The sequence below is a fragment of the Aestuariimicrobium sp. G57 genome, from assembly GCF_050110855.1.
Taxonomy (GTDB): Bacteria; Actinomycetota; Actinomycetes; order Propionibacteriales; family Propionibacteriaceae; genus Aestuariimicrobium.
Genome location: NZ_JBNINW010000003.1, coordinates 130,738 through 187,401 on the forward strand (window position 1 = coordinate 130,738; position 56,664 = coordinate 187,401).

Below are 56,664 nucleotides of genomic sequence, written 5' to 3' on the forward strand. Positions count from 1 at the left end.
GGGGGACGATTGGGGGCAGAAGCTTTTGTCCGGGCGGGGTTTTCGCCACACGGTCATCAGTACAGGCCAGCAGTTGGGCAGGTCAGCCCAGCGCCACCCTGATCACCTGCCCGCCGCCGGCGAGCACCGACCCGGTGGTGACATAGGCCGCGCCGTCCCGGATCGCCATGCCGTAGGGCGCAAACAGCCCCTGCACGACCGGGGTCGCCGCGCCACCGCCGGCAGGGATCTTGACGAGCGACCCGATCGGGCCGTTGAGCAGGCCGTTCGCCGCGATCTGCACGGCATACAGCGAGCCGTCAGCGGCGAACGCCAGGTCGGTGACGTTCGTCAGCCCGGTCGCATACTGGGTCGGCGCTTCACCAGGCATGAACCGCCAGATCGAGGCCCCACCGGGTGGGAACGGGAAGCCGGTCAGCTGGCTGACGTAGTAGGCACCATCCGGCCCCTTGACGACCGACGTGGGCACGAACTGCATCGGGATCATGATCGTGCCGCCGGGCGTCTCGAACGGCACCAGCACGTCCGGGAACTCCGCGATGGTGTTCATCCGTCCCTGGTTGTCGGCCGTGACCACGGTGTTGCCACCGGCGTCGGCCACCACGTACTTCGAGCCGTCCTTGATCAACGAGGCGGGGTTGCTGTCGGGGTCGTTGATGGGGTTGGTCGCGGCCTCCTGGCCGGCGATGTCGGCGAGCACCGACCACTGGCCGGCCTTGGCACCGGCGACTGAACCCTGGACCAGCCCACCAAACCCGGTGGGGAGCGCAAGGGTGGCCCGGACAGCCGGGTCAGCGCCCAGCCCGACAGTGGCGACAAAGTTCGACCCGGTCACCAGCACAGCGCTGGGCCCGGAGGCGCTGCCACCCTTCTGCACAGCAGGGGGAATGTCGGCCGGCGGGGCCAACGACGGCAGCCCGGTGACCACCCGGCGCTGCGCCCACCCGTCCTTGGTGAGGGTGACCAACGTGATCGAGCCCGTGGGTCCGTAGCAGACCAGATTGCCCTCGCCGCCGACGAAGCAGGGCCCGTCGCCGCCCGTGCCGGACTCGGCGACATACAGGTCGCCGCTGGCGGTGAAGGACAGATGCCTCGGGTTGTTCAACCCGCTGGCGATCACTTGGACGTGAGCGTCTGCGCTCGCCGTTGTGGGTAGTGCGCCGAGGGTCACGGCGGCCAGCACCAGGGCGAGTGCGCCGCCGGCCAGGCGTGTGGAGAGGTGTTTCATGGATGGAACTCCTTGCGATGAGGGCACACAGCGCCAGCGCGGTAGGGCGGCGTTGGGTGCAGGCGCTGCTGGGGATGGCCGAGGGGCCATCATGATGATGGCGATGGGCATCGCCCACCGACTGGCGGGGCCGATCGCGGGGACCGCTGACGAGACCACGACCGCAGCGACGGGGCGGGTCATCAGAGGGGCATCCTGAAGGGGCAGTCAGCCGCGCCGAAGGGGCGGCATGAGGCCACTGTATGGTGCTGGCAGGCACAGCGCCAGAGGTGGCGCAACAATCCATAACGTCGTTCTGGTTTCGCTCACCCGCCGTCGGGCAAACCCCCACCAGGTTCGTCCGCAGCGCCGGCCATCTCGGCCACCACGCGCACCTTCTCAGCGCTGATCCGCAACACCAGCTCAGGCTCGTCCGCGCCCACCTGCACGAACCTGGTCGCGGACACCTCAGCCGTGTCGACCAGCGCCGCACCATGGCGCGCCACCGCCAACTCGGCACCAGGTTCGTCGTGGTCGGCGACCGTCTCGTTCGTGATGGCCGGCGCCACCACCACCGGCACTGTTTCCCCATGACCCGTACCCCAGCGACCCAGCCGCTTCAGGTGGTAGTGCCCGCAGAGCACCGCCGCCACCCCGGCCTGCGACACCCGGTCCGACCACTCCTCATGCCCGCGCAACCGCAGCGCATGGTGCAGCGGTGTCGGCGCCGCCAACGGCGGGTGGTGCTGCACGATCACGCGGTGCCCCGGCACCGCCGCCAGCTCGCGCAACAACTCGCCGAACCCCACTGGCATCGACCCGTGCCCGCGCCGCGGGGTCCTGGTGTCGGCCACCGCGACCACCCCACCGGCCACGTCAACCAGGCCGCGCGCAAAGTGCCCCGCCTCGGGCCGGTGCAGCCGGTCGTAGTGCGGGTTGTTGTCATGATTACCGGGCGCCCAGACCACGGGCACGCCGAGCCCGGCGGCGTACTCCCCCACCAGCCGGCCCGCCAGGTCGTACGACTCCGGTGAATCGTCGTTGCTGACGTCGCCCGAGACCACCACCACGTCTGCCCGGAAGTCGGCGGGCACCGCGGCCAGCACGTCACCGAGCCGTGCCACGGTGTCGACCTTGTCGTAATGCCAGGCGCCGTCCTTGGCCAGGTGGGTGTCGCTCAGGTGCAGGATGCGCATCTCAGTCCTCCAGCAGGTGGCGGGCCAACAGGTCCAGGTGGTCGGGGGTCAGCCCGCTGTCGAGCAGGAACTGCCGCGACCCGCCGCGCTCGTCGAACCGCTCCAGGTTGGCCGCCAGCAGTTCGACCGGCGACGCGGTCACCCTGTGCGCGGCCTCGCCGGCCATGTGCTCGTGGCCGGCGACCGCTGAAAGATCGGCCAGGTACTCCGCCCCGAGCAGCTGCGCCGACAGGTGGTAGTCGGCCAGGATCCGCTCGCGCGGCACCCCCAGCACGTCCTGGACGAGCGCGATCACGTTGCCGGTGCGGTCCTTGCCCGCGGTGCAGTGCACCAGCACCGGGTCGGGCAGCGCCTCGGCCACCACCGCGACAGCCGCCGCCAGCTGCCCCGCGAACCGGTCGAGCATGATGCCGTAGAGCGCGTCGAGGCTGTCCCACTCGAACGCGCCGAGCTGGTTGTCGAAGATGGGCACCCACCGCCACGCCAGGTCGCCGGGTGCGGCCGTGGGGGTCAGCACCCGTTCCGACTCGTCGCGCAGGTCGAGCACCGTGCGCACGCCGAGGCCCGCGAGGTCGTCCGCGATGCCGGGGTTGGGTGCCAACAGCGCGGACGAACGCCACAGCCGTTCGGGCCGCAGCCGGGGTGTGGCCTGGCCGCCGCCCACCCAGCGCAGGTTGTACAGGCCCGTCGGCATCTGGTCAGGCACCCGTTGGACGGGTTCGGTCGTGGTCACTGCTGCTCCTTCGTCATGCCCATCATCGTGCTTCGGGTTTGCGGGACTCGTCGAACCGCGGCACCGCGTCGACCAGTGCCCGGGTCACCGGGTGGGTCGGCGCGGTCAGCAGCCGCAGCGTCTCACCCTGTTCGACCACGGCGCCGTTGCTCATCACCATCGTCTGCGGGCACAGCCGCTGGACGACGCCCAGGTCGTGCGAGACCACCACCAGGGTGAGGCCGCGCTCGTCGATGATCCGCTCGAGCGTGGCCAGCAGTTCGGCCCTGACCGAGACGTCCAGCGCCGAGACGGGCTCGTCGGCCACCAGCACCTGCGGTTTGACCGCCAGCGCCCGGGCGATGGCGACGCGCTGGCGCTGTCCGCCCGACAGCTGGTGCGGGTAGCGCTCGGCCATCGCGGCGGCCAGGCCCACCTCGGCCAACAGCCCGGCCACCTCATCGGCCGACAACCGGCGCCGCTCGACCAGCCGCACCGGCTCGGCCAGGATCTCGCGCACCCGCATCGACGGCGTCAGCGACGAGTACGGGTCCTGCAGCACCACCTGCATGTGCCGACGCCATGGCCGCACGCCGAACCCACCAGCCACGACGGGTTCGCCCATGAACCGCACGGTGCCCTCGTCGGGGGCAGTCATGCCGAGCACCAGCTTCATCAGGGTCGTCTTGCCCGAGCCCGATTCGCCAATCACCCCCAGCGACGCCCCGCGCTCGACGCGCACGTCGACCCCACCCACGGCGACCGTCTGGCCGTAGCGCTTCACCAGCCCCGTGCCCTCGATCAGCGCCTCGCGGCCCTGCTCACTCATCGCCTGCTCACTCATTGCCCGCCCCCTGTTGCTGCCTGGCCAGCACCTCGCGCGCCCCGGCCAGGTCGAGCCCGGTCGACCGGGCGGCAGCGATGAGCCGGCGGGTGTAGTCGTGCTGCGGGTCGGCCAGCAGTTGCGCGGTGGGGGCCTGTTCGACCAGCACCCCGTGGCGCATCACCATCAGCCGCTCGCAGGTGGTCGCTGCCACGCCCATGTCGTGGGTCACCAGCAGCAGGGCACTGCCCAGCTCGGTGCACAGCCGCACCATCAGGTCGAGCACCTTGCGGGCCACGGTCGCATCGAGCGCGGTGGTCGGTTCGTCGGCGAGCACCAGCGCGGGCTCGCACGAGACGGCCATCGCGATCACGACGCGTTGCCGCTGCCCGCCGGACAGCTGGTGCGGGTAACGGTCGATGATGTGGGCCGGGTCGGGCAGCCCGACCATGGCCGCCAGCTCCACCGCCCGCGGCCGGGACTCGCGGCGCGTCACCAGCCCGTGGGCCCGCAGCGCGGTCACCAGTTGCGCGCCGATGGTCATCACCGGGTTCAGGGCGGTCATCGGCTCCTGGAACACCGAGCCGATGCGTCGTCCACGCACCCCACGTACCTCGCCGCGGCCCAGAGCCTGGCCGTCGAAGCGCACCGTGCCGGTGGTCTCGGCGATGCGGGGTTGCAGGCCCTGCACAGTCAGGCAGACCATCGACTTGCCCGACCCGGACTCGCCGATCAGCCCCACGCGTTCGCCGGCGCCGATGCTGAACGACACGTCGTCGACGGCCCGCTGGTCGCCGAACGTCACGCTGACCCCAGAGATCTCGAGCAGCCCAGTACTCTCCGCAAGCACGGTCATCACAGCTCCGATCGTGAGTCGAGGGCGTCGCGCAGTGCGTCGCCCAGCAGGTTGAAGGCCAGGGTCGTCCACACGATCACCAGCGCAGGCACGGCCAGCACTTCGGGACGGGTGTAGATCTGCGACTGGTGTTCGGCGAGCATCCGACCCCACGAGGGTGCCGGCGGCGGCGTGCCCAGCCCCAGGTAGCTCAGCCCGGCCTCGGCGAGTGCCGCGGCACCGAGCAGCTGCGTCATGCGCACCAGCAGGGTGGGTGTGACTTCGGGAAGGATGTGGCGGCCCAGCAGCCACAATGGCCCCGCGCCCGAGGTGCGGGCCAGCAGCACATGGTCGGTGCGCACGCTTCGCCGCAGCTCCGGCAGGATCGTCCGGGTGATCGTGCTGGTCGAACCCAGCCCGATCGCGGCGACCACACCCCACATTGAACCGCCCGCGAACGTGGCGATGATGACGGCAAGAATCAGCGTCGGGAATGCCACCGACAGATCGACGAGCCGTTCGAGCGCGGACGAGAGCCCACGCGGCAGGAACACCAGCAGCGCCCCGATGGCCACGCCCACCACCGTGGCGAGCGCGACCGCGAGCACCGAGGTGGTCACGGTCACCCGCGACCCGGCCATGATGCGCGACAGGGTGTCGCGGCCCAGCGCGTCAGTGCCGAGCGGGTGCTCCAGCGACGGGGACGACCACCGCAGCGGGACGTTGACGCCGAGGGGGTCGTGCGGGGTCCACACGAGCGAGACGAGCACCGTGAGCACGACCACTCCGGTCATGACCAGGGCGAGCACACCGATGGGGTTGTGCAGCAGTTTGCGCAGTGTGGTCATGAGCGCAACCTCGGGTCGAGCAGGTCCTGGGCGAGTGTCGCCAGCGCCATCACCACGATGATCATGGCGCTCAGCATCATCAGCACGCTCTGCACGGCCGTGATGTCGCGGGCGCTCAGGCTCGACAGCAGAAAGTTGCCGACGCCGGGCAGCGCGAACACCTGTTCGGCGATGACGGCGCCGGTGATCAGGCCGGCGAAGTCGAGGGCGATGACCCCCGACAGCGGCAGCGCCACCATGCGCCAGCTCTGGGCCAGTGCGCGCCGTCCCGACAGACCCTGGGCGCGGGCGGTGCGAATGTGGTCGTGGTGCAGCACGTCGACGGTGGCCGAGCGGACGAACCGCACCAGCACCGCGACCTGCGGGATGGTCAGGGTGATCACCGGCAGCACGAGCGAGCGGGCAGCGGTGACGGGGTCGTCCCAGCCGGCGGTCGGGAACCCCGTCGCGGGCAGCAATTTGGCGCGCACGGCGAACAGGTCGACGAGCAGGATGCCGACCACGAAGACCGGCACGGCCACCCCCACCTGGGTCAGCACCAGCAGGGCGCGTCCGAACCAGTCGTGGCGGCGCACCGCAGCCAGGGCACCGAGCGGCACGGCGATGACCAGCGCCAGCAGCAGCGACGCGACGGCCAGCGGGCCGGTCACGGCCAGCATGCGCATCAGCTGGCCGCTGATGGGCAGGTTCGACAGCTGCGAGACACCGAAGTCGAAGCGCAGCACGCCGCTGAACCAGTGCCAGTACTGCACGAACACGGGCCGGTCGAGGCCCAGCGAGACGCGGATGGCATCAATCTCTTCCTGGGTGGCCTCGGTGCCGGCCTTGATGGCGGCGAGGTCACCGGGAAGGTAGTGCAGCGAGAAGAAGATGACGACGCTGGCCAGCCACAGCGCCACCAGGGCGATGGCGATGTGGCCGAGCACCGAACGCCAGGGGCGTTGCGAGCGCTGCGAGGGTTGCGTCCGCGGCGCGACGGGGTGCCCCGCACCCGCGGGGGGCACGTGGCCCCCCGCGGGTTCGAGGCTGGTGGTGATGGACTGCATCAGGCCGACTTCGCGATGTCCCACACGTGGAACTCGGAGTTGATGCGGTTGGTGGGCATGCCGGTGACGGACTTCTTGGCCAGCACCGTCGTGGTGGGCGCATAGAGCCAGTCGCTGGCGGCGTCCTTGGCCACGATCTCGGACAGCGTCTTGAGGTGGCCGTAGGCCTCGTCATCGCTGGTCGAGGTGAACGCCTTCTTCATGGCGTCCTGGGCCTCGGCGTTGTCGTAGTTCCAGTAGTACTTCGGGTTGCCGTAGTAGCTGAGCGTCCAGGGGTCGACGTGCAGCACCATGGTGAGCTGGTAGTCCTTCTTCTGGTAGACGGTCTCGAGCCAGGTGGCGAACTCCATCTGCTGGATGTTCAGGGTGACGCCGATTTCCTTGTACTGGGCGGCCAGGTACTCGCTGATCTTGCTGTCATAGGTGTTGGCCACCTTGAGGGTCAGCGTCAGGTTCTCTTTGCCGGCCTCCTTGAGCAGCGCCTTGGCCTCGTCCTTGTTGTGGGCATCGACGCTGGTCAGGTCGGTGAACCACTTGTCATCGGGCACGCTCATCGAGCCGACCTTCTGGGCCTTGATGCCCAGGGCGGCGATCAGGCCGTCCTTGTCGACCGCCATGCGCAGCGCGCGGCGCACCCGCACGTCGGACAGGTTGGGGTCGGCATTGTTGAAGCCCAACGTCATCCAGCTGGCCGACGAGCCCTCGGTGGTGGTCACGTCAGCGTCGCCGGCGAAGCGCTCGATCATCTCGGCATTCGGCGAGGTGTGCACGTCGATCTCGCCGCTGGCAAGGGCGTTCGCGGCTGCGGCGGGGTCCTTGTAGTAGTGGAAGACGACCTGCTTGTTCTTCGGCTTGGTGCCCCAGTAGGCGTCGCGGCGGGTCAGTGTGATGGTGCTGCCCTGCTGCCAGTTGGTGACCTCGTAGGGGCCGGTGCCGTTGGTCTTCTGGGCCAGGTCGACGGCGTTCTTGGCGGGCAGGACGACGCCGACGTCAGTCGACAAGGTGTCGATCAGGCGCCAGTCGCGCTGCTTGAGGGTGATCACGACCTTGTCGTCACCGTCGGCCTTGATCGAGGTGACGGCGGTCAGGCGGCTGCTCGCGGTCTCTTCGGTGCCACCGCAGGCGGGGCCACAGGTCTTCGACAGCGAGGCGACCACGTCGGCCGAGGTCATCTTCTGGCCGTCGGTGAAGGTGACGTCGGGCTGCAGGGTGAACTCGTAGGTCAGGCCGTCCTCGGAAATCTTCCATTCCTTGGCCAGCAGGGGCTCGAGCTTGCCGTCATGGGTGCGGCGCACCAGGCCCTCGTAGACGTTGCCGAGTTCGAGCTGGCGCAGCGCGGCGCCGCTGGTGGTGGTCATGTCGAGCCCGGTGGGCTCGAGGGTGAAACCGACATGGACGGCGGCATCGGGGTTGGCCTCGCCGGTGGTGGTACCGGCATCGCCACCCGAGCCGCAGGCGGCCAGGGTGAGCGCGAGCGCCAGGGCGGCGGCTCCGCGAACGAGCTTCGACAGCATGCAGGACTCCTTGTGGTTACGCTTCTGTCTATTGGACATATAGATATCTAGATGACTTGGGTGACATCTAGGTGACAGGCACTCATCGAGCAACTGACGATCGACCCCCTCGGAGGTGAACATGACCGGCACCGGGCGCAAGCAGCCGCTATACCGGGTCATCGCCCGCGACATCTGGCGCACCATCGGCGAGCGCAGGCTCAACCCGGGCGAGGCCCTGCCGACCGAGGCCGACCTGGCCCAACGCTACGAGGTCAACCGACTGACGGTGCGACAGGCCATGGACGAGCTGCGTCGCGCAGGTGCGATCGACATTGTGCATGGCCGCGGCGCCTTCGTGGCCGAACGTCCGACGCTGGTGGAATTCGCCACCCGGGTGCACCCCGGCGACAGCGGCGAGTACTGGAGTTCACCCGGCGATGCCTCGTCGGGCTCCCCGGGGCATGCCCCCAGCCTGCGGCGGGTCACCGAGCAACTGCTCGCCCCGGCACCCGGGCGTCCGGACCGACTCGTTGAGGGCGCCGACCACCTGGGCGTCGGCGTGGACGAGGTGGTGGCGCTGCACACGCTGATGCACGATGCCGGGCAGCCCTGGATCACGAACACCTATGTGATCTCGACCGAGTTGGCGGGGGTCCGCGAGGCGTTCGTGCGCCATGGCCTGATGCGGGTGGCGCTGGCCGGGCTCAGCGACGGTCCGCTGGTGCACCACTGGCGCGCGTTCTCGGCGGCCGCCTGCTCGATCGACGACGCGGACGCCCTGGGGCTCGAGGTCGGGGCGCCTCTGCTGGTGCGCGAGGGCGTCATGGGCACGACCGACCGGCCACTGGTGTACGTGGTGCGGCGCATGCCGGGCGAGTCGGCGCGGTTCGTGTTGCACTACCTCGACCCGGCCTCGTCCGAGAATCATTGAGTGGTTTGACGTCAGATCCGACGTCAAACCACTCACTGTCGCGCGTTCCTGACCGGACGAGCACCCGCGCCGACTGCCCACCGCCGAGGTTGTGACACCAGCCCCTTCCAGTCATATGATGACTTCATCATGTCGCCATACTGGAAAGAGCGCCCGCTCTACGAGGTCAAGGCCGGACTGTTCCGCGGCCTGTCGCACCCCTTGCGCATCCGCATTCTCGAACTGCTCGCCGACGGGCGTGAACACACCGTCGCCGAACTGCTCGAGGCCACCGAACTCGAGGCCTCGCACCTGTCGCAGCACCTCTCGGTGCTGCGGCGCCACCGCCTGGTCGTCAGCGAGCGCAGGGCCAGCCACGTGTACTACCGGCTGCTCTCGCCCGCGGTGGCCGACCTGCTCAGCGTCGCCCGCCGCCTGCTGACCGAACTCGTCACCACCGAGGCCCAGCAGGTCGACGAGGTCGAGGCCCTGCCCAAGCTGCCCACCGCATGAGCGCCACCAGCCAGACCGACATGACCGACACGATTGCTGCCATCCCCGCCCGCAGGTCGCGCTCCTGGCGCACCCTGTTGCCCTCGCCCGCCGACTACAGGCAGTTGCGCACCACGTGGCGCAAAGACCTGGTGGCCGGCCTGACCGTCGGCATCGTTGCGCTGCCCCTCGCGCTCGGCTTCGGTGTCAGCTCAGGCGTCACTGCCGAGGCCGGCCTGGTCACCGCCATTGTCGCCGGCATGCTCGCGGCCTTCTTCGGCGGCTCGAACGTGCAGGTCTCGGGCCCCACCGGAGCCATGGCCGTGGTGCTGTTGCCCATCGTCGCCACCCAGGGCGCCGGCGTGGTGGCGACCATCGCCGTGATCGCGGGTCTGATGGTGATTGCCGCGGGTGTGCTGCGGCTCGGACGAGTGGTCTCGTTCATCCCCTGGCCGGTGATCGAAGGGTTCACCATGGGCATCGGGGTGATCATCGCCCTGCAACAGGTGCCGCTGCTCACCTCGGCGACCCAGGCCGGGGTCGGCGAGCACTCCTCGAACACGGTGATCGCAGCATTGCAGTCGCTCGCCGAAGCCGACCCGGGCTACCTGCCCTGGAGCCTCGCCACCGCCGGCATCGTCGCCGCCTGCATGCTGCTGGCCCCGCGCATCCACCCGGCGATCCCCGGGTCGCTGGTCGGCATCGTGCTGGTCACGGTCGTCGCGGCGCTGGTCGACACCCCGCTCGCGGTGATCGGCGCGCTGCCCCACAGCCTGCCGATGCCGTCACTGCCCCACCTCACGCCCGGCCTGCTCGTCCAGCTGTTGCCGGCGGCCGCCACCGTCGCGGCGCTCGCCGCGATCGAATCGCTGCTGTCGGCGCGCGTCGCGGCGTCCATGGACGACACCGGCCCCTATGACCCCGACCGCGAACTCATCGGGCAGGGCATTGCGTCGGTTGGTTCGGGATTCTTCGGCGGCATGCCCGCGACCGCCGCGCTGGCCCGCACGGCGGTCAACGTGCGTTCCGGTGGACGCAGCCGCCTCGCCTCGATGACCCACGCCGTGGTGCTGCTGCTGGTCGTGCTGGTCGCGGCCGGGCCGGTCGGTGCGATCCCGCTGGCGGCGCTCGCCGGCATCCTGCTCGTGACGGCGGTGCGCATGGTCAACATCACCACGGCGCGTTCGATCATGCGCTCGACCAAGGCCGATGCCTTCGGGTTCGTGATCACGTTCATCGTCACCCTGGCGTTCGACCTGATCGTCGCGGTCGTGGTCGGCATGGTGGTGCTGGGCGTGGTCGCCATCCGCAACATGGTGCGCGCCACCGATGTGAGCCGCGAACCGATCCGTGGTGACGACCAGCCCGGTGATGAGCAGATCGCGATCCTGCGCTTCGACGGACCGCTGATCTTCGCCTCGTCCGAAAAGGTCTTCGACGCGGTGATGCACATCGACGGTGTGACGGTCGTGATCCTGCGCATGTCGCAGCTCGAACTCATCGACGCCAGCGGTGCGCGGGTGCTCAGTGAGATCGTCGTGGGGCTCGAGCGGCGCGGCATCACGGTGCTGCTCAAGGGCGTGCAACCCGGCCATGAGCAGATCTTCCGCGCGGTCGGCGTGCTCGACTCACTGCGCCACCACAACCACCTGTTTGTGGCCATGGACGACGCGCTCGCCCATGCCCGCAGCCATGTGGCGCGGCGCCAGGCGGCGCTCGAGGGCCAGGGGGGCAGCTGACTCAACAGCAGCGCGGTCTCAGCAGCGGCTCCACAGCGGCGTCTTGAGTTCGGTGTAGCTGGTCACCGGCTCGAAACACACCGTGCCGCGGCACACATAGGCCGTGGGCTGCCCGTCACGCTGGGTGCGGTCGTTGAACAGGTGCCCGAATCCGGTCGTGCCGGCCGGGGCGGCGACGATGGCCGAGCCCGCGGGGGCCATGCGCCAGGCGGCCTGCACCAGCTGGTTCATGCGGTCGTCCTCGTCGACCACGATGGTGACGTCGGCCAGTTTCAGGCCGCGGCGGGCCTCGTCCATCACGAGCACGTCGGCCAGGCTCCAGCCGGCGAAGCGCGGCGCGGCGGCGACGGTGGCCCAGGTGGTGCGGGCGGCAGCGTCGGCACGTTCGCCGTAGCGGGCCTCGCCGGTCAACACGCCCACGGTGCGCAGCGCGGTGACCATGGTGGCGGTGCCGCTGGGGGTGGCGTTGTCGCTGAGGTCGCGGGGGCGGGCGAAGCGCAGGTCGTCCTCGCCCGCGTCGAAGAAGCCACCGTCGTCGGCGCTGAACAGTTCGTCGGCCTGGTCGACGAGCCATGCGGCCCGTTCGAGCCAGGTGGCATCGCCCAGGGCGCCGGCGAGTTTCGTGAAGCCCAGCGCAAGTGCGCCGTAGTCCTCGGTGACGGCCGGGGAATCGCCGGGGACGCCGTCACGGCTGCTGCGCCGCAGCTGCGGAACGTCGTTCTCGCCCTCGCCCGCATCGGTGACCAGGTGCACCGACCACACCGCGTCGGCGGCGCGGCGGGCCATCTCGACCCAGTCGGGGCGGTTGAACATCATGCCGGCGGTGACCAGCGAGTCGATGGCCAGGCCGTTCCACGAAGCGAGCACCTTGTCATCGCGGGCCGGACGGAACCTGCCGGAGCGCACCTCTTTCAGGCGGGGCACGATGCGGTCGAGCCTGGGCCAGTCGGTCACGTGGCGCAGCTGCAGCGTCGAGTTGCCGTGCTCGAACGTGCCGGTGGTGGTCACGTGGAAGACGTCGCGGGCGAACTCGGCGTCCTCTTCGCCCAGGGCGTCGACGAGCAGTTCGGGGTTCCAGACGTAATAGATGCCCTCGTGCACCGAGCCGCGGATGTCGACCGAATCGGCATCGAGCGATGAGGCGAAGCCGCCGTTCTCGGTGGTCATCTCGTCGCGCAACCAGTCGACGATGCCGAAGATCACCCGCTCGAACAGGGCCCGCTTGTCGGGGTCGTGGTCGGCGGTGCGGCGCCAGGCCCGGGCATAGGTGCCCAGCAGCAGCGCATTGTCATAGAGCATCTTCTCGAAGTGCGGCACCACCCAGCCCTCGTCGACCGAGTAGCGGTGGAACCCGCCCGCCAGCTGGTCGTGGATGCCCCCGCGTGCCATGTTTTCGCAGGTCAGCTGGGCCATGTCGAGGCTGGTCGGGTCGCCCTTGCCCAGCAGCGCGTCGAGCACCATCGCCGCCGGGAACTTCGGGGCACGGCCGAAGCCGCCGTGCAGCATGTCGTAGTCCTTGCCCAGTGCCTCGAGGGTCTCGCGCGACGTCGGCGGCTGCTCGGCGGGCTCGGGCACGGTGTTGAGCTCGGCGAGCTGGGCCGTGATCTGGTCGGCCGAGGCAAGCACGTCGGCGTGGCGCTGCTGCCAGGTCTTGGCGAGCGCGGTGACGAGCTGGGTGAAGCTGGGCAGGCCGTTCGCGGGCTCGGGCGGAAAGTAGGTGCCGGCAAAGAACGGCGCACCGTCGGGGGTCAGGAACACGGTCATGGGCCAGCCGCCCTGGCCGGTCATCGCCTGGGTGGCGTTCATGTAGACGGCGTCGACATCGGGGTGCTCTTCGCGGTCGACCTTGATCGAGACGAAGTTCTCGTTGAGCAGCTTGGCGACCTCAGGGTCGTCGAACGATTCATGGGCCATGACGTGGCACCAGTGGCAGGCGGCATAGCCGACGCTGAGCATGATGGGCAGGTTGCGTTCGCGAGCCTCGGCGAATGCCTCGTCCCCCCACGGCCACCAGTCGACGGGCTGGTGGGCGTGCTGCAACAGGTACGGCGAGGTGGCATCGGCCAAGCGGTTCGGCATGGGGCCAGCCTAGTGGGGGTGTCGATGGGGGCTGCCGTGAGGCCCATCCCCATGTGCTGCCAACCCACCTTGCCGCCAACCCACCCGGGCGGCCTGCCAGACCCCGAGGACGAGCCCAGCCCGCGCAACTGCGGCGTCCGGGGGTGGGGCTGACCTGCGATTGTGACACCCGCGCACGAAGTGCACGCCGCGAAGCCAGATCGAGCCGCACTCGTGACGCCAGCGCACGAAGTGCAGGTGCGGGGCTCGTCCGAGCACCGGTGGCCTGAGACCTCGGGGCACCCGGACACCCAGCGGCTGTCCGCTGCCCCAACAATGTTCCACAACTGGCACAAGAGTGACATTGCGGACCTCGCCATGTTCCAGAAGTCGGCTCTGGGGGACACTTGTCCCCACCGCAGGCAGGACCACACTCAGGGAGGACAACGCCCCCAGAACTCAGCTGCTCGCGTCCTCGTCCGGGCTCTTCGGCGACACCGGACGAGCAGCCTCACCGCGCGGCACCTCGGCATCCCGCGGCGCCTCGATGCCCCGCACATGCTTGCGCAGGTTGAAGTAGCCGATGATGATGAACACCACGACCACTAGCACCGCGATGAGGGCCAGCAGGCCAGAGTTCAGATCTCCCACACCGCGAACGTTACCGCAGCCGCCGCCGGCCAGACCCTCGTCAGATCGTCCAGTGGTCCGACGCCGCGCCCCGCAGCCGCTCCTCGTCATCACGCAGCCCCGCGAACAGGTCATCCTCGGGCAGGTCGGTCTCGACCGTGGTGTGCACCAGCTCGAAGTCCTCGGTCGGCCACACCCGACGCTGCAACTCCAACGGGATCGCGAACCACTGCCCGTCGGGGTCGATCTGGGTGCGGTGCGCCAGCAACGCCTTGTCGCGCACGTCGAAGAACTCGCCACAGGCCACCCGGGTGGTCACCCGGTCGCGGTAGTCCTTGTCCTGCCACTGGGCCAGCCGCTCGCGGAACGGTGAGTCGATGCCGGCCTCGTGCATGGCCTCGTCCAGTGCCAGGTAGCGGTCGCGGTGAAACCCGATCTGGTAGTACAGCTTGCTCACCTGCCACGGCTCGCCGAACTCCGGGTACAGGGCCGGGTCCGCAGCCTGCCAGTAGGCCTCGACGCTGATCCTGTGGCACATGATGTGGTCGGGGTGGGGGTAGCCACCGTTCTCGTCATAGGTGGTCATCACCTGCGGACGGAACTCACGGATCAGCTTCACCAACGGTTTGGCCGCCTCGACGGGGTCCACCAGCCCGAAGCAACCCCCGGGCAGCGGCGGCAGCGGGTCGCCCTCGGGATAGCCCGAGTCGACATAGCCCAGCCACACCTGGTCAATGCCCAGGATGTGCCGCGCCGTGTCCATCTCCCTGGCCCTGATCGACGCGATGTTCGCCCAGACCTCAGGCTCGTCCATCGCAGGGTTGAGCACGCTGCCACGTTCACCACCCGTACACGTCGCCACCATCACCCGCACGCCCTCAGAGACGTACTTGGCGGTGGTCGCCGCACCCTTCGACGACTCGTCGTCGGGGTGGGCATGGACGTGCAGCAATCGCAGGCCGGAGTCGGACATGCGCCCAATCATGCACCAGCTAGGCTGGTCGCACCATGAACGCCAGCCCCACCGAGACCTCCGCAGGCATCACCGCAGCCGACCGCGCCCGCGTCGCGGCACGCTACCCGAAGAAGCGCTCAACGCTTCCGCTCACGGTCATCGGCGTGGTGCTGGCAGTCTCGCTGACGGTGTGGGCCTATTGGACGGGTTCATACCGCGACAACTCCGAGGTCTCGGGGCAGCTCTTTGGCTACTCCGTCATCAGTGACACCCAGATCGACGTGGTGCTGCGCGTGCACCGGGACGACCCCACAAAGGCCGCCACCTGCGATGTCAAGGCGCAGGCCCCCTCGGGTGAGACCGTCGGCGAGCTGGCGGTACCGATCGCCCCGGGTGGCCCGAACGACAGTGAGGTCAAGGCATCGCTGAAGACCTACCTGCGCGCCCACACTGCGATCCTGGGTGAGTGCCGCACCGCCTGATTGCGCCCGCGAGCCCGTTTAGCGCTTTCTGGGGTCTCGGGCTAGGATTGTCCGATGTCTGTGAACACACAAAACGTCGTCTGGCTCACCCAGGAGGCCTTCGACAAGCTCCAGGACGAGCTTGCCTACCTCGAGGGACAGGGCCGTGAAGAAGTCACCGCCAAGATTGCGGCAGCCCGTGAAGAAGGTGACCTGAGCGAGAACGGCGGCTACCACGCAGCCCGCGAAGAGCAGGGCCAGATGGAGGACCGCATCCGCGTGCTGAAGGACAAGCTGTCCAAGGCACAGGTCGGCGCCGCACCGGCGCACGATGACGAGGTCTCTCCCGGCCGGCTGGTGACCGTCGCCTACTTCGGCGACGAGGATGACACCGACACCTTCCTGCTGGGCAGCCGCGACCTGCTCGACCTCGACGACTCCGTCAAGGACCTGCAGGTCTATTCACCGCAGTCGCCGATCGGCGCGGCCGTCGTGGGCCGCCGGGTCGGGGACGAAGTCGCCTATGCCGCACCCAACGGCAAGAAGGTCGAACTCACCATCATCAAGGTGGAGCCCTTCAGCGGATAAGCCACTCCCCGTCGCAGACACGACACGGCGCCCGCATTCACGATGCGGGCGCCGTGTTGTTTTGCTGTCTGCGCCATTGTTGTCGCGTTGTTCACGAAGGCAGCGGGTTCACGAAGGCAGCGACGCGATGATCCGCTCACCCTCTACCGGGGTCAATGCACCCGATGCGACTTCGCTGAGCACCTGCTCACGGGTCAGCGGCGAGTCATCGGCCGAATCACCGCTCAACCCCAGACTGACCAGCAACGACGTCAGCCGCAGCCGCGCGGTCGGGTACGAGACGCCCAGGTGCTTCTCGACCTCTTTGAGGTTGCCGCGCGACGCCAGAAAGACCCGCAGCAGGTCGAGCTCGGCATCAGACAGTGCACAGAACTCACACCGGGCGAACTCGCCCACCAGCTGGGTGCCGCAGCCGTGGCAGCCGAGGCTGGTGATGGCGAGTTCCTTGCCGCAGACCGGGCACTCAGCCGGTGCCCGGTGGGCTTCGTCTGCCGGTTCGGACGAGTGGCGGTGCTGGTGGCGACTCATCAGGCCTGCCCCGTCTGTTCATGCTCACGCACCGACGCATACCCCATGACCACACCGATGTCGAGGCGTGCAGCCCCATTGCCGACGACGTACTCATCGACCGAACCGGTCTGCTCACCGGGCCACGACACGCGGCCCAGCTGGGTCTCGGCACGCACGGCGACGTTGGCATCCTTGCCGAGCACGATGGTCAGATTGCCCGACTCGACGCGCACCCGCGAACGGCCCTGCTTCAGGTCACCGCGCACCGTGGCCGACCCGGCCTGGACGAGCGCATCGGTCACCTCGACCACGTCATTGAGGGTGGCGCCCCCGGCAGTGACGCGCACCTTGCCAAGCACCGGCACCTTGCTGGTGTGCAGGCCACCGGCCGTCACCTCGACGTCGACGGGGATGTTCGGGTTGACCTTGATCACCAGCTCTTTGCCGGTCGCCATGGTGCGCAGGTCGTCGACGCTGCGCGGCGGTCGGATGATGCTGAAGCTGCCGAAGCTGGGCCCGATGTCGCCATCGCTGGTGACCTCGAGCGTCTTGCCCGAGCGGCGCAGCACATGCGGGCCGGAGGCCGACAACGTCGCCACCGAGGTGTCACCGATGATGCGCACACGGCGTCCGACCGCACGCACGACCACCTTGTCGACCCCCTTCGAACCGGCGGGGCGGGGTGATTCGAATTCGGGTTCCTCGATGATGGGCTCGTCGACGATGCGCTCCTGGTCGTCCGCGGGCACCTCTTCGACGACTTCGGCGTCGTCGACCTCGTGCTCAGGGCGCCTGAAGTCGTCACGGGCGTACTTGGCCCACTGTGGACGATCGTCGTCCGGTGTCTGGCCGTCCGAATCGGCGTGGTGCGGCTCGGGGGTGGGCTCCTCGGCATCGGTGGGGGGCTGGTCAGTGGGGGGCTGGTCAGTGGAGGGGGTCTGGAGTGCATCCAGACGTTGGCCGGCCTCGGCGATGTCGATACGGCCGGCGGCAAGGTCTTCCAGGATCGAGTGCTTGTCGCTCATGCCACAAATGTAAACTAGCTCTTTGCATCTTGGAAGTGATGGATTGCCATTCTCAGGGTGGGTTCGGGGTACAGTGCGGCTGGGGCAGACTGATGCCGTGACTGCACGCCCCCTGCGCGACATCATCGCCCCCGACTGGGCCGAGGCCCTGGCCCCGGTCGAACCGCTGGTGCATGAACTCGGCGAGTTCCTGCGGGCCGAAGTGGCCGCCGGCCGGGGCTACCTGCCGGCCGGCCACCAGGTGCTGCGGGCGTTCACGCGTCCGTTGGCCGACGTGCGGGTGCTGGTCGTCGGGCAGGACCCTTATCCCACACCCGGGCACGCCGTCGGGCTGTCCTTCTCGGTCGACGCCCACGTGCGTCCACTGCCCCGCAGCCTCACCAACATCTACACAGAACTGGACGACGACCTCGGCATCACGCCCAGCGCACACGGCGACCTCAGCGCCTGGTTCGACCAGGGCGTGCTGCTGCTCAACAGGGTGCTGACGGTGCAGCCGGGAGCGGCCGGATCGCATCGCGGCAAGGGCTGGGAACAGGTGAGCGAATGCGCCATCGAGGCGCTGGTCAACCGCGGTGGCCCGCTGGTGGCGGTGCTCTGGGGACGCGACGCGCAGGCACTGACCCCCATGCTGCGCGACGTGCCGATCATCGCCAGCGCACACCCCTCGCCGCTGTCGGCGCGGTCAGGATTCTTCGGTTCGAAGCCCTTCAGCCGCGTGAACCAGGCCCTGGCGAAACAGGCAGCGGAGCCGGTGCGCTGGCAGCTTCCAACGCTGCCACCGGGGTGACGGGCGCGGGGGTCCGCCGCCGACCGAAGACCCAGAACCGCGACAGCAGGTAGATGTAGGCGCCCTCGATCAGGGCCGCAGAGACCCGCGCCACCTGGTACTGCACGCCCAGCACCTCGAGAAGCGTCGAGAATCCGAGGATCCAGATCACATAATTGCTGACCACCACGAAGGTGTAGCGCGCCGACTGGCGGGCGGCCTGTCCGTGCGAGCGGAAATTCAGCACCTTGTTGAGCACGAACGCGAGCAGGCTCGCCCCGCCGTAGCTGATGCTGACCGCCACCGGGTAGGGAACGTGGCCGACCCCGTGGGTCAGCGACAGCAGCAGCATGTCGACACCGAAGGTGAAGCTGTTGATGATCGCGAACCCGATGAACGTGCGCGGGATGCGGCGCAGCACACCCGGCAGCCACGAGTGGATGGCCCCCACGACCGCACCGAAGCCGTGCTCGGCTCTCAGGCGTAACGAAGAGGTCATGGGTAGAATTATGACGCGGTTGGGCAAGTGGTTGAGGTCGGGCCCCAAATTGACCCCCCGACCTGCGCGAATGGCGAGAACGAAAGGTGCGATCATGTGGCGAACCCTCACGACCAGAACCACGATGGTGAGCCCGGACGAGGCACTGCCGGGTCGCGATCACCCTGCGCTGGCCATGCCCTTCTTCCACCGGGTGTTGGGCCACAGGCTCGACCATGAATTTCCCGGCAGCGAAAAGGCATACTTCGCGATGGGCTGCTTCTGGGGTGCAGAGCGCATCTTCTGGCAGCTTGACGGGGTGCTGGTGACCTCGGTGGGCTACATGGGCGGGTACACCGAGAACCCCACGTATGAAGAGGTGTGCAGCGCGCGCACCGGGCATGCCGAGACCGTCGAGGTGGTCTTCGACCCCGCCCGGCTGGGCTATGCCGAACTGTTGCGGGCCTTCTTCGAGAACCACGACCCGACACAGGGGCCGCGGCAGGGCAACGACATCGGCACCCAGTACCGCTCGGCGATCTTCACCACCACCCCAGAGCAGCAGGCCGCGGCCCAGCAGTTCATCAGCGCCGTGCAGCCCCGGTTCACCGAGAAGGGGTTTGGCGTGATCACCACCGAGGTCGAACCCGCGGGTGCTTACTACCTGGCCGAGGACTACCACCAGCAGTACCTGGACGAGAACCCCGGCGGCTACTGCAACCACGGGCCCAACGGCGTCAGCTGCCAGGTGGGCGTGGTCGACCTCGGCTGAGGTGCGGCCTCGTCCGCGTGTTGGCAGCCATCAGCACAGCTGACGTTGACGCGAGGGGGTGACGGCCTGCTATCGACGGGGATGTCGAACGCTCGCGGGCGTGGCCACGCTCCCCCTTGGGGCATGCCGCTCCCCTTCAAGTGCGCGCCGCACCCTTTCGGTCCATACCGCTCCCCCTGCGGCCGGGTACGAGGGGAGCGGCGTGCCCCGCAAAGGAGCGTCGTGTACCGCAGGGGGAGCGTCACGCCGCCCAGCGTCACGCCCAGGCCAATGAGCGGGCCCAGCGCATGCCTCGTCCCCCCACACGACGCCGCGGATCTGACAAACAAGTAGCCAGCGGCTCGCTGACGCGCGTCACCGACCCGACAGCGGCCGCGGATTGCTTCTTTCTCAAATCTGCCGCGTGCGCCACGAGGACGACGTGAGCACCGCAGGTGAACATCTGGTGACCCGGGTGGCGGCTGACCCGTCGCTGCGGCAGGCTCATGGCTACCACCCGGTGAGAGGAAAACATGTCAGAGCTCAGCCCCCAGGCCCAGGCCTTTCTCGACAACAGGGACGTCGACTGGGTCATCGACGAGGTGCGCCAGCGCATCATGACCGGTGACCTGGACGACCTGGACGTCACCGCCGACCTGCTGCTCGAGGGCGCCGAGCAAGAAGATGCCTCGCTCGACGATGAGACCGCCGAGGAGCTCACCACCCACCTGTGGGCCGAGTCGCTCGACACCGCCGAGGAATGGGCCGACAGGACCACCGACGTCGACCGCGTCATGGCCGCGTTCGAATCGCTGGTCGAACAGGACATCAGCGTCGGCGTCTTCGTCGACTGGCCCGAGATGGAACTGCAGGACGACGACCGCGGTGGTGTCGTGATCTGGGTCAACGAGTGGGAGCGCATGTCGTGGACCGAGACCACGGAAATCGCGATCCACTTCGCCGGTGTGACCAGCAGTGATGCCGAGATCGGCCAGGCACTCTTCGACGCCCTGACCGCCGCCGGCCTGAAGCCGGGCGCTCCCCAGGACGGCTCCCTGGCGTTGCCAGTGCTGTGGCAGTGGCACGTGAGTGACCCGGACGACGAGGACTTCGACGACGAGGAGGAGTTCGACGACGCTGACCCTGACAACGACGACCTCGCCAACAAGGACCAGCCCGACCTGCGCTGAAGACAGTCCCACCCCCAACCCCTCGGCACGGCAGAATGTGCCCATGACCGAGGCGGACGAGCACACGGCGCGCGTCGAGTTCTTCGGTGTGCGCCACCATTCCCCCGCGGCGGCGCGGCTCGTGGCCCAGCGCGTCGCTGCCGACCCACCCGCCGCGGTGCTGATCGAGGGACCCTCGGAGTTCAACGACCAGCTCGACCAACTCGTCCTGCCCCACGAATTGCCCGTGATGATCTATGCATGGGCACCGCGGCAGCCCAACGCCGAACCAGGCACGCCCGAGTGGGGTGAGCGCCGGGCGGGCTACTACCCGTTGTGCGACTATTCCCCCGAGTGGCAGGCGTTCGTGGCGGCAGACCGTGCCGGGGTGCCCGTGCGGTTCATCGACCTGCCGTGGCTGGGGGTGGTCGACCTTGCCCAGTCCGAGAACCGCTTCGCCGAGCCTCAGCCCGACCCGAGCGACCACAAGGCGTTCGAGCGGCTCACCCGCGCGCTCGGTGTGGAGACCATCGATGTCGTCTTCGACGAGCTCTTCGAGATCGACCCCGACCTGGGCCTGCCCACCCTCACCCAGCGCATGCAGTTGGTCGGCTCGCTGCTGCGCCGCACCCCCGAGGACGACGAGACCCAGCAGCGCGAATCATTCATGGCGGCCCGCATCGCCGAGGCACTGGCCGAAGCCCCCACCGGCACCGTGCTGGTCGTCTGCGGCGCCGCCCACATCGACGGTCTGCGCGCCGCGCTGGCACACCCCGGCCCAGCCGTTGAGGTGCATCGTCCCGCACCCGGCGACGAACGCTACGGCATCGCCCTGACCCCCACCTCGTACGCCGCCCTCGACGCGCTCGACGGCTACAACGCGGGCCAGCCCACGCCCGGCTTCTATGACGCCGTGTGGCGCGACCGGCTGGCCGGGCGCACCGACACCGTCGAACGACTGCTGCAGGTGGTCGCGGCCGACCTGCGGGCTGCCGGGCAGTTCGTCTCGCCCGCCGACCTGATCGCGGTGCTCGCGACCGCCCGCGGGCTGGCCCAGCTGCGTGGTCACGTCGTGTTGTGGCGCACCGACCTGCTCGACGCGTTGTCGAGCGCGCTCGTCAAGGACGACGCGGGCGACGACCATCCGTTGCTGCACCGGGTGCGCCTGGTGCTGAGGGGCGACCGGCTGGGCCGGCTGGCCCCCGGCACGAAACAACCCCCGCTGGTCACCGAGATCACCACTGCGCTGCGGGCGCACGGGCTCGTCCCCGACCCCACGCCACGACGCGAACAGGCCGACCTCACCGACCGTGCGGGGCTGTCCCGCTCACGCCTGTTGCACAGCCTGGCGGTGCTCGAGGTGCCGGTCGCAGACCTGCTCGCCGGCGCCGAGTCGGACGGCGTCGAGACGTGGCGGCTGGCGTGGTCACCCGAGTACGAGGGCAGCCTGGTGGTCGCCTCACGGTTCGGCGCCACGGTCGAGGCGGCCGTGACGGCCCGGCTGCTTGATGAGGCCCGCACCGCCGACGACGACCCCCGGGCCACTGCCGCGGTGCTGCTCAAGGCCGCGCTGTGCGGCGTCGAGTCACTGTCGGCAGCATTCCAGGCACGCACCGCACGGGTGCTGGCCACCAGCGGCGACCTCGCCGGGGTGGGTGCGGCGCTCGACCTGCTCATGCGGCTCTATCGCTACGACCCGCTGCTGCGCACGACGGGCCGCACCGACCTGGGCACGCTGGTGCAGGTGGCCTTCGGCCGCTGCTGCCGCCTGCTCGAGCGCCTGGGCCACACCGCCGACGGCCCGGCCACCGAGGGCATCGTGACGGCCATCAAGGTCGCGACCGACACCCTGGAACGCACGGCCACCGTGCTCGACCTCGACGCCGACGACTGGGACAGTGCACTGGCGACGGTGCTGGACGACACCGACCAGGCCGCCGAACTGCGCGGGGCCGCCCTCGGCGGGCGCTGGCTGACCAGCGCCATCGACGACGGCGCCCTCGCTGACGGGCTCGCCAGGGTCTCGACACCGGACCAGCTGGGCGATTTCGTCGCAGGGCTGCTGACCGTGGCCCGGGAGTCAGCGCTGCGTCGGCCCACCCTGGTGCAGCGGCTCGACGACATCGTCACGGCCCTGGGCGATGACGAATTCCTGTCTGCCGTGCCGGGGCTGCGTCGGGCATTCAGCCGCTACCCACCGCGCGACCGTGACCGGGTCGCACGGGTGCTGCTGGGTGAACTGGCCGCCGAGGCGCTGGCACCGTTCGTCGGCACCACCGCCGAAGCGGTCGAGGTGGCCGCGTTCGAGGCCGACCTGGCGGCCACGATCAGCGCGCTGCTCGGTGAGGGGGTGCTGTGATGGCCGACCCCGTCCACAACCCCGAACCCACCCCCACGGACGCCACCCGCCGGCAGCGCTGGCGGCTGGTGCTCGGTGAGGGCTCGGAACGGCTGGGCGAGCTCACCGGCGAGCAGGCCCAACGAGACCGCGCCCTGGGCTTTCTCTACGACCGCGAAAGCACTGCTGACCGCGAGGGCGGCACCCGGGGCGGTGACGGGCCGTCGATGCTGACGGTGCCGCAATGGGTCAACGACGTACACACCCTGTTCCCGCGCCAGACCATCGACCTGCTGCAGCGCGATGCCCTGGAACGCTACGGAATGATCGAACTGGTCACCGACGAACAGCTGCTGGACCGCGTCGAACCTTCCGAGACACTGCTCAAGGCCGTGCTGGCCACCAAGCACCTGATGAGTGACCAGGTGCTGGCAGCGGCCCGCCAGTTGGTGCGCCGCGTCGTGGACGACCTGGTCGCCAGAATGCGTCCACGCATCAGGATGGCGCTCACCGGGCGCCGGCACCCGCACCGGCGCAGCCGGTTCAAGGTCGCCAGCAACTTCGACCCACGCGCCACAATCAGGGCGAACCTGAAGCATGTCGACCCGGCCACCGGGCGGCTGGTGATCCGCGAGCCGCTGTTCAGCGCCCGCACCGTGCGCGAGTCGGAACGCTGGCAGGTGATCATCGCCGTCGACCAGTCGGGCTCGATGCTCGATTCGGTGATCCACAGCGCCGTGACCGCATCGGTGTTCGGTTCCATCCCCGCGCTGCGCTGCCACCTGGTGGCCTTCGACACCGAGGTGGTCGACCTCACATCCGACGCGGCCGACCCGGTCGAGACCCTGATGCGGGTGCAACTGGGTGGCGGCACCGACATCGGCAAGGCGGTGCGTTATTGCGCGCAGCTGGTCACCGAGCCACGGCGGGCCATGGTCGTGGTGATCACCGACCTGTACGAGGGTGCCGCGCAGGGCAACCTGGTCTCGACGGTCACCCAGCTGTGCCAGCAGGGCACCCGGGTGCTGGTGCTGGGCGCCCTGACCGAGGACGGCCACAGCGACTGGGACAAGGCCCTGGGTGCCCGGCTTCAGGGGGTCGGCGCCCAGGTCGGCGCCATGACCCCGCACCACCTCGCCGAATGGGTCGCCGAGGCCATCCGATGACCCGCCCCGACATCCTCGCGCTGTCGGCGGGGGCCCTGGCCGACCTGACGAACAAGGGCACCCTGCGCCGGGCGCAGAAGCAGGTCGACGACCCTGCCACCAGCTGGACGATCACCGAGTCGGCCACCAGTGACGTGCACGTCGAGTTCGACGACGCGACCCGCTGCGAGTTGGCGGCCGGGCAAGCCTTCGCTGACTGGACATGCAGTTGCGCCGCAGCCCAGGAGTGCCGCCACCTGGTGGCAGCGGTGCTGGCCTACCAGCGGGATGCGGGCCTCACCGGCGCCGAACCGGTGGCCGCCGGGCCCGCCGACAAGGCACCCAGCACTGCCATCCCCGCCGCGCACGAGCAACTGCCCTATGAGCAACTACCCCATGAGCAACTGCCCCACGAGCAACCCGCGACGCCCTTCGACCCCGCCCACATCACCGACGAGGCCCTGGCTGCCGCGCTCGCCCCGGCCACCCTGCGAGCTGCCGCCGCACTCGTCGCGGCCGGGCCCCTGGCCCACGTCGGCACCAGCGCCGGCATCAACATCGTGCGGCTGCACCACCCGGTCGGGGTCACCGTGCGCTTCCTGGCGGGCGCCGACCTGGCCTACGCCCGCTGCAGCTGCCGTCGTCCTGACCCGTGCCTGCACGTGCCGGTCGCCGTCGCCGCGGCCCGCGGCACCACCCACGGCCAGTCCGGGCTGCGCGCAGCGCCGACAGCCGAAGCGTGGCAGCCCGACCCCCAGGTGCTGGACGAGGCACGACGACTCACCGAAGAACTCATCCGGGTGGGGGTCGAGGCCAGCCACCGCGCGCTGCTGGGCCCATGGCAGCGGCTGGCCCAGCGCGCCTCCGCCGCCCAGCTGCACCACGTGGCCGACCTGGTCGACGAGATCGGCGAAGAGGCGGCCCGCTACTCAGGTGCGGATGCCCGCTTCGACCCGGACCGGCTCGTGGCGCTGTGCGGCGAACTGCTCACCCGGGCCGCATCACTGCGTGGCCACCATCCCGGGCGGGTGCCGGACCGGCTCGTGGCCGGTGCGGCCGCCGAGGCCGAACCGGTGGGCCGGGCCAAGCTGGTCGGCATGGGCACCGAGGTCATCGAGTCCGGCGACCGGGTGCGGCTGATCGTCCACCTGGTCGAGGCGCGTTCGGGTGCGCCGCTGCGCGTCACCCGCACCCTGGACGACCCGCAGCTGCGTGACGGCTGGCAGTTGGCCCGGGGCACGCTCGGCAGCATCCCGTTGCACCAGTGGGGTTCGGGGCAGGTGATGACCACGTCGGGCAACATCAGCGGCCACGGCGAGTTCAGCCCGGGCAACCGACGGGTCACGGGCATTCCCCATGCGGCGCTTGACCAGGTCGGCGCACCGTTCCGGGTGGGGTCGGTGGCCGAACTGGCCGCGCAGCAGTCGCGGTTGCCGGTGGTGCTCGACGACCGGTCGGCCGGCACCGACCTGGCCGCGTGCCGGTTCGTGGCGATCGACGAGGTGGCAGTGGTGCCTGCGCTGGGCCGCCTCGAGGCGGTGCTGGTCGATGCGGCCGGCGATCGGGCATTGCTGGCATTGCCGCTGACCCCTCGCGTGCGGCCCGGTGCCGGACGCACCGCCGACCTGCTGCGTCGCTGGCAGCAGTCAACCCCGGACGACCTGCACGTGTCGGGCCGCTGGCGGTGGACACCGCGCGGGCCGGTCGTCACGCCGCTGTTGCTGGCGGGCGCGCACGAGTCGGTGCAGCCGTTCGTCGCCGAGCCGCTGCCCGAGGCGGGGCAGCTGGCGGGCGAGGCGATCGTGGACGATGGCGACCTCACCAGTCCTGCCGCGGTCGTGCGGGGCCTGGACAAGGCGCTGGGCGAGACATTGGTGGCAGGCCTCGACCGGTTGGGGGGCGACCCGCAGGTGTGGCCGGCGCTGGCCCGGCACCTGCGGGCTGCGGGCAGCGCGCGGCTGGCCGACCTCGCTGAGGTCGTCGCCCGGCAGAGGTCGGCCACGGCCGTCGCCCGGCTCCTGGTGGCGGCCAGCATTGCTCGTCCCATGGTGTGACGACCACACTTGCCTGGACGGACACCCCTCACGGCGACCCGGACCGTTCCTAGACTCCTCGCATGAAGCGACGCCTGTCCCTCACCGAGGGCACCTCGGACAAGTTCTGGTACATCGACGCCGCCGGCACCGACGTGACGGTGCGCTACGGGCGCCGCGGCACCGACGGCACCACGAAGACCAAGACATACCCGAGCCCCGACGAGGCATTGCGCGACGCCGAGAAGCAGGTGTCCGCGAAACTCAAGAAGGGCTATTCGGACGAGGCGGGGGCGGCCGATGGGGCGCTGACCCCGGTGCAGCCGAGCGCCGCCACCCCCACACCTGCGGCCGCACCCAGGGCCGACGCGCAGAAACCCGTCGTCGTGCCAGAACCCGCCGAGACCCCCGCCGTCATCCCCGACCCCGACCTCGACGCCGGCGACATCGGTCTGGTCTGCCATCCCGTCGAGCGGGCCTGGGCCCGCGAACACACCATGGCCCTCGAGCACGACACCTCCCCCTTCGACCCGCAGGCCGAGGCCGCACTGTTCGACCGCATCACCAGCGTGCGTGAGACGAAGGACAGCTACTGGACCCACTGGGCCTGGCAGTTCAGCGAGTACCCGTTCACCGCGATCCCGGGCCCCGAACGCGCGGCCTGGTGGCGCGACCGGCTCGACACCGCGGACGCCCAGATCGAGACGAAGCGCCGACATGCCTACGTGCAGCGGCCCCTCTGGCTGCAGGCCCTGCTGGCTGAAGACCCAGTGGCCTGGTTGCTGCGCCAGCTCGACCAGGACCCGCAGCGGCGCAACCACCCCGGCAACACCGCCCCGATCGCAGAGATCTTCGCGGTGGGTGCCGTGCTCGCCACCCAGCCCCCCGAACGAGCCACCCCGGTGCGGCAGGGCCTGCGCACACCGTTGCCGGCACCGGTCGAGGTGCACCAGTGGAACGGGGGCATCGCCAGCGCCCCCGACGCCTACATCGCGGCCGCGCTCGGACACGACCACGACGACGAGATCGCCGCCCTGCTCGCCGAGGCCCCCCGCGGCGCCATGGGCCAGACCTACGTCAGCGACGGTGCCCTGGTGGCGCTGCTCGGCATCGACGCAGCCGACCGGGTGGCCATCGCCAAACGGCTCAGCGCGCGGCTCAATACCGACCGGGGCGTGGTGCCATGGCTCGTGGCCACCGGCAGCGTCGGCTTCGGTCTGCTGGTGAACTCGATGGAGCAGGTCTCCCGTGAGGACGCCGGCAACATGATGGGCGAGGCCGTCCGGGTGCTGACCGGCCCCGGCGCCGTGCCGTTCTTCCTGGATTCGCTGCGCGGCAAGGCCGCACAACGCGCGTCACAGTGGCTCACCGAACATCCGGCGCAGCTGCTCGCGGCCCACCTGTCCATGGCCCGGGCCGAGGCGGCGTCGCCGTTCCTGCGCCAGCTGCCGGTCGACCAGCTGCGCGCGGCGCTGCCCCGCACCACTGCAGGGGTGAACGCCGTCATCGCGGCGGTGCTGGCCGAGTACGACCTGCCCGAGCTCGACGCGGCGACCGGTTGGTGGGCAGCGGCCGTCTCAGCATCAACCGGTTCGGCCAGGCTGCCGAAATACCTCACCCCCGCCGCGCTGCCCCCGCTGCTGGTGGGTGACCACCGGCTCAGCGCCGACCAGAGCGCCCAGTTGCTGGCCGCCATGGCCGCCCAGCGCCCCGACGACCCGCTGCTGGCCGCCGCCCGCGAGCACATCGAACCGGCCAGCCGCGACCGCTTCGCCGTGGCCGCCCTCGACGCCTGGCTCGCGGCGGGCGCCCCGGCGAAGGACGGCTGGCTGATGACCCAGTCGGGCGTGCTCGGCGGTGACCGGTTCGTGCACCACCTCACCCCGATGATCCGGGAGTGGCCCGGCCTCAGCCAGCACAAGCGCGCAGTGAACGGGCTCGACGCGTTGCGCAATGTCGGCTCCGACACGGCCTTGCAGTCCATCTCGGGCATCGCCGCCAAGGTGAAGTTCGCGGCCCTGAAGAAGCGGGCCGGCGAGGCGATGGAGGAAATTGCCGACGCGCGCGGCATGACCCGTGACCAGCTCGAGGACCGCGTCGTCCCCGATGGTGGGCTCGACGAGCGCGGACGCCGTGTCTTTGACTTCGGCCCCCGCCAGTTCGTGGCCACCATCACTCCCGAGGCCAAGGTGGTCGTCCGCGACCTGGACGAGACCGGACGGCCGACCGGCAAGCCGCGCACCGCGCTGCCTGCCCCGAACAAATCCGACGACGAGGCCGCGGCCAGACTCGCCAAAGAAGAGTTCACCGTGCTCAAGAAGACGCTCACCGGGCTGGCGAAGACCCAGGCCAGCCGGTTCGAGCGCGCCATGATCTCGGGACGACGCTGGAGCTTCGCCGAACACCAGCAGTTCATCGCCCGCCAGCCCGTGCTGCGCGGTCTGCTGGCTGCGTTGCTGTGGGGCGTCCACGACCGGGACGACACGCTGGTGACCACGGTGCGCATGGACGAGGAGGGACTGCCCGTCGACCCCGACGACGAGCCCGTCGAGATCGCCGAGCAGCAGCAATTGTCGATCGCCCACCCGCTCGACCTCGACCCCGGGCAGCGCTCGCGATGGGGCGAGGTGCTGGCCGACTACGAGTTGGTCGCGCCGTTCAAGCAGCTCGACCGGCCGGTCTTCACGCTGCCGGCTGCCCAGGACGACGGCCATGTGCTGCTCGGCCTGCCACAGGGCGTCGAGTACCCAGCCGGCAAGCTGTTCGGTGCGTTCGCCAAGTACGGCTGGCAGCGTGGCATGCCCGAGGACGCCGGCGTCTACAGCATGCACGCCCGTGCCTTCGAGTCGGCCAACCTGACTGCGGTGATCGAATACTCGGGCATGTGGATGGGCCCGATGAGCGAGCAGGAGGACCAGGAAATTCGGCAGGTGACCTTGGTCGAGGGCGTGCACGACGCCAAGGACTTCGGCTGGGGAAGCCTCGACGACAAGCAGGCCGTGCCTTGGCGTTCCGCTCCCCCGGCGGTCGTCAGCGAAGTGCTCGCCACGATCGACGCGATCATCAACTAGCGTCGACCCGTGAGCACAGACAAGACCATCGCCCCGGGGCCGATCGACATCCAGCGGCCACCGGCCGAGGTGCGCTGGGCCGACGAGTTGGCATTGCTGGCCCGGCGTGACAGCGACCAGGGCCGGGCTGCCCCCGCAGGGTGGGCACTGTCGGCGCAGTCGGTGGTCGAGTTCGTGCTCGGCGACGGCGGGCAGATCACCCAGAAGTACGTCGGCCGGCGCGACTTCGTCGAACGCTGCGTCGTGGCGCTGGCCACCAACCGCGGGCTGATGCTGATCGGCGAACCCGGCACTGCCAAGTCGCTGCTCTCGGAATTGCTGGCCGCCGCCGTGAGCGGTGACACGAGCCTGACGGTGCAGGGCTCGGCGGCCACCACCGAAGATGCGATCAAGTACTCCTGGAACTACGCGCTGCTGCTGGCCGAGGGCCCGACCCCGCGGGCCCTGGTACCGGCCCCGGTGTACCGCGGCATGAAACAGGGCAAGGTCGTCCGGTTCGAGGAAATCACCCGCTGCCCCGCCGAGGTGCAGGATTCGCTGCTGTCGATCCTTTCCGACCGGGTGCTGCAGGTACCCGAACTGGACGACGACCACCGCACCGTCTTCGCAGCCCGTGGCTTCAACGTCATCGCCACCGCCAACACCCGCGACCGGGGCGTCAACGAGATGTCCGCGGCGCTGAAGCGTCGGTTCAACTTCGAGACCGTCGGCCCGATCGCCGACCCCAAGGTCGAGATGGCGCTGGTGCATCGCGAGGCCAACACCATCCTCGAAGCCGCCGACGTGCCGGCGAGGTTGAAGCCCGACGTCACCGAGGTGCTCGTCCAGGTCTTTCGCGAACTGCGTTCGGGACGATCAGGCGAAGCCGGGGTGGAACGGCTCAGCTCGGCCATGTCGACGGCCGAAGCCGTACAGACCGGCGTGGCCGCCGCGATGACCTCGGCCTGGTTCGGCAGCGGCACCCCGGGCGGGGCCGAGCTGGCATCAGCCCTTGTCGGGTCGGCACTGAAGGACGAACCCGAGGACAAGTCACGGCTGCGTGACTATTTCGAACGGCACATCAAGAAGCGTGACGGGGCGCTGTGGCGCGAGCTGTACTCACACCGGGGGCTGCTGGGCTGAGGTGCGGCGGGCCGCACAGGCGGTTCAGCCCCGCGCCGTCCGATACACGTCCTCGAGGTGTTCCGCGGCCCTTGCCCACGTGAACCGCCGGCTCCAGGCCAGGGCCGTTCGTCCCATCTCGGCACGCCGCCCCGGCTCGGCCATCAGCCCCGAGATCGCCGCGGCCCACGCCTGCGGATCGCGTTCTGGCACCACGATGCCCGACTGGCCGTCCAGCACCGCCTCGACCAGCCCGCCCGCAGCGCTCGCCACCACCGGCACCCCCCGAGGCCGCCGCCTCGAGCGCGACCAGTCCGAATGTTTCGGAATGGCTGGGCACCAGCATCAGCGCCGCGTGCCGCACCATCGCTGCGAACTCGGCGCGGGGGCGGGCACCGGCGTAGTCGACCCACGGCGCCAGCCCGTGCCGCTCGACGATGCCGTCGACCACCCGCAGGTAGTCGGCGAAGTCGTGCGAGACCTCGCCCGCGATCAACAGCCGTGGACGCAGCGCAGTCTCGACCAGCCCGAGCGCCTCGAGCGCCAGGTCGGCACCCTTCAGGGGTTGCAGGCGTGCCGCGAACAGGGCATAGGGACGCTCGGGCAGGCCATGGGCATCTGCATCGTCGGCGCCACGCTGATCCAGCGGGTGGAACAGGTCGTGGTCGACACCGGGCGGCACCACGACCACCTTGTCGTCCGCGGCGCCGAGCCTGCCCACCACGGTGGCGGCCTCGGCGTGGCTGATGCAGACGACGACATCGCTCTGCTCGGCGGTCGCCCGCTCGCCCGGCGTGCGGCGCGGCGATTCCGGGGGCTCGCCCTCGGCAAGGGCAGCCCGCACCGGCGCCGCCACCGAGTGGTAGCTCATCACGTGCGGCACGCCCCAGTCGCGGGCCACCGGCAACGCCGCCACACCCGACATCCAGTGGTGCGAATGCACCACCTCAGCGGGTGCCAATCCCGCCAGTCCGGCGCTGAACTCGTCCAGATGGTCGTCGATGCGTGACTTGGGCAATGGCGTCGCGGGCCCGGCGGGAAGGCTGACCAGCGTCACGCCGGGAGCCAGCTGTTGGCGTTCGGGGGCATCCGGGTCGGAGCGTCGGGTGATGACCTCGACCTGGTGGCCGCGCAGGCCGAGCTGCTCGGCGTGCGCACGCACGACCACGTTCATGCCGCCGCCGTCCCCGGTGCCGAGCCGGGTCCAGGGCGAGGTGTGCATCGACACGATGGTGATGCGCAGCGGGCTTGCCTGCATCCCCTGATTGTAGGACTCCGGGCCGCTTGGGGGGTCAATGCCCCAGGTCGTGGCGTCGGTCCGGCGACAGTTTGCCCTCTGCATCGCGCCAGCCGTCCCCGTCCCACCACACCGGCTTCTTCAATTGCGTGTCGAAGAACATCGCGCCCACGGGCAACCCCAGCCGGGTCGGACGATCATCGCCATGCCCCGTGGCGACCGTGCCGGCGGCCCCCACCGCCACGTCGCCACTCACCTCGAGGGCCGGCAGCGGCGCGAACATCGCCAGCGGTTCGCTCGGCGGGGCCATCAGCACCGACCCGGGCGGCAGGTCCAGGTCTGGCCGGTACACCGGACCACGCGCCACGACATCGCCCCAGGAATCGGCCGCCACGACCATGCGCACGCCGACGGTGTGCTCGTCCCACAGGTAGGCGTGGCTGCCCACCCCGGCCACCCCGCCCTTGAACTTGTTGCCCGTCGCGGTGAACGACTCACCGACGCCAGGGGCCGTGAGGTCGACCCAGGCGCGGTGGTGGGTCAGGTAGACCTGACAGCCAGACAGCACCACGTTCGAGCGACCCAGCGTGCCTTCGGGCCCACCCAGCATGCGCACCCCGACGGCGTCGCTGCCGAGTTTGGTCTCGAAGTACGTGCCGTAGCAGGCAAGGCCTGCCCCGCCGGGCACGACGATGCCGTCGCGGTAGGCCTCGATCGCCCCGCCCAGCAGCGTCACCATCGACCGGTCGACCAGCTCGAGCGCGGTGCCGGGCACACCGGTGCCGTCGTCTGCCGCCACCCGCAGGTTCGCGAACACGACGTTGTAGCTGTATTCGACCCGCACCCCGACCTTGACCCGGTAGCAGGCGATCCGGTCGAAGTGGCCGTACCAGACCTGCAGCATCGAGAACCCTGTCTCGACATCACGCACGGCCACATCGCGCAGTGTCACCGAACTGGCCCGGATGTGCACGCCGACCGAGCCGGCGACCGAGGCGCCGGGCCCCTCGAGCCGCAGCGTCGTCAGGGTGCCCGCCTGGCATTCGATCATGGTGCCGGGCGCCGTGCTGCGCAGGATGGTGCGGGGGCCGGCGGCGTCCATGTTCATGGTCGGGCCCGACCAGGTCTGGTTCGCGAGCAGGGTGACCGTGCGGCTGACGAGGTAGACACCCTGGGGAAAGTGGACGTGCCCGCCCGCACCTGCCGCCGCTGCCGCTGCGTCAACGGCGTCGGCGCAGTCGACCACGCCGTCGCCCACGGCCCCGAAATCGGTGACGTCGATCATGCGCCCTCGGCTGCGATGCGGCGCAGCCCCACGCGTGTCACCAGCTTCTGCCGCTGCCCGCCGACGTGGGTGATGTCGTCGCCGTCGCGGGTGAACTGCGTCCGATGGCTGTCGTGTGCCGCGAGGACGGCCGGGAGCTGCTCGGTGTAGTCAGCCCAGTCGACGCCGGTGGCATTGATGTCACGGTCGTCATGCCAGGGGATGAACTCGAGGAAGGGCAACCCGGCACGGGCCGCCGCAGCCTTGGTGATGTCGTGGGCGCGCACATGGTCGGGATGGCCGTAGCTGCCGGCTGAGTCATAGCTCAGCAGCACCTCGGGTTCGTGGGCCGCGATGAAGGCCAGCAGGTCGTCGACCAGTTCGTCGAACGACTGCAGCGAGAACGCCTTGTCTGAGACATCCTCGGCCGGGCCGGCCATTCCGGGGCGCAGCCATTGCATGCCCGAGTCCTCGTATTCACGCTGGGCGCCGTCCCTGCTGGCAGGCGGGGTGCCCAGGTAGGCGTGCACCCGCACGCCCAGATGACCGTAGGCGGCACGCAGTTCTTCATCGCGGTGAAAGGCCAGCGCCTCGGCCGAGATGTCGGCGGGCAGCACGCCCGGCACCACCTCGCCGCGCTCCCCGCGGGTGCAGGTGACCAGGTCGACCTCGACACCGTCGGCCACGAGGTTCGCAATCATCGCGCCGGTGGCCAGGGTCTCGTCGTCGGGATGGGCATGGATGAACAGCACGCGGTGGGCACCGGAGAGGAGCACGGGAACCTCCATCTGTGTGGGTCAACACCACCCATCCTTGCAGGCCCCGGTGGGGTGCAGGCACCGCCGCCAGAACATGAAGAAACCCGCAGTCGCCGCGCATGGGCGCGGCTGCCGGTGCGGACGAGACACCAGCCTGCGGGTTCCCGGTGGTCTGGGTGGATTCGCCTCAGCGGCAGACCACCTCACCTGTCCGATAGTGCTCACTCATGGTTTCGGACCACCCCCTTTCCTGTGTAACTCCACCGTAGGCGCGGTATCGCGCTGCGGCAACGGGTTTTCAGCACAGCGTTCCGGGTGGGGCCCGGGACATACCGGCTGGGGTCTGGACCCGGGTGCTGCGTAAACTGGGCCGGTGCCCATGAACCGTCGACAGTTGCTCGCGGGCGGCGTCGCGGCCCTCGCGCTCGTCGCCTGCCAGACGCGCACCGACAATGGCACCACCCCGCCGACCACGCCCGCCACCACCCCCTCACCGAGCACTCCCCCGCCGAGTGCGCCCAGCACCCCGGCGACCCCTGCGCCGTCGGGATGGCCACTGCTGACCGACAAGGGTGAGGCCCGCAAGGTCGTCGATGATCTGCAGCGCACGGCGAACCTGCCCGTGGTCAAGATCGACATCACCGCGACCAGCGCCACGCTCTCGGCGCTCGACGGCCGGACGCCGCATGCCTGGCGCTGGACGCAGGGCAGCATCAGCGAGGTCGCCTCGGACATCGAGTACATCGAACAGTCAACATTCGACCCCGCCGAGTTCGCCTTTGACGACGTCGGTGCCCTGTTCTCGACGGCGGCCGGAATCAGCGGCAGCTCGTCCAACCAGGAACTGCAGGTCGTCGAACAGACGCCCGGCTCGGTGCTGATGGTCGTGACCACGCGGCCCGAATCGCAGCCGGTGTTCTTCCGCAAGGACGGCTCAACGGTCAACCGGCTCGAGTTCACGACGCTCTCGGGGCTTGACGAGGCACTGTCCGATGCCCTCGCCGGGCGCACGCAGGTCACCCAGGTGGCGTTCTCGAAGGACGCACTGTTCGCCGAGTCACCCGACCCGAAGGACCCGCAGGCGACACTGCGCATCACCCGTCAGGCCAAGGTGCCGGCGTTCCGCACGACCCGCAGCGAGACCCCCACACTCGACCTGTTCAGCACCAGCGACATCGACCTCGAGGTGATCCTCGACCAGATGCTGACGCTGCCCACGAAGTGGAACAAGCCGAAGGACAGCGTCGTCAGCTGGGTGGTCGACCGGCGCGACAACCGTCCGCTGCCGACGATCCGGTTCACGCTGGACGGCCGCACCGTGGTGACCGACCTCGCCGGCCGGGACATCACCAAGGAAATCTGAGACCGCCTCAGGCACCCAGGTCGTCAGTGCTGAACGTGTCGCACTGGTTCGGGTCGCCAGAGTTGAAGCCCTTCGACACCCAGAACTTGCGCTGGGCCGATGAGCCGTGGGTCCACCCGTCGGGGTTGACGCCGCCGCCGGACTGCTTCTGGATGTGGTCATCACCCACGACCCTGGCCGCATCGACGATGCGGGCGAGGTCATCCTGGGTGATGTTGTCGATCACGTCGTCCGGGTTCTGGGCGGCCCATTTGAACCACACGCCCGCGTAGCAGTCGGCCTGCAGTTCGACGCGCACGCCGTTCGACAGCGGGCCGGTCTGGCCGTCCTGGCTGCGGGCGAGCACGCCCGTGAGGTTCTGGATGTGGTGGCCGTATTCATGCGCGACAATGTAGGCCTCGGCTGCGGTCGACTGCTGCGTGCCGAGTTGCTGCAGCAGCTGGCCGACGAAGTCGTCGTCGATGTAGATCTTCTGGTCACCGGGGCAATAGAAGGGGCCGACCTGCGAATTCGCGGTGCCGCACGCGGTCTGCACGCCGCCGCTGAAGATGCGCATCGTGGTGGGCTGGAAGCCATTGAGCGCCTGCGACCAGTACTGGCCCAGCGAAGTCATGTAGGCAGGCCAGCGGCAGTCGGGGTTCTTCTCGACATCGGCGCCCGTGCGGCACTGCGCGTTCGAGGTCTGCTGGGTGTCGGGCTGCCCCGAGCCGCCGCCGAGCAGGTCACCCGGGTTCAGGCCGAGCACCAACGCGAGGATCACCATGATGATGCCGCCGATGCCACCCACGGCGATGCCGCCGCCGCGACCACCGCCGCCACCACCACCACCGACAACCGAACCGGTGTCGATCTGCGCGTCCTGCTTGAAGTCCATGTTTGCACCCCTGACGAAGCCACGCGTCCGGGCAGGCCTTTGCGTCCGAACGTTTCGACATCACTGTATTGCCGAGCGACAAGGTCTGTCAGACAAGCGGCGCAGCCTGACAGCCAACAAACAGCAGCGCCGCGCCGGGCCACCAGGTCTGGACTGAAACCACGTCGGGGAATGTGCCTGCCGATACGGTGGTTGGGTCATGGGCAGGCTGCGCCCTCGAGTCAAGGGACCGCGCAGCCATACCCAATCCCCGCCGGGCAGGCGTCGGTTGCGCCGTGCCCCCGCAGTTGAGTGAGATGATTGAAAGATGCAGATCGTCGGCGTCGCGACCCCGGGTTCCCACGAACTCGTGCGCGTCGAGGTCGAGCACGGGCAGCACCCGAAGCTTGCGTTCTGGCGCCAGGGCTGGATGATCCAGGGCCTGCTCAGCGCGCAATTGGTTGGCGGTGAGGTCGTGTTGACGGCCCGCGTCGTGCCCCGGACGTCGCGCATGCGCCCGCCGCGGGTGAAGCTGCGCGGCGCCGATCCCGACCTGGTGATCGCCCGGGACGAGATACCGGTGCAGAACCAGCGGATCGCGGCCTATGCGGTCGTCCGCTCGCCGCTGGGCGTGCTGGGCACCGAGTGCTCGGACCGCACCGCGGTGCCCGGGCTGTGGCAATTGCCGGGTGGCGGCCTCGACCCGCTGGAATCACCAGCAGACGCCGTCGTCCGCGAAGTGCTCGAAGAGGCGGGACAGCAGATTCGCATCAACAAGCTGCTCGACCTGCAGTCGGACCACTGGATCGGGCGCGCACCGAACGGGGTGCTCGAGGACTTCCATGCCCTGCGGATCTTCTATTCGGCGACCTGCATGGCACCGACCGAGCCGGTGGTGCTCGACGTGGACGGCACCACGGAACGCTCGGAATGGGTACCGCTGTGGCAGTGGCGCTCGTTGCCGTGGACGTCGGGCTCGCGCTCGATCCTGGACAAGTTCGCGGCGGCAGTACCGGCTCATTGAACTGAGCCCTTGCGGGGACGACTCCCTGCACCCCCGTGGAAACGACGCGGCGGCCGGGGAGTGCCCCCGGCCGCCGGTGTGTGGTCGTACTGCGTCAGTTGCTGCGGAAATAGCTGAGGATCCGCAGGATCTCGGTGTAGAGCCAGACCATGGTGACGGTCACACCGAAGGCAGCGACCCAACTCTGCGAGGCGGGAGCACGGTTGGCGACACCACGCTCGATCGAGTCGAAGTCGGTGATCAGGTTCAGCACGGCCAGCACGGCACCCAGCGCAGCGATGCCCAGGGCCAGCAGGTTCATGCCGCCACCGATCGACCGCAGCCCGGTGTCGACACCGAACAGCGAGACGACGAAGTTGATCAACATCGCCGCCGCGAAACCGAGGGTGGCCAGCGTCACGACGCGGCGGAACTTCGGGGTGACGCGGATGTTGAAGAACTTGTACGCGGCCAGCGTGACACCGGCGGTGGCGAAGGTCGCGATCACTGCCTGGGTGACGATGCCGGGGTAGAGGCCCTCGAAGATCTTGCTGAACATGCCGATGAAGACGCCCTCGACGATGGCGTAGACGGCGAGCATCACCGGCGAGACGCGACCGCGCATGCCCACGAGCAGCGCGGTGACGAAGCCGACGATGGCCGAGACGATCAGCGCCGGCAGCAGGAACGCGTCCGGGATGAGGATCCAGGCGGCGGCTGCGGCCACGGCGACGGCACCGATGCTGACGGCGGTCTTGGCGATGACGTCATCGAACGTCATGAGCCCGGTGGTGGGCTGCTGGTAGGGCTGCTGCGGGGCGTAGTAGCCGGGCTGCTGTCCGTAGCCCTGCTGCGGGTAGCCCTGTTGCGGGTAGCCCTGCTGGGGGTAGTTGCGCGGCTGGCCCGCGAAGGTGTCGACCCGGTCAAGGATGGGGTTGCCCATGTGGGTGCCTCTCGTTGTCCAATCTCTGCTTGTCGGCAGGAGCGCCACGTGTTTCTCAGTGGTGTTGCTGTGGCCCCCTCGGCCGTAGTAGCGGGCCCGAGGAATCATGTCCAGTCTATACAGCGTTGTGGCGGGCACCATTCGTCCCGGGTCTGCGGTGGTTCAGGGGCCAATCAGGGTTTGACGCCACGCCACCAGCCCAGCAGTCGCGGTTGCCCCTGAACGCAACAGTTGCCCTGGTTCCGGCACCAGGGCAACTGTTACGTTCAGGGGCAATTGTCGTGCCCCCGGCGGGGCTCGAACCCGCACTTGGGCGGGTTTAAGCCGCCTGCCTCTGCCAATTGGGCTACGAGGGCATCGCCACCAGGTCGGCGGTGATGCCGTCCAGAATGTCAGATTCGCTGACCCGCAGTGGACGAGCCACCCGCGACATGATCTCGTCCAGGATCAGGGCCCCGGCGCAGATGATCTCTGCGCGCTGCGGGTGCATCGACGGGATGGTCCGCAGTGACTCCACCGTGCGCGTGAGCCAGTCGACAGCGGTCTCGTGCACCACCTGCGGGCTGAGCACTGTGCCGTGCACCTGCGACCGGTCATAGACGGGCAGCTGCTTGACCGCAGCCCCCATCGTCGTCACCGTGCCCGCCACGCCCACGAACGTGCCGACGCCCTCGAGGGGCACGCGGCAGCCGTCCAGCAGCCCACCGACGAACCGGCGGGCAGCGGCGACCTGGTCAGCCGTGGGCGGGTCGTCGTGCAGGAACCGTTCACGCAGCCGTACCGCGCCCATGTCCAGGCTCTGCGAGGCCAGCACCCGGCCGTCGGCCAGCCCGCGCACCAGCTCGGTCGAGCCGCCGCCGATGTCGATCACCAGCACCGGGTCTTCGGGGTTGACAAGCCCGGACGCCGCGCCGGCGAAGCTGAGCCGGGCCTCTTCGGGGCCCGCGACGATGTCGGGCATCACACCGAACCGCTCATGCACACCCGCGAAGAAGACGTGCGAGTTGGCCGCATCACGGGCGGCCGAGGTGGCGACGAAACGGATGGCGTCGACTCCCCCGACCTCGGTCATGATGCGGGCATAGTCGTCGCACGCCGCAAACGTGCGCGCCAGCGCGTCGGGATGGAACTCACCGGTGGCGTCGACGCCCTGCCCGAGGCGCACCATCGTGGTGCGGCGGGCGATTTCGACAGGGCCGGTGGGCGTGACCTCGCTGACCAGCAGGCGGATCGAGTTGGTGCCGCAGTCGATGGCCGCGACCCGGGTCACTGCTCCCCCTGGTCGTCCTCGAGGCACGGGCGCGTCCAGAACTCGCCCAGCAGGGCCACGGCCTCGTCCCCCAGCGGGTTGACGCCCGGGCCCTTGGCCAGCGAATGGCCCACCAGCACGTGCAGGCATTTCACCCGGGTGGGCATGCCACCTGCGCTGATGCCCTCGATCTCTGGCACCTCACCCAGCCGTGCACGGTCGGCCAGGTACGACTCGTGCGCCGCCCGGTAGTCGGCGGCCAGCTCGGGGTCGTCGGCCAGCCGTTCGGTCATGTCTGCCATCAACCCGCTCGCCTCGAGCGTCGAGACCGCAGAGGTCGCCCGCGGGCACGTGAGGTAGTAGGTCGTCGGGAACGGCGTGCCCTGTGGCAGCCGCGGCTCGGTGGCGATGACGCCCGGTTTGCCGCAGGGGCACCGCCAGGCAACACCTGCCACGCCACGGGGTTCACGCCCCAGCTGCTGGCCGATGATGGCCTCGTCCGCTGCTGACATGGGGGTCAGCCCCGGCAGGGGTTCAGTGTGTTCAGTCATCTCATCTGCTGGGGGTCGGCGACGGGGACGCACCAACCTTAGTGGCGCCGGGCGTGGGCGCGGGCGTCGAGACCTTGACGGTCGGCGGCGCGGTCGGCGTCTGCTCGGCCGGCGCGGGGTCATCGGCGGTCCTGACCGAACCGACCAGCCGCTTCCACCACGTGTCGTACTCACCGTCGGGCTGCTGCGACGTGGTCTCGAGTTCGGTGCCGCCCCCCAGGGGCTTGCCGTCGGGGCCGATCACCTTGTAGCCGATTTCGCCGGGCATGACCCAGCCCAGCCGCGAGCGGGCCTGGGCCTTGACGTAGTTGGGGTCGGCCCAGCGGGCCTTCTCGTCCTCGAGCGTGGCGATCTCACGCTGGTGCTGCTCGATCTGCACCCGGGCCTCGGCCATCTGCTGCTGCTGGCGGTAATAGACGCGCAGGCTGTTGGCATAGCTCAGCAGCAGGATGAACAGCACCACCACCAGGATGATCGCCCGCCACGTGAACACCATGCCGACGGCCCGACGGGCAGGGGTGGCGGCCACCTTCTGGCCGGGCCTCGTGGACGAGCCGGTGCCTGCCCCGTCCGTCTTCGCCGGGGTGCGGCCGGCTGCCCCCGGCTTGGTAGCGCCGCTCGTTGCCCGGCTGTTCTTCGGGTCTTTGGAGGCCCGTTCGTTCAGTCGCGACGTCGCGCGTCCGCGCGGGGTGTCGCCACCACGTCGCGACTGCCCTGACCCGCTGTTCCTCCTGGACCCACCCTGCGTACTCACCCTTCCAGTGTCCCTGATCGTTCGGTGTGGCCCGCCCCCCGAAACGCCGGACGGCCCCGACTCACAGCGGGAGTCGGGGCCGTCCGGGGTGCAGTGGCTGGTGCGAAACTCAGGCCTTGAAGCGCGGGAACGCCGAAGCGCCGGCGTACGTGGCGGCGTCGTCCAGGTCCTGCTCGATGCGCAGCAGCTGGTTGTACTTGGCCACGCGGTCGGTGCGCGCGGGGGCGCCCGACTTGATCTGGCCACAGCCCAGGGCGACGGCGAGGTCGGCGATGGTGGTGTCCTCGGTCTCACCCGAGCGGTGGCTCATCATTGAGGTGAAGCCGTTGCGGTGGGCCAGGTTCACAGCGTCGATGGTCTCGGTGAGCGAACCGATCTGGTTCACCTTGACCAGCAGGGCGTTGGCGGCCTTCTCGTCGATGCCGCGCTGCAGGCGGGTGACGTTGGTGACGAACAGGTCGTCGCCGACGAGCTGCACGCGCTCACCCAGGGCGGCCTGCATCTTGCTCCAGCCCTCCCAGTCCTCTTCGTTCAGCGGGTCCTCGATCGAGACGAGCGGGTAGTTGTCGACCAGCTCGGTGTAGTAGGCGATCATCTCTTCGGCGGTCTTGTTGGCACCCTCGAACTTGTAGGTGCCGTTGTCGAAGAACTCGCTGGCGGCCACGTCGAGGGCCAGCGCGACCTGGGTGCCGGGCTCGTAGCCGGCGGCCTTGATGGCCTCGACGATCAGGTCGAGCGCGGCGCGGTTCGACTCGAGGTTGGGGGCGAAGCCGCCCTCATCACCCAGACCGGTGTTCAGGCCCTTGTCCTTGAGCACCTTCTTGAGTGCGTGGTAGACGGTGGCACCAATCTCGACGGCCTCGGCGAAGGTCTCGGCGCCGATCGGGGCGATCATGAATTCCTGGATGTCGACGTTCGAGTCGGCGTGCGAACCACCGTTGAGGATGTTCATCATCGGCACGGGCAGCACGTTGGCGGTGGGGCCACCGATGTAGCGGTACAGCGGCAGGCCGGCCGAATCGGCGGCAGCGTGGGCGACGGCCAGCGACACACCGAGGATGGCGTTCGCACCGAGCTTGCCCTTGTTGTCGGTGCCGTCGAGCTCGATCAGGGCCTGGTCGAGCAGGCGCTGCTCGCTGGCGTCGAAACCGAGCACCTCGTCGGCGATGGCCTCGACGTTCTCGACGGCCTTGCTGACACCCTTGCCGCCCCAGTGCGACTTGTCACCGTCGCGCAGTTCGACGGCCTCGAAGGCGCCGGTCGATGCACCCGAGGGCACCGCAGCGCGGCCCTCGGCGCCGTCCTCGAGCAGCACCTCGACCTCGACGGTCGGGTTGCCGCGGGAGTCCAGGATCTGACGGGCGGCGATGAAATCGATGGTTGCCATGCGTGTTCAACCTTTCTTCTGACTTGTGTTCTCAGACCTTGTGTTGTCGGTGCTCACTCTATCCACCCGGACACCCGGTGCAGCAGGTGGTGGCACGGTTGTGCCGAGCGGTGGTCAGACAGGTGCGAACGCGTTCAGCGCCAACGCTGCGCGATGGCCTGGTAGGTGTCGAACTTCGTAGCGATGTCGAACGTGGTCGAGGTCAGCATCAGCTCCTGCACGCCGGTGTTGGCGACCAGGGCCTTGAGCTGCTCGGTGACGTCGTCGTGGCTGCCGACGAACTTGGTGCCGGGCATCTGGGCCAGCACGAGCTCGTCCATCGCCGACAACTCACGCGAGGCGGCCTCTTCGGGGCTGACCACGGGTTCGCGCGCCCCCGACCTGATGCCGAGCCACATGATGCGGGCCGGCCCGGCCAGGTAGTCGGCCTCTTCGGCGCTGTCGGCCGAGATGGCGCTGGTGCAGATCATGGCGTGGGGCTCGTCCAACGCGGCTGAGGGCTCGAAGCGGCCACGGTAGGCGTCGAAGACCGACTCGGGGTCCATGCCGCCGAAGTGGTGGGCGTAGCAGTAGCGCAGGCCGAGCATGCCCGCGAGTTGTGCCGAATAGCCGGACGACCCCAGCAGCCACACTTCTGGGTGCGAGGTGGGCGCGGGGGTGGCTTCAAGCCGCTGGACCATCGGCTCGTCGAGGCGCTCATCACCCAGCCAGTGCATGACCTGCAGCACGTGGTGCGGGAATTCCTCGACACCGAGGGTGTCAGTGGTGCGGCGCAGCGCCGCGGCGGTCATGGGGTCGGTGCCGGGAGCGCGTCCGATGCCCAGGTCGACGCGCCCCGGGTAGAGCGCCTCGAGCAGCGCGAACTGTTCGGCGACGACATAGGGGGCGTGGTTGGGCAGCATGACCCCACCTGAGCCGACCTTGATGCGCTCGGTGTGCGCACCCAGCGCGCTGATCAGCACCGGCGGGTTGGTCGAGGCGACCGAGGTGGTGTTGTGGTGCTCGGCGACCCAGAAGCGATTGAACCCGCCCTTGTCGGCCTGCTGTGCGAGCCAGATGGTGTCGTTGAGGGCGTCGGCCGATGATCGTCCGCTGACAAGGCTGGCGAGGTCGAGCACGGACAGGGGCACGGGCGCGGTCACAGCGGGGGCATCGGTCATGGCCCAACCCTAGCCAAGGGCCGGCAACGGGCAGCTCAGACGACCGCCCGGCCCTCGTCGGCCGCGAGATCGCGCTGCACGACCTCGGGGTCGATGGCGAACACGACCTTCTCGCCGCGCCCGACGAGGTCGATGCCGCGTTCCCAGTCCTCGAGCGGCAGCACCTGGGTGATGACCGGGGCGGTGTCGATGGCCCCGGACGACATCAGCCGCAGCGCCGTCCGGAAACTGGAGGCCCGCTTGCCGCGGGAACCCACGACCTCGAGTTCGTTCTGCACGACCTGCATGATGTCGAGGTCGGGGTTGGACTTGTAGAACGCGACCAGCACGAGGCGCCCACCCTTGGCGAGCAGCGCACCGGCACGCTCGAGTTCGCCCACCTGGCCTGAGCATTCGAAGACGGTGTGGGCCATGTCACCGCCGCTGACCTCGGCCACCACGGCGGCCAGGTCTTCGACATCGGTGCGGACGACGTGGTGGATGCCCGACTGCAGTGCAGTGGACAGCCTGGCCTCGTGGCGGGCCAGCCCGGCCATGATCACGGTGGCACCCGCGGCCCGGGCCACCTGGGCGCACAGTTGGCCGACAGCACCCGGACCGATGACCACGACCACTTCACCGGCCAGCGAGGGGCTCTGCTCGATGACCGCGTGCACAGAGACGGCGGTGGGCTCGGTCAGGGCCGCGGACAGCAGTGGCACCGTGTCGGGCAACAGGTGCAGCGCCCGGGCAGGCATGACCAGGTAGTCGGCCAGCGCACCATCGGCGGTGCGACCAATGCCCAAGCGGTTCGGGCAGCGGTTGTACTGCTCGGTGCGACACCATCGGCAGGCCATGCACAGCACGGCATCGGTCTCGACCGTGACCCGGTCGCCGACCTGCCAGGGGCGGGCGCCGGGCGCGACCTGCACGTCGTCACCGACGGCGGCGATGATGCCGGCAGCCTCGTGCCCCAGCGCCCGCGGCACGAGACCGGTGTCCTTGCCGTTGATCTCGGATCGGTCCGAGCCACAGACGGCGGCGGCGACGATGCGGATGAGCACCTGGCCGGGGCCGGGCGTCGGCACCGGTCGTTCGACGAGCGCCACGTCACCGGGCGTGCGTGACCGTTTGACGAGCGCGCGCATGGTCGAGGGGATCGCGCCGGGGGCGCTGGCAGCGTATGTCATGGCCGTGATCGTAGGCGATGCAGGAAAGTTCGCCAAGACCCATGTACATGCATGTTCATACCTGTATAGACTCTCGAGCATTGTGGTCTCAACTGTGAGGGAGCTCACACAGCACTCCACCACAGCGCACGCCACAGCACCACCGGGCCACCCAACGCCGGGCAGGCCGTCCCACTACGCCCTCAACGCAGAGGAACCCACACATGGAACGCAACTTCATCCTTGGCATCGACGCCGGCACCTCGGTGATCAAGGCCGCACTGTTTGACCGCCAGGGCAACGAGATCTCGCGCGGCGCACGCAACGTGCCCGTGCACAACCCCACCCCGCAGCAGGCCGAAGAGAACATGTACGACGTCTGGGAGGCCGCATCGCTGGCCATCCAGGAGGCCCTGACCGGCTCGGGCGTCGCCCCCGACGAGATCCTGTCGGTCGGCCTGACCGGCCAGGGCGACGGTTCCTGGATGATCAACAAGGACGGCGAGCCCGTGGGTCCCGCCATCCTGTGGACCGACGGTCGCGCCGGCGACATCGTCGAGGGCTGGCTCGAGGACGGCACCGTCACCAAGCAGTTCCCGAAGACCGGCAACGGCCCCTACGCCGGCACCGCCAGCGCCATCCTGAAGTGGCGCCTCGAGAACCAGCCCGAGCTCATGGTCGAGGGCAACCTGCACCTGTGGTGCAAGGACTGGGTCGGCTACAAGCTCACCGGCGTCGCCAAGGGCGACCCCTCGGACGCCAGCCTGATGGGCATCGGCATCACGACGCGCAATTACGACGACGACGTGCTCGAGATCCTCGGCATCAGCGGCGCCAAGGCGGTGCTGCCCGAACTGTTGCCCTCGCACGAACTGCTCGGCGAGATCACTGAAGAGGCCGCCGGGGTCACCGGCCTGCCGGCGGGGCTGCCCGTCTACAAGGGCTCAGTCGACATCTCGGCGTCCTCGCTCGGTGTCGGCGTGGCCCGCCCGGGTGACTGCATGGCCGTGGTCGGCACCGCAGGCATCGTGACCGTGGCCACCACCGACCCCGCCGGGTCGACCAACCCGCCGGACGTCGGCTGGATGATCCCGCACACCCCCGACACCTCGATCCGCTCGATGGGCATGAACTTCTGCACGCCCAACCTCGACTGGTTCCTGCGCGAACTGGGCGGCTCGTTCCGCCGTGAGGCCGACGCCCAGACCCAGGGCAACCTGTACGAGTACCTCGACCAGGTCGTGGAATCCACCCCGGTCGGCTCGAACGGTGTGATCTACCACGGCTACCTGGCCCCCGGCGGCGAGCGTGCGCCGTTCGTCAAGCCGGACGCCCGCGGCATGTTCAACGGCATCAACAACTCCCACACCCGCAATGACATGCTGCGTGCGGTCTACGAGGGCGTGGCGCTGGGCATCCGGCACTGCCTCGATGCCATCCCGACCGAGGTCAAGGTCGTGCGCATGGCCGGCGGCGGCGCCAATTCGCCGGTGTGGGCGCAGATCTTCGCCGACGTGCTCGGTCGCACGATCGAGGTGCCGGCCGGGTCCGAGTTCGGCGCCAAGGGTGCCGCGATCGTCGCCGCCGTCGGCGCCGGTCGCTTCGAGTCGTACGGCGAGGCCGCCGATTCGCTCGTGCATGTGCGCCGCACGTATCGTCCGAACGCTGCGAACACGGCGAAGTACGACAAGTTCTTCGCGGTCTACAAGCGCCTGACCGAGTCGACCATCGACATCTGGGACGACCTGGCCGAGGCCGTCGACTTCGCCACCGCGAACTGAGGCACCGACCACGACCCCGCCACCCCCGGGCCACGGGCCGTCACCGGCAAGCGCCGGTGGCGGCCCGTGTGTCGTCATGCGAAGGTTGAACCATGGCTGTCTTCTATGACTCGATCGAACCCAAGCTCGTGGAATTCATCGAGCGCCAGCACATGTTCTTCGTCGGTACCGCCGCGGCCGACGGTCGGGTGAACATCTCACCGAAGGGGCTCGACTCGTTCCGGGTGCTGGGCCCCAACAAGGTCGCCTGGCTCAACGGCACGGGCAGCGGCAACGAGAGCGCGGCCCACATTCGGCAGGTGCCGCGCATGACCATCATGTTCTGTTCATTCGAGCACCGCCCCTGGATCCTGCGGCTCTATGGCACGCCGACGATGGTGCAGCCGGGTGATGAGCAGTGGGACGACCTGGTGGGGCTGTTCCCCCCGATGCTGGGTGCACGGCAGGTCTACGTGGTCGACGTCGACGAGGCGATGACCGCCTGCGGGTACGGGGTGCCGCTGTACAGCTTCGAGGGCGACCGCGAAACCATGCACCTGTGGGCGAAGAAGAAGGGCCATGACGGGCTCGTGCGTTACCAGGTCGAGAAGAACTCGTCCTCGATCGATGGTTTCGACGCCGGGCTGCAGACCGAACCGCTGCTGGGCGAGGACCAGGCAGAAACTGGGGTGGCACAGACCCCGTCGTCCACGTGAGCGTCTTGTATGTACATGTATAGCCGAGTCGAGTAGTGTGGCCGCATGCTTCCTGATGTGCTGATCGGCCAGAGCTCGAAGAGCTATTTCACCCATGCGCAGGCGCTCGAGTGGGCCGAGGTGGTCGGCCGCGAGCTGTCAGCCCGCTACCCCGACTGGGACCAGCCGGCGACGGGCACCTTCTTGTGCGTGCCCTACCCGCTGCTGCCGCTGATGGTCGACCGGCTCGGGCCGCTCGGCACCACGCTGGGCACCCAGGACCTGTCCCAGTTCGGCCCCGGCGCCTACACCGGCGAGGTCAGCGCCGAGCTGCTGGCCGAGATGGGCAGCAAGCTGACGATGCTCGGCCACCCCGAACGGGTGAAGCTGCTGGGCGAAACCGAAGCGGTCGTCGGGGTGAAGGCCGCCCGGGCTGCCGCCAATGGCATCACCCCGATCCTGGTGGCGGGCGAGAACGACCCGACCCAGGACCCCCGCGAGGTCATGACCGCCCAGTTTGAGCACCGCCTGCGCGATGTGCCCCTGGACGCCGAGGTGATGATCGCCTACGAGCCCACCTGGGCCATCGGTCAGCCCGAGCCCGCCCCGGCCGAACACGTCGTGGGCGTGGTGGCGGCATTGCGTGAGCTGCTGGCTGATCGTCCGAATGTGCGCCTGGTCTATGGCGGTTCGGCCGGACGGGGCACGTTCAAGGCGATCGCCGATGCGGCCCGCGAGGTCGGCAACGAGGCGGGGATCCCCGACGGGGTGTTCCTGGGCCGGTTCGGGCTCGACCCGCTGGCCTTCCTGGATGTGGTCGACGAGGTGCGCACGGCGCTGGCCGACCGGCTCTGATCTGGGCCCAACAAACAAGCACCCAGCGGCACAAGACCCCGAATTCTCCGGGGCACGTGCCGCTGGGTGCTTGTTTGTTGAGGTCGGGTTCACCACAGGCCAGGCGCCCGGTGCAGGTGCGTCCGCAGGATCTCGCCGAAGAGCCGCTTGGTGGCCTCCCACGCCACCCACACGTCGTCATAGGTGAGCCGCAGGGTCAGCAACCCGGCCAGCAGGTTGCGCTGGTCACGATGGCGGTCACCGGCGAAGGCAGCCAGATCGGTGTGGTGGGCGAGCGAGTCGCACTCGATCAGCAGGCGCTCCCCCACCAGCAGGTCGGCATATCCGCCACCCGGCAACGGGAACTGCGGCCTGACCTTGACCCCACGCCGCTCGAAGAACCTTCGCACCCGCGTCTCGGAGCCCGACATCGCGCGCGCGTCGAGACGTCCGATGGCCCGCCGTTGCCGCTGCGACAAGGGGTCGAGCAGGGCAGGCAGGTCATCGGGGTGCAACAGTCGCCGGTGCAACGCCGACTCGAGCACCACAGCGCTGCTCTCGGCATTGAGACAACGCAGCGCATCGGCCAGCGAGTCATGAAGCGAGAGGATGGGATGGTCGTCGGGCCAGGCTCGCAGGGGCAGGTGCTCCACCACGCCGCGGCGAGGCTGGCACCGGCATTGCCGACCAACCTCATGCCGCTCCGCCACCCGCGGCGTGAAGACCCCGTGAAGGCTGAGCGCCGACAAGCAGGTCAGGCGGTGGTTGGACTTCAGCGCGGCCGCTACTGCGGGCGGCGTCGCGGTGGTGCCGTACCACCTTGGTCCCAGGCGCAACAGGTCACCGCGGGCAACGGCACGGCGGATCTGGGCGTCTGTGAGGTCGGCTGCCAACAGCTGCGGGCGGGTCCAGGCATGGAGTTGCGGGGTTGAGGGCACGCCACCCATGGTGGTCCGCGTACAGGCCGACTGCGAGGGCCTGGCTGTCGCCTGTGGATAACTGCCGCCAGCCCACAAACAAGCAGCCAGCGGCCCGCGACCCCGATTTCTCCGGGGCACGTGCCGCTGGCTGCTTGTTTGTGGATCCAACCCTCAGTCGAGGACGCCCCAGCGCGCCACAGCCGCCTGCAGTTCGCGGCCCTCTGCCTGGTCCAGGGGAACCCCTTCCCGGACCGCCTCAATCGCCTGCAGCATGGCCCTCACCCCAGCAGCAGCCCCCATCGGGTGCCCCTGGATCGCCCCTCCCGCGCCGAGCACGATGTCATTTCCGAGGTCGCCGACATACCTGGCCACGGTGCCGGGATGCACTCCCCCGCCGATGATCGGCATGGCCGCCTTGACAGACCCCAGCGGCTCCACCAACCGTGCCGCCGTCTGCAGGTAGGCATGCTTCGTGATCGGGTAGCCGCCGAACGGCGTGTTCACCAGCGCCAGGTCAGCCCCGGCCAGGCGCGGCAACAACCCGCAGGCCAATTCCGAGGCCATGCCCGAGCCCGCGCCCTCGAAGAACGGCGCCGCCCCGGCGAAATGCCCCAGCACCGGCACCCCCACCTCGTCGCGCAGCATCTGCACGCCGCCGTAACCGACGGTCGTGTAGGCCACCATCAGCGCCTCGGCCCCGGCATCCACCGCCGCCTTCGCCGTCTTCAGCATCCGGTCGGGACGATCGGTGACGTTCGGCAGGTACACCGTGTGCCGGCCCGTCTCGGCCTCGGCACGGTCCGCCGCCGCCCGGAATGCCTCGACCCTGGCCAGCACCGTCGAATAGCCGGTGTTGCCCATGAGTTCGTCGTCCTTGATCAGGTCGATACCACCGCGCGCCGTGGCCTCGAAGATCTCGGCCGCAGCCGACGGCGACAACCCGACACAGGGCTTCAGCATGTTCAGCAGCAGCGGACGATCAGCCACGCCTGTCAGGCGTCGCAGCCCCTCAATGCCGTGGCCCGGGCCGCCGAAACCGTCCAGCATTGCATCGGGAAAGCGCAACCCCACCAGCTTGGCCTCCATCGAGGTGGACGCATCATTGCCGATCACCGTGTTCAACAGCTGCGGCAACGAATCGCCCACATTTGCCGACGGGATGCCGATCGTCACCAGGTACCCGACCCGCCCCGGCGTCATCGACGTGGTGGTGTCGGCCGCGGGCACCTGGTACAGGCTGAGCACCCGACCCTCGTGGGCCGCGCGCAGTTCGTCCGTCAGCCCGGGCACCTCGACCCAGGTGCCGGTGGTCTGGCCCACCGCAAAGCGGCGGACGATGGCGCGCGCATCGGCCTCGGCGTCGAGGGTGAAGGCGAAGGTGGCCTCGAAGAGCTCAGTCATGGCCATGATCCTAGCTACTCGCCAAGACATGTCTGTACATGTCTTGACAAGTCTTTACCACCCGACCTAGGCTAGTCGCAGAATCCGGTCGATTGTGACATGCATCACGCGCCGGCTCCACGCAATGCCGCGTCCCCGCACCGTGCGGGACCCCACGAAAGTTGGACACTCGTGAACTACATCCTTGGAATCGACGAAGGCACCACCAGCGCCCGCGCCTTCATCACCGACCTTGAGGGCAACGTCAAGGGCATGGGCCAGGCCGAACTGACCCAGATCTACCCCCGCGCAGGCTGGATCGAGCACGACCCGAAGCAGATCATCAACACCCAGCTCGAGGTCATCCGCGCCGCACTGCGCCAGGCGGGCATCACCCCGAGCGACCTGTCGGCGGCAGGCCTGACCAACCAGCGCGAATCGGCGTTGGTCTGGGACAAGAAGACCGGCGAGCCGATCTACAACCTGATCGTGTGGGCCTCGCGCCAGTCGACCTCGATTGTCGAGGGCTGGGTCGAGCAGGGCATGGGCGACATGATCGAGGAGCGCACCGGCCTGATCCCCGATGCCTACTACTCGGCCTCCAAGATCCGCTGGATCCTCGACCACGTCGAGGGCGCCCAGGAGCGCGCCGAGCGCGGCGAGCTGCTCGCCGGCACCGTCGACGCCTGGCTGATCTGGAACCTCACCGGCCGTCGGGAATTCAAGACCGACGTCTCGAACGCCTCGCGCACGATGATGATGAACTTCCGCAGCCTGCAGTGGGACGACGAACTGCTGGCCGCCTACAACATCCCCCGCTCGATGCTGCCCGAGATCGTGCCGTCCAACGCGCTGTTCGGCGACCTGGAAGACACCTTCGGCACCGCCATCCCGCTGAACGGCGTGCTCGGTGACCAGCAGTCGGGCCTGTTCGGCCAGGCCGCGTTCAACAAGGGCCAGAACAAGATGACCTTCGGCACCGCCGGTGTCATGAACATCAACTGCGGCACCGAGCCGCAGCGCGTCGCCGGCCTGACCCCGTCGGTCGGCTGGGGCATCGACGGCAAGACCACCTATGAGATCGAGGGCGTCGTGTTCTCGATGGGCAAGACCATGCAGTGGCTGCGTGACGACCTGCAACTGATCCATGCCGCGCCCGACTCGGAGTGGTACGCCGGCCAGGTGCCCAGCACCGACGGCGTCTACCTGGTGCCCGCCTTCACCGGCTTCGCGGCCCCGCACTGGGACCCCCACGCCCGCGCCTCGATCATCGGCATGAGCAATGCGACCACCCGCCTGCACGTCATCCGTGCCGCGGTCGAGTCGATGGTCTTCCAGACCCGCGACCTGGTCGAGGCTGCCCGTTCGACCGTCGAGATGCCCGAACTGCGCATCGACGGCGGCGCGGTCAAGAACAACCTGCTGTGCCAGATGCTGGCCGACCAGCTGGGCATCCCGGTCATCCGCCCGAAGAACGCCGAGGCTGCCGTCTATGGCGCCATCACCATCGGCGGCCTGGGCGCTGGCCTGTACAGCGGGCTGGACCAGCTGGCCGAGCAGTGGCAGGTCGACCGGGTCTTCGAGCCCGAGATCAGCCGGGACGAGGCCGACGCCAACTACCACGGCTGGACCGAGGCCGTCGAGCTCAGCAAGGGCTGGGCCCGCAAGGTGAACCGCGAGGCCTGAGCTTCAACCAGTGGAGGGGGCACCATTCGGTGCCCCCTCCTGCAATGCTGGGCCCAGGCATCGTCCCAGCCAAGACACACCGATGTGAACGAGAATTGGAGCAAGTCGTGGCCCCCACCACCATCGACCCGAGCCGTCTGAGCCTGGATGAGCATGCCGTTGCGGCGTCCGACGGCGAACTGCAGCACGTGATCACCGGGCCGGGCGCGCTCGATCGCCTGGGCGAGGTGATCACGGCCATGCACCCCACCGGCACCGTGGTGGTGCTGCACGACGCCACGAACAAGTTCATCAACGGACTCGACCTGTACGACAGGTTGCGCGACATCGTCATTGACTCACTCGACGCCCTGGGCCTCGGGCACGACAACCTGCGGGTGCTGCTCGCCCCCGCCCAGGTCGGGCATGACGTCGTGAACGACGAAGACACCGTCGCCGATGTGCAGCAGGCCGCCAAGGACGCCACCCTGGTGATCGGCGTCGGCTCGGGCACCATCGGCGACCTCGCCAAGATGGCCCATCCCGATGTGCCGCTGGTGCTGGTGCAGACCGCACTGTCGGTCAACGGCTTCGCCGACCCGCTGTCGGTGCTGGTGCGCAACGGTGCCAAGCGCACGTCGTCCTCGCGGTGGCCCAACGTGCTGATCATCGACGACGACCTTGTCGCCCAGGCCCCCGAGCGCCTGGCCAGGTCGGGTGTCGGGGATGCCGTGGCGATCTGGTCGGCCCCCGCTGACTGGTACCTGTCGAGCAAACTCGGCATGGGCGGCAACTACGACCCGACCATCTTCGCGCCGATCCGCGAGGCCGGCCTGCGGCTCGGTGACCCGGACGACGCTGCCGCGCGCGACGGCCTGGTGCATGCCCTGACCCGGGGCGGGCTGCAGATCGGCATGGCCGGCAGCACCGCTCCCCTGTCGGGTGTCGACCACCTGATCAGCCACGTGCTCGACATGGCGGCGATGGCCGGTGGCCAGGACCATGACCTGCACGGCGCCCAGGTCGGCGTCGCCACCGTGACCGCGCTGTCGCTGTGGCAGGTGATCCACGAGCGCGACCTGCTGAACGTGCAGACAGTCGACCTCGAGTTCCCCGAAGATCTCGAGCAGCGCACCCGCGAGACCTGGAACCACATCGACCCCACCGGCAAGCTCGGCGACGAGTGCTGGGACGCCGTCAGCGCCAAGGCCGAAAAGTGGCACACCGCAACCCGGGCGGCGTTCGATGGCCAGGCGGCCGAGCACCGTGCGACCCTCGAAGGTCTCACGCCTGCGCCCGTGCACGTCGCCGACACCTTGAAGCGCTGGGGGGCGTCCACGAAGTTCAGCGAACTGACACCTGCCGTGGACGCCGACCAGGCCCGTTGGGCGCTGAAGGCACTGCCCTACATGCGCAACCGGTTGACGGTCTGCGACCTGCTGCTGATGCGCGGTGTGTGGAACGACGAACTGCTCGACGAGGTCTTCGAGAAGGCCGAACAGGCCGGCGGCGGGCTGTAACAGTCGCTGCCCGGGGCGGTGGCCGCTACTTCAGCGTGACCACCGCCCCGACCGCAGCGGCATAAGCCTGCTGCCCGCCGGCGTTCGGGTGCAGGCTCGCCTCGAACGGCAGCTGGACGAGGCCATTCACGTACGGCGCGCCGACATCACACAGTCCGTGCCCGGTGAACGCGGCAGTGACATCGACGAAGCTGATGGCGGCCTTGTCCTTGGTGGGGGCGACCGAGGCGGCACCGGCCCTGATGCCGAGGTTGACCTGGTCGACCAGCCCGTTGAGCTGTGCCGCCTGGATGGCACTCACGGCCACCGGGAACTGCCCGAACATGCCGATGGTGCACGAGGTGGCGAAGGTACCGAACGGCCGCGGATAGCCCGTGACCACGATCCGTGCGCTCGGCGCCTTCTGCTGCACGGCCGCGACCAGTTGCGCGGTAGCACTGGGCAGGGCGGCGAGCGCTGCACCCAGCACCTGCTGCTGGACGACGCACTGCGCCGCGCTGCCGAACTGGCTGCAGGCAACCAGGTAGTTCACCCACTGGGTGTTGTTGATGCCGGCCGTGAGGGAGACCACCGTGGTGCGCGGCCCGAGGTCACCCAGCTGGTGGTCGATGACGTCCTGGCTGGTGGCCCCAGAACAGGCAGACGACCAGACGTCGCGCGAGCCCTGGGACGCCGCCAGCAGCATCGGGTAGCCGCCGGCAGAGCGGGCACAGGCCTGGTCGGCATACGGCAGCAGTCCCGTGCCGGCAGCGACCGAATCACCGAGGGCGACATTGAATTCACCAGCCGGCGACGCGGCGGTGGCGGTGGTGGCGGTTGAGACGAGGGTGGTGAGGACGAGGGCGAGCGCGGCGAGGATGGCCGCGAGACGACGCTTCATGATTCTCCTTGATGAATCAGTCGGCTGCCGCAAAGCATGCACACCGGCGGGTGGTGTGCTGCGGACCTTCGCCGCATTCTAGAACGTCGTTATGGCGATCCGCCAGAGCTTGCACCACACAGCTGCCCCCGAACCTTCGGGGGCAGCTGTGGTGGTGCAGGGCTGGGAACTCAGATCAGCAGTTGCAGCGGGTTCTCGACGACCTGCTGGAACCGGGACAGCCACTGCGCAGCGATGGCCCCGTCGGCGGCGCGGTGGTCGACCGACAGCGTCACATTGCAGATGGTGGCCACTGCGGGCGCCCCGTCCTCGCCCACCACGACCTGCGGCTTGGCGGCACCGACCGCCAGGATGCCGGCGTGTGGCGGATTGATGATCGCGCTGAACTCGTCGATGCCGAACATGCCGAGGTTGCTGATGGTCAGCGTGCCGCCCTCGAGTTCGTTCTGCTGCAGCCGGCCCTCATTGGCACGCACGACGGCGTCCTTGATGGCCGCCGACAGCCCCGACAGCGACGTGCCGGCGACGTTGCGGAACACCGGCGTGACGAGGCCCTTGTCCGAGGCCACCGCCACCGCGATGTCGACGGACTCGTACGTGATGGTCGCCTCGTCGGTCCACGTCACGTTCAACTCGGGCACGTCGACCAGGGCGCGGGCGGCGGCCTTGACGAGCATGTCGTTGACCGAGATCTTGACCGGCGATGCCTCGTTGAGCTGCTTGCGCAGCGCCAGCAGGGCATCGACCTTCAGGGCCTGCTTCAGGTAGAAGTGCGGGGCCTCGCGCTTCGACTGCTGCAGGCGCGACGCAATCAGCTTGCGCAGCTTGCTGTTCGGCACCGGCGTGCCGCCGGCCGGGACGACCGCGGGTGCCGACGGTGCAGCTGCCACGGGGGCCGCGGCCGGTGCAGCGGGTGCAGCAGGTGCAGCGGGAGCCGCAGGAGCCACCCCGCCCGCCAGTGCCTTTTCGACATCTGCCTTGCGGATTCGTCCACGCGGGCCGCTGCCGCTCACCGTCGTCAGGTCAAGACCGTGCTCGGTCGCCATCTTGCGGGCGACGGGGCTGACGAACAGGCGTCCGCCATTCGCCTCGTCGGCCGCTGCGGCGCGCGCACGGCGCTCACCCTCGGGTGCCTGCACCGACTGCTCGGACGGGGCCATGTCCTCGGCCGCCGAGACGGTGTGGCCATCGGCCGCATCCGTGCCAGACACGTCGACGACTGCGCGCTTCTCAGGGGCAGCGCCGCCGAGCTGGGCCACCAGTGCATCACCGGCGGCCGCGTCCTCGCCCGGTTCGAGCAGCACCGCGACGGGGTCGCCCACCGCCACGGTCTCGCCGCCCTGGCGCACGATCGCATGCAGCACGTAGTCGGCGTCGGCATCGACGTCGACCAGCGCCTTCTCGGTCTCGACGCAGATCAGGGGTGCGCCCTTCTTCACCGACTCGCCCTCGCCCACGTACCACTTGTCGAGCAGCGCCTCGTCGGAGTCTGCAGAGACTCCCGGCATCAACAGGAATGTCGCCATGGGTCAAGCCCCCTTCACGATGGAGTTCAGCGCGGCCACGATGTCCGAGGTGTTGGCGTTGGCGGCCTGCTCGAGCGCCTTCGAGATGCTCGGCGAGGCCTCGCCACCGGTGACGCGCGCGACCGGCGAATCGAGCCAGTCGAAGAACCGGCTCTGGATCTCGTCGGCCAGCCAGCCGCCGTACGAGGTGCCCTGGGCGCCCTGCTCGACGATCAGCACGTTGTTGGTCTTCTTGATCGAGGCACCGATGGTGTCCCAGTCGATCGAGGCCCGGTCGAGCCAGCGCAGGTCGATGACCTCGCCGTCGACACCCGACTCCTCGACGGCGTCGAGGCAGCGCTTGACCATCGACAGGTACGAGATCACGGTGACGTCCGAGCCCTCGCGACGCACCGCGGCCTTGCCGTAGGGCAGCACGAAGTCGAGGTCCTTGGGCGCCAGCTGCTCGGTCTTGTACAGGTCGGCATCGTGCTCGAGCACGGCCACCGGGTCACCGGTCAGCATTGCGGCATTGAGCAGGCCGACGTAGTCGAGCGCGTTCGACGGGGCGATGATGCGCCAGCCCACCGAGGTGGCAAAGATACCCGCGGGGTCCATCGAGTGCTGCGAGCCGTAACCAGTCGAGGTGCCGATCTTCATGCGCAGCAGCATGGCCATCGGGTGCTCGCCACCGAACATGTGGCGGGCCTTGGCGATCTGGTTGAAGATCTGGTCGGCGGCCACCCAGATGAAGTCGGCGTACATCAGCTCGACGACCGGGTAGTAGCGGCCGTCCAGCGCGATGCCGCCACCCAGGCCGGTGAAGCCGGCCTCAGAGATCGGGGTGCCGAGGCAGCGGTCAGGGAAGCGGTCGGCCAGGCCCTTGGTGGCACCACGCGAACCACCCGAGAGCTTGTGCACGTCCTCGCCCATCACGACGATCTTGTCGTTGGTCTCCATGCGGCGGTTCATCACGTCGGCGACGACGTCGACGAACTTGCGCTTGTGCAGGTCATTGTCACTGAAGTCGGCGGCGTCCTTGACGACCTGCTTGCTGAGGTCGGGCAGTTCGCCGCGGATGTTCACATCGATGAAGTCTGGCGAGGGCCACAGCTCCGGACGGATCTGCAGCGCGCCGGGCTTGCCATTGGGGTCGGGCTGGGTGATGCGCTCGCTGACGGCCTTGTTGGCCTTGCGGGCGCGGGCGGCCAGGGCGTCCAGCTGCTCGCGGGTCGCCAGCTTGCGGCGCAGCAGCTGGGCCTCGAGCAGGGCGATGGGATCACGCTCACGCCACTCGGCCTCTTCGTCCTTCGACCGGTAGCCGAAGGCGCTGCCGGGGAATGGGCCGTTCTGGTGGAAGTAGCGGTAGGTCTCGGCCTCGATGATGGCCGGGCCCTTGCCGCTGCGCATGTATTCCAGCGCCTCCTGGGTGGCCAGGTAGACGGCGAG

At 69.2% G+C, this 56,664-nt stretch carries 50 protein-coding genes and 1 tRNA gene (1 of these 51 only partly in view); 20 read left to right on the plus strand and 31 right to left on the minus strand.

Going from position 1 to position 56,664, the window contains the following annotated elements; all coding sequences use genetic code 11:
• Positions 1-82 precede the first annotated feature (82 nt).
• From ACQCX5_RS07640 to ACQCX5_RS07675, 8 genes are all read right to left on the minus strand, one after another.
• On the minus strand, positions 83-1,228 hold the full coding sequence (locus ACQCX5_RS07640; RefSeq protein ID WP_434541434.1) for a ScyD/ScyE family protein: 1,146 nt from the start codon (positions 1,226-1,228) through the stop codon (positions 83-85).
• A 305-nt stretch (positions 1,229-1,533) separates the two neighbouring features.
• Entirely contained in the window at positions 1,534-2,403 is an 870-nt protein-coding gene (locus ACQCX5_RS07645) for a metallophosphoesterase family protein (protein WP_434541435.1), read from the minus strand.
• Between the two features lies 1 nt (position 2,404).
• Positions 2,405-3,136 (minus strand): tyrosine-protein phosphatase, encoded by a 732-nt coding sequence (locus ACQCX5_RS07650; protein WP_434541436.1) that lies wholly within the window; start codon positions 3,134-3,136, stop codon positions 2,405-2,407.
• Positions 3,137-3,158: 22 nt separating this feature from the next.
• Positions 3,159-3,959 (minus strand): ABC transporter ATP-binding protein, encoded by an 801-nt coding sequence (locus tag ACQCX5_RS07655; RefSeq protein ID WP_434541437.1) that lies wholly within the window; start codon positions 3,957-3,959, stop codon positions 3,159-3,161.
• On the minus strand, positions 3,952-4,794 hold the full coding sequence (locus ACQCX5_RS07660) for an ABC transporter ATP-binding protein (protein WP_434541438.1): 843 nt from the start codon (positions 4,792-4,794) through the stop codon (positions 3,952-3,954). The genes ACQCX5_RS07655 and ACQCX5_RS07660 overlap by 8 nt, the downstream gene beginning before the upstream one ends.
• Entirely contained in the window at positions 4,794-5,621 is an 828-nt protein-coding gene (locus tag ACQCX5_RS07665) for an ABC transporter permease (RefSeq protein ID WP_434541439.1), read from the minus strand. Before ACQCX5_RS07665 ends, ACQCX5_RS07660 begins: the two co-directional genes overlap by 1 nt.
• On the minus strand, positions 5,618-6,667 hold the full coding sequence (locus ACQCX5_RS07670; protein ID WP_434541440.1) for an ABC transporter permease: 1,050 nt from the start codon (positions 6,665-6,667) through the stop codon (positions 5,618-5,620). Before ACQCX5_RS07670 ends, ACQCX5_RS07665 begins: the two co-directional genes overlap by 4 nt.
• Entirely contained in the window at positions 6,667-8,181 is a 1,515-nt protein-coding gene (locus ACQCX5_RS07675) for an ABC transporter substrate-binding protein (RefSeq protein WP_434541441.1), read from the minus strand. The genes ACQCX5_RS07670 and ACQCX5_RS07675 overlap by 1 nt, the downstream gene beginning before the upstream one ends.
• A gap of 121 nt (positions 8,182-8,302) precedes the next feature.
• Here ACQCX5_RS07675 and ACQCX5_RS07680 point away from each other — a divergent pair, with 121 nt between their 5' ends.
• The 3 genes from ACQCX5_RS07680 (at position 8,303) to ACQCX5_RS07690 (ending at position 11,304) form a co-directional block, all read left to right on the plus strand.
• Positions 8,303-9,094, plus strand: a complete 792-nt coding sequence (locus tag ACQCX5_RS07680; RefSeq protein ID WP_434541442.1) for a GntR family transcriptional regulator — start codon at positions 8,303-8,305, stop codon at positions 9,092-9,094.
• Positions 9,095-9,223: 129 nt separating this feature from the next.
• Positions 9,224-9,586 carry an ArsR/SmtB family transcription factor gene (locus ACQCX5_RS07685; RefSeq protein WP_434541443.1) on the plus strand — a complete coding sequence of 121 codons (363 nt, stop codon included), beginning with the start codon at positions 9,224-9,226 and terminating at the stop codon, positions 9,584-9,586.
• Positions 9,583-11,304 (plus strand): SulP family inorganic anion transporter, encoded by a 1,722-nt coding sequence (locus ACQCX5_RS07690; protein ID WP_434541444.1) that lies wholly within the window; start codon positions 9,583-9,585, stop codon positions 11,302-11,304. The genes ACQCX5_RS07685 and ACQCX5_RS07690 overlap by 4 nt, the downstream gene beginning before the upstream one ends.
• Positions 11,305-11,322: 18 nt before the next feature.
• Here ACQCX5_RS07690 and ACQCX5_RS07695 read toward each other — a convergent pair whose 3' ends face one another.
• From ACQCX5_RS07695 to mca, 3 genes are all read right to left on the minus strand, one after another.
• Positions 11,323-13,383 carry a thioredoxin domain-containing protein gene (locus tag ACQCX5_RS07695; RefSeq protein ID WP_434541445.1) on the minus strand — a complete coding sequence of 687 codons (2,061 nt, stop codon included), beginning with the start codon at positions 13,381-13,383 and terminating at the stop codon, positions 11,323-11,325.
• 438 nt (positions 13,384-13,821) lie between these two features.
• Positions 13,822-14,013, minus strand: coding sequence for a hypothetical protein (locus tag ACQCX5_RS07700; protein ID WP_434541446.1), 192 nt, complete (start codon positions 14,011-14,013; stop codon positions 13,822-13,824).
• A gap of 40 nt (positions 14,014-14,053) precedes the next feature.
• Positions 14,054-14,965 carry a mycothiol conjugate amidase Mca gene (gene mca, locus ACQCX5_RS07705; RefSeq protein ID WP_434541447.1) on the minus strand — a complete coding sequence of 304 codons (912 nt, stop codon included), beginning with the start codon at positions 14,963-14,965 and terminating at the stop codon, positions 14,054-14,056.
• 35 nt (positions 14,966-15,000) lie between these two features.
• Between mca and ACQCX5_RS07710 the strand changes: the two genes are divergently transcribed.
• Together ACQCX5_RS07710 and greA are read left to right on the plus strand one after the other, a co-directional pair.
• Entirely contained in the window at positions 15,001-15,429 is a 429-nt protein-coding gene (locus ACQCX5_RS07710) for a DUF4307 domain-containing protein (RefSeq protein WP_434541448.1), read from the plus strand.
• Between the two features lie 54 nt (positions 15,430-15,483).
• A complete protein-coding gene (gene greA, locus ACQCX5_RS07715; RefSeq protein ID WP_434541449.1) occupies positions 15,484-15,996 on the plus strand; it encodes a transcription elongation factor GreA in 513 nt (170 codons plus the stop codon).
• Between the two features lie 108 nt (positions 15,997-16,104).
• On the opposite strand, the gene ACQCX5_RS07720 is transcribed toward greA, so the two are convergent.
• Together ACQCX5_RS07720 and ACQCX5_RS07725 are read right to left on the minus strand one after the other, a co-directional pair.
• Positions 16,105-16,524 carry a DUF2089 domain-containing protein gene (locus tag ACQCX5_RS07720; RefSeq protein ID WP_434541450.1) on the minus strand — a complete coding sequence of 140 codons (420 nt, stop codon included), beginning with the start codon at positions 16,522-16,524 and terminating at the stop codon, positions 16,105-16,107.
• Positions 16,524-17,531 carry a hypothetical protein gene (locus ACQCX5_RS07725; protein ID WP_434541451.1) on the minus strand — a complete coding sequence of 336 codons (1,008 nt, stop codon included), beginning with the start codon at positions 17,529-17,531 and terminating at the stop codon, positions 16,524-16,526. The genes ACQCX5_RS07720 and ACQCX5_RS07725 overlap by 1 nt, the downstream gene beginning before the upstream one ends.
• Before the next feature lie 97 nt (positions 17,532-17,628).
• Here ACQCX5_RS07725 and ACQCX5_RS07730 point away from each other — a divergent pair, with 97 nt between their 5' ends.
• The gene (locus ACQCX5_RS07730) at positions 17,629-18,321 is read left to right on the plus strand and encodes a uracil-DNA glycosylase (RefSeq protein ID WP_434541452.1); all 693 of its coding nucleotides are present in this window, start codon (positions 17,629-17,631) and stop codon (positions 18,319-18,321) included.
• Here the strand turns inward: ACQCX5_RS07730 and ACQCX5_RS07735 are convergent.
• The gene (locus ACQCX5_RS07735; protein ID WP_434541453.1) at positions 18,242-18,799 is read right to left on the minus strand and encodes a GtrA family protein; all 558 of its coding nucleotides are present in this window, start codon (positions 18,797-18,799) and stop codon (positions 18,242-18,244) included. The genes ACQCX5_RS07730 and ACQCX5_RS07735 overlap by 80 nt on opposite strands.
• A gap of 94 nt (positions 18,800-18,893) precedes the next feature.
• Here ACQCX5_RS07735 and msrA point away from each other — a divergent pair, with 94 nt between their 5' ends.
• From msrA to ACQCX5_RS07770, 7 genes are all read left to right on the plus strand, one after another.
• Entirely contained in the window at positions 18,894-19,550 is a 657-nt protein-coding gene (msrA, locus tag ACQCX5_RS07740; protein ID WP_434541454.1) for a peptide-methionine (S)-S-oxide reductase MsrA, read from the plus strand.
• A 512-nt stretch (positions 19,551-20,062) separates the two neighbouring features.
• Complete coding sequence (locus ACQCX5_RS07745; RefSeq protein ID WP_434541455.1) at positions 20,063-20,719, plus strand: DUF6891 domain-containing protein; 657 nt, start codon at positions 20,063-20,065, stop codon at positions 20,717-20,719.
• 43 nt (positions 20,720-20,762) lie between these two features.
• Positions 20,763-23,057 carry a DUF5682 family protein gene (locus ACQCX5_RS07750; RefSeq protein ID WP_434541456.1) on the plus strand — a complete coding sequence of 765 codons (2,295 nt, stop codon included), beginning with the start codon at positions 20,763-20,765 and terminating at the stop codon, positions 23,055-23,057.
• A complete protein-coding gene (locus ACQCX5_RS07755) occupies positions 23,057-24,202 on the plus strand; it encodes a VWA domain-containing protein (RefSeq protein WP_434541457.1) in 1,146 nt (381 codons plus the stop codon). Before ACQCX5_RS07750 ends, ACQCX5_RS07755 begins: the two co-directional genes overlap by 1 nt.
• Positions 24,199-26,235, plus strand: a complete 2,037-nt coding sequence (locus ACQCX5_RS07760) for an SWIM zinc finger family protein (RefSeq protein ID WP_434541458.1) — start codon at positions 24,199-24,201, stop codon at positions 26,233-26,235. Before ACQCX5_RS07755 ends, ACQCX5_RS07760 begins: the two co-directional genes overlap by 4 nt.
• A gap of 62 nt (positions 26,236-26,297) precedes the next feature.
• Positions 26,298-29,285, plus strand: a complete 2,988-nt coding sequence (locus tag ACQCX5_RS07765; protein ID WP_434541459.1) for a DUF4132 domain-containing protein — start codon at positions 26,298-26,300, stop codon at positions 29,283-29,285.
• A gap of 9 nt (positions 29,286-29,294) precedes the next feature.
• The gene (locus tag ACQCX5_RS07770) at positions 29,295-30,407 is read left to right on the plus strand and encodes an ATP-binding protein (protein WP_434541460.1); all 1,113 of its coding nucleotides are present in this window, start codon (positions 29,295-29,297) and stop codon (positions 30,405-30,407) included.
• On the opposite strand, the gene ACQCX5_RS07775 is transcribed toward ACQCX5_RS07770, so the two are convergent.
• The 3 genes from ACQCX5_RS07775 to ACQCX5_RS07785 are packed head-to-tail and all read right to left on the minus strand — an operon-like array spanning position 30,346 to position 33,663.
• The gene (locus ACQCX5_RS07775) at positions 30,346-31,644 is read right to left on the minus strand and encodes a glycosyltransferase (protein ID WP_434541461.1); all 1,299 of its coding nucleotides are present in this window, start codon (positions 31,642-31,644) and stop codon (positions 30,346-30,348) included. The genes ACQCX5_RS07770 and ACQCX5_RS07775 overlap by 62 nt on opposite strands.
• Positions 31,645-31,678: 34 nt before the next feature.
• Complete coding sequence (locus ACQCX5_RS07780) at positions 31,679-32,908, minus strand: glycosyl hydrolase family 28-related protein (protein WP_434541462.1); 1,230 nt, start codon at positions 32,906-32,908, stop codon at positions 31,679-31,681.
• Positions 32,905-33,663 carry a PIG-L family deacetylase gene (locus ACQCX5_RS07785; protein WP_434541463.1) on the minus strand — a complete coding sequence of 253 codons (759 nt, stop codon included), beginning with the start codon at positions 33,661-33,663 and terminating at the stop codon, positions 32,905-32,907. The genes ACQCX5_RS07780 and ACQCX5_RS07785 overlap by 4 nt, the downstream gene beginning before the upstream one ends.
• A 355-nt stretch (positions 33,664-34,018) precedes the next feature.
• Here ACQCX5_RS07785 and ACQCX5_RS07790 point away from each other — a divergent pair, with 355 nt between their 5' ends.
• Entirely contained in the window at positions 34,019-35,008 is a 990-nt protein-coding gene (locus ACQCX5_RS07790; protein WP_434541464.1) for a hypothetical protein, read from the plus strand.
• A 7-nt stretch (positions 35,009-35,015) separates the two neighbouring features.
• Here the strand turns inward: ACQCX5_RS07790 and ypfJ are convergent, their stop codons facing one another.
• Positions 35,016-35,882, minus strand: coding sequence for a KPN_02809 family neutral zinc metallopeptidase (ypfJ, locus tag ACQCX5_RS07795; RefSeq protein ID WP_434541465.1), 867 nt, complete (start codon positions 35,880-35,882; stop codon positions 35,016-35,018).
• Between the two features lie 307 nt (positions 35,883-36,189).
• On the opposite strand from ypfJ, the gene ACQCX5_RS07800 reads away from it, so the two are divergent.
• Positions 36,190-36,885, plus strand: a complete 696-nt coding sequence (locus ACQCX5_RS07800; protein ID WP_434541466.1) for an NUDIX hydrolase — start codon at positions 36,190-36,192, stop codon at positions 36,883-36,885.
• 94 nt (positions 36,886-36,979) lie between these two features.
• On the opposite strand, the gene ACQCX5_RS07805 is transcribed toward ACQCX5_RS07800, so the two are convergent.
• From ACQCX5_RS07805 to ACQCX5_RS07840, 8 genes are all read right to left on the minus strand, one after another.
• Complete coding sequence (locus tag ACQCX5_RS07805) at positions 36,980-37,807, minus strand: Bax inhibitor-1/YccA family protein (RefSeq protein ID WP_434541467.1); 828 nt, start codon at positions 37,805-37,807, stop codon at positions 36,980-36,982.
• Between the two features lie 282 nt (positions 37,808-38,089).
• A tRNA-Leu gene (locus tag ACQCX5_RS07810) sits at positions 38,090-38,163 on the minus strand.
• A complete protein-coding gene (locus ACQCX5_RS07815) occupies positions 38,154-39,077 on the minus strand; it encodes a Ppx/GppA phosphatase family protein (RefSeq protein WP_434541468.1) in 924 nt (307 codons plus the stop codon). The genes ACQCX5_RS07810 and ACQCX5_RS07815 overlap by 10 nt, the downstream gene beginning before the upstream one ends.
• The gene (locus ACQCX5_RS07820) at positions 39,074-39,568 is read right to left on the minus strand and encodes a DUF501 domain-containing protein (RefSeq protein ID WP_434541892.1); all 495 of its coding nucleotides are present in this window, start codon (positions 39,566-39,568) and stop codon (positions 39,074-39,076) included. Before ACQCX5_RS07820 ends, ACQCX5_RS07815 begins: the two co-directional genes overlap by 4 nt.
• Positions 39,569-39,608: 40 nt before the next feature.
• Complete coding sequence (locus ACQCX5_RS07825) at positions 39,609-40,361, minus strand: FtsB family cell division protein (RefSeq protein WP_434541469.1); 753 nt, start codon at positions 40,359-40,361, stop codon at positions 39,609-39,611.
• A 109-nt stretch (positions 40,362-40,470) separates the two neighbouring features.
• Entirely contained in the window at positions 40,471-41,748 is a 1,278-nt protein-coding gene (eno, locus tag ACQCX5_RS07830) for a phosphopyruvate hydratase (RefSeq protein WP_434541470.1), read from the minus strand.
• 134 nt (positions 41,749-41,882) lie between these two features.
• The gene (locus ACQCX5_RS07835; RefSeq protein WP_434541471.1) at positions 41,883-42,908 is read right to left on the minus strand and encodes an LLM class flavin-dependent oxidoreductase; all 1,026 of its coding nucleotides are present in this window, start codon (positions 42,906-42,908) and stop codon (positions 41,883-41,885) included.
• A 35-nt stretch (positions 42,909-42,943) separates the two neighbouring features.
• Positions 42,944-44,077, minus strand: coding sequence for a zinc-binding dehydrogenase (locus tag ACQCX5_RS07840; RefSeq protein ID WP_434541472.1), 1,134 nt, complete (start codon positions 44,075-44,077; stop codon positions 42,944-42,946).
• A gap of 203 nt (positions 44,078-44,280) precedes the next feature.
• On the opposite strand from ACQCX5_RS07840, the gene ACQCX5_RS07845 reads away from it, so the two are divergent.
• From ACQCX5_RS07845 to ACQCX5_RS07855, 3 genes are all read left to right on the plus strand, one after another.
• The gene (locus ACQCX5_RS07845; RefSeq protein WP_434541473.1) at positions 44,281-45,837 is read left to right on the plus strand and encodes an FGGY family carbohydrate kinase; all 1,557 of its coding nucleotides are present in this window, start codon (positions 44,281-44,283) and stop codon (positions 45,835-45,837) included.
• 92 nt (positions 45,838-45,929) lie between these two features.
• Positions 45,930-46,532: a pyridoxamine 5'-phosphate oxidase family protein gene (locus ACQCX5_RS07850; protein ID WP_434541474.1), complete on the plus strand. Its 603-nt coding sequence runs from the start codon at positions 45,930-45,932 to the stop codon at positions 46,530-46,532.
• A 45-nt stretch (positions 46,533-46,577) separates the two neighbouring features.
• Positions 46,578-47,366, plus strand: coding sequence for a triose-phosphate isomerase (locus tag ACQCX5_RS07855; protein ID WP_434541475.1), 789 nt, complete (start codon positions 46,578-46,580; stop codon positions 47,364-47,366).
• Between the two features lie 89 nt (positions 47,367-47,455).
• Here ACQCX5_RS07855 and ACQCX5_RS07860 read toward each other — a convergent pair whose 3' ends face one another.
• Positions 47,456-48,283: a hypothetical protein gene (locus ACQCX5_RS07860; RefSeq protein ID WP_434541476.1), complete on the minus strand. Its 828-nt coding sequence runs from the start codon at positions 48,281-48,283 to the stop codon at positions 47,456-47,458.
• A gap of 153 nt (positions 48,284-48,436) precedes the next feature.
• Positions 48,437-49,666, minus strand: coding sequence for a RuBisCO large subunit C-terminal-like domain-containing protein (locus ACQCX5_RS07865; RefSeq protein WP_434541477.1), 1,230 nt, complete (start codon positions 49,664-49,666; stop codon positions 48,437-48,439).
• A 171-nt stretch (positions 49,667-49,837) separates the two neighbouring features.
• Here ACQCX5_RS07865 and ACQCX5_RS07870 point away from each other — a divergent pair, with 171 nt between their 5' ends.
• Together ACQCX5_RS07870 and ACQCX5_RS07875 are read left to right on the plus strand one after the other, a co-directional pair.
• Positions 49,838-51,331, plus strand: a complete 1,494-nt coding sequence (locus tag ACQCX5_RS07870) for an FGGY family carbohydrate kinase (protein WP_434541478.1) — start codon at positions 49,838-49,840, stop codon at positions 51,329-51,331.
• Positions 51,332-51,438: 107 nt separating this feature from the next.
• Complete coding sequence (locus ACQCX5_RS07875) at positions 51,439-52,830, plus strand: iron-containing alcohol dehydrogenase (protein WP_434541479.1); 1,392 nt, start codon at positions 51,439-51,441, stop codon at positions 52,828-52,830.
• Between the two features lie 25 nt (positions 52,831-52,855).
• On the opposite strand, the gene ACQCX5_RS07880 is transcribed toward ACQCX5_RS07875, so the two are convergent.
• The 3 genes from ACQCX5_RS07880 to ACQCX5_RS07890 form a co-directional block, all read right to left on the minus strand.
• A complete protein-coding gene (locus ACQCX5_RS07880; RefSeq protein ID WP_434541480.1) occupies positions 52,856-53,710 on the minus strand; it encodes an SGNH/GDSL hydrolase family protein in 855 nt (284 codons plus the stop codon).
• Positions 53,711-53,880: 170 nt separating this feature from the next.
• Complete coding sequence (locus ACQCX5_RS07885) at positions 53,881-55,236, minus strand: dihydrolipoamide acetyltransferase family protein (protein ID WP_434541481.1); 1,356 nt, start codon at positions 55,234-55,236, stop codon at positions 53,881-53,883.
• 3 nt (positions 55,237-55,239) lie between these two features.
• Positions 55,240-56,664, minus strand: partial view of an alpha-ketoacid dehydrogenase subunit alpha/beta gene (locus ACQCX5_RS07890; RefSeq protein WP_434541482.1) — the 3' portion only. 759 nt of this gene lie beyond the right edge of the window; only the last 1,425 of its 2,184 coding nucleotides appear in the window; the start codon falls outside the window, past its right edge; it ends in the stop codon at positions 55,240-55,242.

Excerpts from the sequence above, each read along its gene's own strand:
- ACQCX5_RS07880 (WP_434541480.1), bottom strand. The coding sequence starts at position 53,710 with ATGAAGCGTCGTCTCGCGGCCATCCTCGCCGCGCTCGCCCTCGTCCTC.
- greA (WP_434541449.1), top strand. The coding sequence starts at position 15,484 with ATGTCTGTGAACACACAAAACGTCGTCTGGCTCACCCAGGAGGCCTTC.
- ACQCX5_RS07800 (WP_434541466.1), top strand. The coding sequence starts at position 36,190 with ATGCAGATCGTCGGCGTCGCGACCCCGGGTTCCCACGAACTCGTGCGC.
- ACQCX5_RS07645 (WP_434541435.1), bottom strand. The coding sequence starts at position 2,403 with ATGCGCATCCTGCACCTGAGCGACACCCACCTGGCCAAGGACGGCGCC.
- ACQCX5_RS07745 (WP_434541455.1), top strand. The coding sequence starts at position 20,063 with ATGTCAGAGCTCAGCCCCCAGGCCCAGGCCTTTCTCGACAACAGGGAC.
- ACQCX5_RS07735 (WP_434541453.1), bottom strand. The coding sequence starts at position 18,799 with ATGACCTCTTCGTTACGCCTGAGAGCCGAGCACGGCTTCGGTGCGGTC.
- ACQCX5_RS07755 (WP_434541457.1), top strand. The coding sequence starts at position 23,057 with ATGGCCGACCCCGTCCACAACCCCGAACCCACCCCCACGGACGCCACC.
- ACQCX5_RS07845 (WP_434541473.1), top strand. The coding sequence starts at position 44,281 with ATGGAACGCAACTTCATCCTTGGCATCGACGCCGGCACCTCGGTGATC.
- ACQCX5_RS07680 (WP_434541442.1), top strand. The coding sequence starts at position 8,303 with ATGACCGGCACCGGGCGCAAGCAGCCGCTATACCGGGTCATCGCCCGC.
- ACQCX5_RS07780 (WP_434541462.1), bottom strand. The coding sequence starts at position 32,908 with ATGATCGACGTCACCGATTTCGGGGCCGTGGGCGACGGCGTGGTCGAC.
- ACQCX5_RS07670 (WP_434541440.1), bottom strand. The coding sequence starts at position 6,667 with ATGCAGTCCATCACCACCAGCCTCGAACCCGCGGGGGGCCACGTGCCC.
- ypfJ (WP_434541465.1), bottom strand. The coding sequence starts at position 35,882 with ATGGACTTCAAGCAGGACGCGCAGATCGACACCGGTTCGGTTGTCGGT.
- ACQCX5_RS07710 (WP_434541448.1), top strand. The coding sequence starts at position 15,001 with ATGAACGCCAGCCCCACCGAGACCTCCGCAGGCATCACCGCAGCCGAC.
- ACQCX5_RS07760 (WP_434541458.1), top strand. The coding sequence starts at position 24,199 with ATGACCCGCCCCGACATCCTCGCGCTGTCGGCGGGGGCCCTGGCCGAC.
- ACQCX5_RS07685 (WP_434541443.1), top strand. The coding sequence starts at position 9,224 with ATGTCGCCATACTGGAAAGAGCGCCCGCTCTACGAGGTCAAGGCCGGA.
- ACQCX5_RS07725 (WP_434541451.1), bottom strand. The coding sequence starts at position 17,531 with ATGAGCGACAAGCACTCGATCCTGGAAGACCTTGCCGCCGGCCGTATC.
- ACQCX5_RS07855 (WP_434541475.1), top strand. The coding sequence starts at position 46,578 with ATGCTTCCTGATGTGCTGATCGGCCAGAGCTCGAAGAGCTATTTCACC.
- ACQCX5_RS07655 (WP_434541437.1), bottom strand. The coding sequence starts at position 3,959 with ATGAGTGAGCAGGCGATGAGTGAGCAGGGCCGCGAGGCGCTGATCGAG.
- ACQCX5_RS07665 (WP_434541439.1), bottom strand. The coding sequence starts at position 5,621 with ATGACCACACTGCGCAAACTGCTGCACAACCCCATCGGTGTGCTCGCC.
- ACQCX5_RS07835 (WP_434541471.1), bottom strand. The coding sequence starts at position 42,908 with ATGACCGATGCCCCCGCTGTGACCGCGCCCGTGCCCCTGTCCGTGCTC.
- ACQCX5_RS07885 (WP_434541481.1), bottom strand. The coding sequence starts at position 55,236 with ATGGCGACATTCCTGTTGATGCCGGGAGTCTCTGCAGACTCCGACGAG.
- ACQCX5_RS07660 (WP_434541438.1), bottom strand. The coding sequence starts at position 4,794 with ATGACCGTGCTTGCGGAGAGTACTGGGCTGCTCGAGATCTCTGGGGTC.
- ACQCX5_RS07695 (WP_434541445.1), bottom strand. The coding sequence starts at position 13,383 with ATGCCGAACCGCTTGGCCGATGCCACCTCGCCGTACCTGTTGCAGCAC.
- eno (WP_434541470.1), bottom strand. The coding sequence starts at position 41,748 with ATGGCAACCATCGATTTCATCGCCGCCCGTCAGATCCTGGACTCCCGC.
- ACQCX5_RS07750 (WP_434541456.1), top strand. The coding sequence starts at position 20,763 with ATGACCGAGGCGGACGAGCACACGGCGCGCGTCGAGTTCTTCGGTGTG.
- ACQCX5_RS07675 (WP_434541441.1), bottom strand. The coding sequence starts at position 8,181 with ATGCTGTCGAAGCTCGTTCGCGGAGCCGCCGCCCTGGCGCTCGCGCTC.
- ACQCX5_RS07850 (WP_434541474.1), top strand. The coding sequence starts at position 45,930 with ATGGCTGTCTTCTATGACTCGATCGAACCCAAGCTCGTGGAATTCATC.
- ACQCX5_RS07805 (WP_434541467.1), bottom strand. The coding sequence starts at position 37,807 with ATGGGCAACCCCATCCTTGACCGGGTCGACACCTTCGCGGGCCAGCCG.
- ACQCX5_RS07840 (WP_434541472.1), bottom strand. The coding sequence starts at position 44,077 with ATGACATACGCTGCCAGCGCCCCCGGCGCGATCCCCTCGACCATGCGC.
- ACQCX5_RS07865 (WP_434541477.1), bottom strand. The coding sequence starts at position 49,666 with ATGACTGAGCTCTTCGAGGCCACCTTCGCCTTCACCCTCGACGCCGAG.
- msrA (WP_434541454.1), top strand. The coding sequence starts at position 18,894 with ATGTGGCGAACCCTCACGACCAGAACCACGATGGTGAGCCCGGACGAG.
- ACQCX5_RS07820 (WP_434541892.1), bottom strand. The coding sequence starts at position 39,568 with ATGTCAGCAGCGGACGAGGCCATCATCGGCCAGCAGCTGGGGCGTGAA.
- ACQCX5_RS07765 (WP_434541459.1), top strand. The coding sequence starts at position 26,298 with ATGAAGCGACGCCTGTCCCTCACCGAGGGCACCTCGGACAAGTTCTGG.
- ACQCX5_RS07640 (WP_434541434.1), bottom strand. The coding sequence starts at position 1,228 with ATGAAACACCTCTCCACACGCCTGGCCGGCGGCGCACTCGCCCTGGTG.
- mca (WP_434541447.1), bottom strand. The coding sequence starts at position 14,965 with ATGTCCGACTCCGGCCTGCGATTGCTGCACGTCCATGCCCACCCCGAC.
- ACQCX5_RS07775 (WP_434541461.1), bottom strand. The coding sequence starts at position 31,644 with ATGCAGGCAAGCCCGCTGCGCATCACCATCGTGTCGATGCACACCTCG.
- ACQCX5_RS07690 (WP_434541444.1), top strand. The coding sequence starts at position 9,583 with ATGAGCGCCACCAGCCAGACCGACATGACCGACACGATTGCTGCCATC.
- ACQCX5_RS07720 (WP_434541450.1), bottom strand. The coding sequence starts at position 16,524 with ATGAGTCGCCACCAGCACCGCCACTCGTCCGAACCGGCAGACGAAGCC.